The sequence below is a fragment of the Acinetobacter junii CIP 64.5 genome, from assembly GCF_000368765.1.
Taxonomy (GTDB): Bacteria; Pseudomonadota; Gammaproteobacteria; order Pseudomonadales; family Moraxellaceae; genus Acinetobacter; species Acinetobacter junii.
On the sequence record NZ_KB849655.1, the window covers coordinates 702,215 to 759,885 of the forward strand.

Consider the following 57,671-nt stretch of genomic DNA (forward strand, 5'->3'; position numbering starts at 1 on the left):
TTTTGAATCATATTTTTTCAGCCTTGATGGCCTACGTTGAGATACAAAAGAACCAGTTTGAGCGGATCTTTGAAAATATATATCGTTGGCAGAAGAAATTATTTAGGCCAATGATCAAAAACTTCATTGATGACTTTATTCTCGATAAAAATCATCTGCTACCACAGAGAATCTATAAATAATAGTGCGTAAGTCCTATTGAACTTGTATAAGCATTAAACTAAGCATACTAAGCCTAAATACAGGCTTAGAATTTGATTTCAAAGATGGATAAATCATAACGTTCCGAAAGACAAAAATAGGAGAAACATAAAATATTAAAACGATACAATTTTAATAAAAGCAATTCTCATTTTCATCATATTTCGCAACAATACGACACTAAAGTCTATTTATTAAACACACTACTTATTCATAACAATATGATTCTCAAAATTAAAGATTATTTTTTCCATTTCTAATTCTGTTCATGCATAAATTCGATTTTTCTTCATGATTTTACATTAATCTACGCCCATAAAAATTTGATCTTTCTTTTGGGGCATTTTCAATGCAAATCTCGCATAATTATGGAAAATTAAGTGTGCTCGGCTCTACTCTACTGAGTATAAGTAGCTCACTATTTGCGACTGATACACTAACTAATACAAATTCGTCAGCAGTCGCAGAGTTACCTACTCAAGTCCTGCCAACGCTTTCTTTCAAAGCCACATCTGAGACTCAAAAACAAAAAGACCAAGATATCAGCGCAGTTGCAAAAACAATTATTACACGAGAAGAAATGCTTCAATACGGTGATCAAACAGTCATGGATGCTTTACGCCGTGCCGCAGGATTTCAAATTCCAGTATTTGGACAAGGACCTCGTGGTGGAGGTGGTGCTTCAGGCATGCGTTTTCGTGGTGGAGGTGCACCAACTTTTCTCGTAAATGGTGAACCTATTCAAAGTGGCCCACGTGGTGGGATGTCTGTCATAGATACCATTAGCCCTGAAATGATTGAAAGAATCGAAGTAACTAAACAACCGAGTGTTGCTCAGGGTTCTGTTGCATCCTCAGCTGTCATTAATATCATTCTAAAAGAACCATTGGATACACGTATAAATGGATCAGTAAAAATCGGCTATGGCTTGAGAGAAAGTGAGCAACAAGAAGCTGAACGTAAACAAATTAATGTTCAAGCAGATGGTCGTGAAAACCAATGGTCATACAGCCTTTCAGCTAACCAAATGTGGTTTGACAATACGTCTGTGACTAAAACTGAAAATTTAATCGGAACGCGAGAACAGTCACGTACCGTAAATCGCAACATGCAAATGTTTGCTCCACGCTTACAATACGAACTTGATGATCAACAAAAATTAATCGCTGAATTATTTTATCGCAATATCAAGATGGAAGGCACTTCAGGAAATCAAATTCAAGATGATAAAAATGACAGTATCAAACTCAACACTCGTTACGAACGTAAAGATCAAGATCTAAGTGATAAGTTACGACTCTCGGTAGAATATCAAACGGAAAGCCAACTTACCCTTACACCTGAAACGAAGACATACACAGATGAAACCATTGATGAGTATGGTCTTGCATACGATGGAACAAGAAAGTTAGATCAAGATCGTCAAATTAAATTTGGGTTTGATGCACGAAATAATCAATTAGATAGCAATATTAGTAAAAGTCTAGATGAACAGCGATATGCCGTTTATGGCGAAGGAAGTTGGCGCTTTATTGATCGACACACGTTTACTTTAGGCGCTCGCCAAGAATGGTTAAAACGTTCGGGTTTAGTCGATTATCAAGACCAGCACCTGAGTCCTGTTTTTGCATATCGGTATGATTTAACTGATCAATGGTCACTACAAACCAATATCAGTCAAGCATTTCGGAATCCGAATGCAGACCGCCTAATTTCTAATGTGACCATTTCCACTGACAGTGATGCAGGTAGCTTAAATAATCCTGACCGTGGTGGGAATCCAAATTTAAAACCTGAAAAGATTCGTGCCGCTGAGTCCACGCTTGCTTATGATTCTGCGAGCGGTGGTATGAGCCTAACCGCTTACCATAGAGAAATTAAAGATTATATCGAAAAAGTGATTATGCTCGAAGGCGAACGCTATGTTGAACGCCCTCAAAACCAAAATAAGGCAACAACGTATGGAGTTGAACTAAGTGGCCGCTATGCATTAAAACAAACTAATGCTGGACATTCATTCATGCTAAATGGTCAGATCTCAACTGTCCGTGCAAAAATTCAGGATGAGCAAAAATCTGAGCGACTGGTCAGTGACATTGCGCCATACAATGCAAGCACTGGTGTTTCATATAGTTTTAAACCTTGGCAACTTTCTACAAGTGCAAATATCAGTTATACCCCTGAATATACTCGTGCTTTAAATAATCAACCTTATGATCGAACTACAAATGCTCGTATCAGTTTAGACCTCAGTGCAACTAAACGATTCAAAAATGGTTGGTCTGCTAGTGTAAATGCTAACAATATTTTAGGAACAAATTATAAAGAAAGATTAACCAATCAATACGATGGGCGCTTATTTCAAGCACGAATTAATGAATCAATCCCTTCTCTTCAATTTAGTCTTGAAAAGAAGTTTTAATATTCAAGAAAGCCAGTTATTACAACTGGCTTTTTTATTCCAGTTGATGGCTATTTCTTTGATTGTATGACAGAGAAAAATTTTTAATGAGATATAAAGTTTATTTAATAGAAGCCTGTAAGAAGCTTCTAACAAACATTTCATTTCTATGATAAAAGAACATAGTATATTGTTTTAAAAGTTCATTTAACCTTCAAACATGATCACAAATAAAGCAAGCGATGCTGGCATTTTTTATGTATGGTGTATCAAACCATGCAAAAAATGGATTTAGATGCCGCAAACATTTTTGCAAGTGTTCATTTACCTGATCAACCTCCTGACAAGTCAGTGAGAAGAGATAATTCTACACAAAGACGTTTCTGGGATGCTGCTGAGAAAATTAGTGCAGATTCAGATATCGGACTTCATGTCGGAGGAAATGTACCTCCATTTCGTGGTCAAGTTATAGAATATCTTTTTCTTAGTAGTCCCACATTTGGCGAAGGACTAAAACGAACACTACGATACCAAGCTCTTCTCACCAATGCGATGTCTTTTCAGTTAGAAGTAGTTGATCAGAATACTGTTGGATTATATGGATTAGAGCATCCTGTACGACATTGTCTAGAATGTGCGATTGGTATTTTACTTAATTTTTTCAAATACATTACGAATGATGCATTCATCCCATTTCAAGTTTTGCTTCCATATGAAAATGCTGCGGATCAAGAAGAATATAAAAAAGTTTGGAATTGCGATGTTTTAGTTGGTCAAAGACATGGTGCTATTTTATTTGAATCTAAAATTCTTCATTATTCTTCTCCTGCACATGAACCCGAACTATTAAAAATGCATGAACATCATGCAGAATCTCAACTTGATCTCTTGAATAAGCATCAACTGATTGGAGAAATTGAGAAAATTCTTGCTAATGGTTTATTAGAATCAGGAAAATTTGATCAGAATATTGTGGCTGAGCATCTCAACAAAAGCGCACGTAGTTTAAGAGCAGATTTACAATTACTGAATACCACCTATGAAAAAGTGATTGCTCAATATCGCGAAAGATTAGCACGACGCCTACTTTCCCAAACCGATGAGTCGATTGATCAAATTGTCTACCTAACAGGTTTTTCTGAACCTTCTGCTTTTTCGAGAGCATTTAAACGCTGGACTAAGGAAACCCCGACTGCATATCGACAACGCAAGAGAAATAGATTTGATTGATCAGGCATAAAAATACTGTCAATACAGTCAAAATATTTAATATTTATATTTATACACTTCGATCATTGCTTTTAGAGGTAATCTAACATGATCGGTTTTCCTGTCGGTGTTTTTGTAGCAAATGGGATGGAATGGTATTTTCACAAAGTTTGGCTTCATGAGTTTCCAAGTAAAAACAGAAATAGCCCTTTTTTCACACATATTGCTCACCATAAACGTGCACGTTTAAATGCTTTTCATGATGAAGGTTACGCTGAGTCGATGTTCAAAAATGCTGAAATCTATAATGAGAAAACCGCATTGCTTGGTTTAACAGCCGCTGCAACGGTTTTTCTACCTATTGCTCCATTTTTTACGGCAGGTTTGTATTACGGAATTTGGAATTATTGGAAAGTCCACGCCAAATCCCATCTCGATCCTGAGTATGCAAAGAAACGTATCCCTTGGCATTATGATCATCATATGACCAGTAATCAAAATGCGAATTGGTGTGTGACTAAACCTTGGTTTGATTACATTATGGGTACACGAGTGATGACTGATGCTTCTGAAACAGAAACCAACCCTTTGGCAATCAGTATGCCTAAATGGATGGAAAACAGGGTCAATAAATTAGCTCGTCGTTTATTGCCAAAAGCTTATGCGGAAATTTATGCAAATACTCAATCTGATCAGAAAAATCTGCGTCTAGGTATCGAAGTTACTTTATAAAAATGATTAAACATTAAATTAAAACCGAACGCTTCGTTCGGTTTTAATTATTATTCGGAAATAAATCAATGCGGACTAGATTTTGATAAAAGGTTTAGAATCAACACACCACACATAATTAATGCTATGCCGATAATTCCCCATAGATCCAATTTTTGATCATAGAAAAACCAAGCAAAGGTCGTGATCAATACAATTCCTACCCCAGACCATATCGCATAAGCAATACCAACTGGAATTGTTTTCAGGGTCAAAGATAAGCAATAAAATGCAATGATGTAAGCTAAAATCACAATGATCGAAGCAAATGGCTTTGTAAACCCTTCGCTACTTTTCAGTGCAGATGTCGCAATCACTTCTGCTGTGATCGCTACAAATAAAAATATCCAACTTTTCATTTACCACACCTGCTCTATCCAAACAAACATTTCACATCTATTAATTCAATCATAAAAAAACACCCTTTAATAAAAAGGGTGTTTTCTAGTTCTAAGATCAAGAATCTATTAATAATATTTAAGCAGATTTCTTCGCCATATTATTTTTACGAATCGTAATCATCACCAACTGAACTGCTGCAGGAGTCACACCTGGGATACGGCTTGCTTGCGCTAAAGTTTCAGGGCGAACTGTTTTAAGCTTTTGAGTGATCTCGCGAGATAAACCTGAAACACCATCATAATCAAAGTCAGCTGGAATCTTCGTTTCTTCAAGGCGTTTCATCTGAGCAACATCATCATGTTGACGGTTGATATAACCTTCATATTTCACAGCAATTTCAATTTGCTCACCGACCTGTTCAGAAACCTCTGAGCCTGTAAGTTCAGCAATTTGACCAAAATTAATATTTGGACGTTTCAATAAATCAATCGCGCTGCACTCTTTACTTAGGTCCGCACCCGTCATTTCAACAAACTTTTTACCCATTGGGTTATTCGGTGCTGCCCATAAGTGTTGTAAACGTGATGTCTCGCGCTCAACAGCTTCCATTTTTTCGCTATATGCAGCCCAACGTTCGTCATCAACTAAACCGAGTTCACGACCAATTGGAGTTAAACGTTGATCTGCATTATCTTCACGAAGCATCAAACGATATTCTGCACGTGAGGTAAACATACGATATGGTTCTTTAGTCCCTAATGTAATCAGGTCATCTACCAGTACGCCCATATATCCTTGATCACGTTTTGGTGTCCACTCTTCTTGTTCCCAAGCACGACGTGCTGCATTCAAACCAGCAAGTAAACCTTGAGCACCTGCTTCTTCATAACCAGTGGTACCATTAATCTGACCAGCAAAATACAAGTTTTGAATTGCTTTAGTTTCAAGCGTAAATTTCAATGCTTGCGGATTGAAATAGTCATATTCAATTGCATAACCTGGACGCAAGATATGAGCATTTTCCATACCGCGAATCGAACGTACAAGATTGAACTGAACGTCAAATGGCAATGAGGTTGATATACCATTTGGATAAAGCTCATGCGTATCTAAACCTTCAGGCTCAAGAAACACCTGATGCGAATCTTTATCAGCAAAACGATGAATTTTATCTTCAATCGAAGGACAGTAACGAGGACCAACCCCTTCAATCACACCTGTATACATAGGTGAACGATCTAAACCACCACGAATAATTTCATGTGTTTTTTCACTGGTATGAGTGATGTAGCAGTTCACTTGTTCAGGGTGCATCGATACATCACCCATAAATGACATCACTGGAGATGGGAAATCACCTGGTTGTGGTGTCATCACAGAGAAATCAACAGTACGTGCGTCAATACGCGGCGGTGTACCCGTTTTTAAACGACCTACTGGAAGTTTTAACTCACGTAAACGATGCGCTAAAGCAATTGAAGGAGGATCACCTGCACGACCACCACTCGAATTTTGCAACCCGATATGAATGACACCCCCTAAGAAAGTACCCGTGGTGAGTACAACGGTTTTGGTATCAAAACGAATACCCATTTGGGTCACAACACCTTTAACGGTATCGCCTTCAACAATTAAATCATCAGCAGCTTGTTGGAAAATATCCAAGTTCGCTTGGTTTTCTAAAGTATGACGAATGGCAGCTTTATAACGGACACGGTCTGCTTGAGCACGCGTCGCACGCACAGCAGCACCTTTGCGCGAGTTTAAAATACGGAATTGAATACCGCCCTTATCAGCAGCAAGCGCCATTGCACCGCCAAGCGCATCTATCTCACGAACTAAGTGCGATTTACCAATACCACCAATCGCTGGGTTACAGCTCATCTGCCCCAAAGTCTCAATATTATGCGTCAACAATAATGTTTGTCTTCCCATACGAGCCGCCGCAAGCGCAGCTTCCGTACCAGCGTGACCGCCACCAATTACGATAACGTCGTAAACTTTAGGATAGTGCATAGTGGTAATGTGTATTTAAAAAATGACAGAGTATTATACAGAAGTTTTCTATTAAGTTGACAAAATCCGTCAATATTCTTGTAATCCCCATCTGCTTAGCTTGATTTAAATATATACAAAATAAAACTTAATGTTGCACTTTTCATGCATTGTTAACACATGGACTTATAACTATTAACCTGATATCCACTGTTCCGATTTAAAAAATTCTTATCATTATTAGTGCATAACAAATACTTTAGGAAAATGATATGAACACTAAGCTTTTATTTTCGACGCTTATTTGTAGCCTGTGTTTTGCTGTAACAGCACAAACCAATGCAAAAACCACAGTTGATGCACAAACTCAAAAGTATCAACAAGTATGTAAGGGCAAAAAACAAGGTGATATGATTTCATTTGCCTACAAAGGTGTTGTCTTTAATGGTACATGTGAGCCAAATGAAGCTGGTAAATTAGCATTCCAACCTCCAATGCCTGCAAATAATGCAACGCCTGAAACTCAAACTAAGATTTCAGAAACACAATCAGAGCCTCGACCAGTGAGTGCGCCTGTTCAGCCTATGGAAATAACACCTCCTCCAATGGAACAATCAGCTCCACAAATTGAACAAACAGCTCCATAAGAAATTGGACACCTATATATAGTTATTTAAGGATGCTGTTCAGCATCCTTATTTTTTGTTCAGGCTATATCAAAAGAATTATGTTTGAAAAAACATCTTAAAATTGTAATCAGTCTATTTTATAATCCCTCTGTATGGTCTGAATCTATTACAATAACCAAAATACATTAACTTAGGTTTTCCTGTGAACTGGCTACAAATTCATATTACTGTCGATCAAAAACAAGTTGAACTAACTGAAACTTTGCTCCTTTCTTTGGGTGCTGTCAGCGTTACGCTAGATGATGCCGAAGATCAAGCACTGCTTGAGCCATTACCAGGTGAAACCCCTCTTTGGAATAAAGTCATTGTAACGGGCATTTATCAACAAGAAGAAGATGCTCCAATTGATGTTGATACTTTAGAAGCTTTTTTAAAAGCACAACTCCCTGATGTGCCAATGCGCCATGAATATCTAGAAAATCAGGTCTGGGAACGTGCCTGGATGGATTATTACGAACCAATTCAAATTGGTGAAAAATATTGGATCGTACCAGAATGGTTAGAGCCACCTGAAGCAGATGCAACCAACATTAAACTTGATCCAGGCTTAGCATTCGGTACAGGTAACCATGCCAGTACATTCCTATGCTTACAATGGCTAGGTAAGACTGATGTAAAAGATAAAATCGTGATCGATTACGGCTGTGGGTCAGGCATCTTGGGTGTTGCTGCCCTTCTATTAGGTGCTAAAAAAGTATATGCCACAGACATTGATCCACAGGCTGTTCTAGCAACAAAACAAAATGCAGAGTTGAATGGTGTACTTGAGCGTCTGTACGTTGGCTTACCAGAAGAATTCAATAACGAGTTTAAAGGTCAACAATCGGACATACTAGTTGCAAATATTCTAGCTGCACCTCTAATGGCTTTAGCGCCTGAATTCTCAACTTTAATTAAAAATGAGGGAGAGTTCGCACTTGCTGGTGTAATCGAAGAGCAAGTTGCTGATGTTTCTAGTGTTTACTCTGAGTTTTTTGATATATTAGAGATCGAAAAGCGCGAAGAGAACTGGTGTCGCATTTCAGGAAAACGCAAAACAACAATTTGAGAATATTGTTCCTCATGAGTGAAAAACAAACCCGCTGCCCTAAATGCTCAACCGTGTATAAAGTGACCCCTTCACAACTCAGTGTTGCTCAGGGCATGGTTTGTTGTCCCAAGTGCGTTATTAACTTTAATGCTCTGACCAATCTTTTAAATACAGAGACAAACGAAACGATTCCTACACAAACCAATCGTTCACTATTCTCCTCTATCCAACCTGATAGCAGCTTTGCTGAAAAGCAAATGCAGATTTTAAGTATTTTCGATCAAAAAATTGAAAACTCAAATATCGATCTTTTGACCTATCTAAACAATTTAAATTATTTTAATACTGAGCCAGTCACGGCTTTACCAAATTTAAATTTATCCGAAGATGCTTTATTGGTTGATCATGAACCAACATCGAAACAACACGGTTGGCTATATTACAGTCTTTGGGGGATCGGTAATATTGTCCTCATTTTGGTTTTCGCTTTTCAAATCTTATGGTTTAACCCAAAGCTTATGCATGAAAGCCCTGCTTTAAACCGTATCTTTAACTATGCATGTGGTGTTTTGACTTGCAAAACACTAGATGAACAATACAAATATCTAAGTTTTGAGAAAGTTAAAGTTAAACGCTACAGTAAAAACGAAACAATGTTTTCGGGTGTGCTGATCAATCATCATAAAGATAGCGTCTTGATTCCTTCGATTAGACTCATCCTTAAAGACAAAGGTGAGACCGTTACGGATATCACACTCAAACCCCAAGACTATTTAGTAGACAGTCTAAAACCGATTCAACGCATCCCTTCAGATAGTCCATTTAAATTCGAATTTACCGTTGAACAAAGTAAAAATAGCTTCGACAACTATAGTTTAGAAATTGTACAGCCCTAAAAGCATAAAAAAGTGACAAAAAAATAAAAAAAAGTGCAGTTAATTTGCTCACTTTTTCGCAGACAGTGGTATGATACGCGCCACGAATGCTTTGACCTACTTACTCCTCGTTATTTATAAACAATAAAATCGTTAAACGAACTGTGCTTTAATCCTATAAGCGCATTGTTGGTTTTTTTGTTTTTGAAAGTAGGCTGTAACAAATATTTAACTATTGTTACGCTTATTTTTTACACAATTCGAGGATTTGTGGCAAGCTAATAGTCCTTTTGTTTTAGAGTCACTGTTTTAGGATCTAAAACAGGGCTCAGTAATTTAGACCACATTTATATATCACTTTACCCAAGTGATATTTGATTTTTCGGATTAACACGCATGAATAGCAAATCTCCTATTTTTACGGCTCAATCTGATGTCGCTCTTCGCATCCATGTAGATCGCGCAGTTCGTCATTATTTTGCACAGTTGCAAGGTGAGCAACCATCTCAGGTATATGACATGGTTTTAGCAGAAATGGAGAAACCTCTTTTATCTGTGGTCTTAGAATATACTCGTGGCAATCAAACTCGTGCTGCCGAGATTTTAGGCCTTAACCGTGGTACTTTGCGTAAAAAGTTAAAAGCTCACGGTTTAATGAGTGAATAATTGATAAAATGCTCACGTTCTCGTGGGCATTTTTTTATGCTTAATTGTTTTAATCTGTAGACTTCAAACTGTTGACCAAAATCATGACTATCAAACGTGCTTTAATCTCTGTTTCCGACAAAACTGGAATCGTTGAATTCGCTCAAAACCTTGCTGCTCTAGGGGTAGAGATCTTATCTACTGGCGGTACTTATAAGTTGCTTAAAGACAACAACATCGCTGTCGTAGAAGTTTCTGAGCATACAGGTTTCCCTGAAATGATGGATGGTCGTGTAAAAACACTACATCCTAAAATTCATGGTGGTATTTTAGCTCGTCGTGGTCTGGACGAAGCTGTAATGCAAGAACACAACATCGATCCGATTGATTTGGTGATTGTAAACCTTTATCCATTTGCAGCTACAGTTGCAAATCCAAACTGCTCTCTTGCAGATGCGATTGAAAATATCGATATCGGCGGTCCAACTATGGTTCGCGCCGCTGCGAAAAACCATGCTTCAGTTGGTATCATTGTGAATGCATCTGACTATGATGCTGTAATTGCAGAGTTAAAGACAAATGGAGCTCTTTCTTACGAGACTCGTTTTGATTTAGCAGTTAAAGCATTTGAACATACTGCTCAATATGATGGCATGATCGCATCTTATTTAGGAGCACGTGTTGGTAAAGCTGAGGGTGAAGCAGATTTATTCCCTCGCACATTCAATACGCAGTTAAATAAAGCACAAGATTTACGTTATGGTGAAAATCCACACCAAAATGCAGCGTTCTATGTTGAAGCAAATGCTAAAGAAGCATCTGTTTCAACTGCAAAGCAATTACAAGGTAAAGAACTTTCTTATAACAACATCGCTGATACTGATGCTGCACTTGAATGTGTAAAATCATTCGCTAAACCAGCTTGTGTCATCGTTAAACATGCAAACCCATGTGGTGTTGCTGTTTCTTTAGATGGCATTAAGGCAGCTTATGATCTTGCATATGCTACAGATCCAGAATCAGCATTCGGTGGCATCATCGCATTTAACCGTGAATTAGATGTAGAGACTGCTCAAGCGATTGTTGATCGTCAGTTTGTTGAAGTGATTATTGCTCCAAGCATTGCAGAAGGTGTACTTGAAGTCACTGGTGCGAAGAAAAATGTCCGTGTCATGGTTTGCGGTGAGCTTCCAGCGATTGATGCACGTGCGCCGCAACTTGATTATAAACGTGTCAATGGTGGTTTGTTAGTTCAAGATCAAGACTTAGGCATGATCACTAAAGATGATCTTAAAGTTGTGACTAAACGAGCGCCAACTGAACAAGAAATTGATGACATGATTTTTGCTTGGAAAGTTGCAAAATATGTGAAATCAAACGCAATTGTTTATGCCAAAAACCGTCAAACCATTGGTGTAGGTGCAGGTCAAATGAGCCGCGTGAACTCTGCTCGTATTGCTGCGATCAAAGCTGAACATGCTGGTTTAGTGGTCGAAGGTGCAGTTATGGCATCAGATGCATTCTTCCCATTCCGTGATGGTATTGATAACGCTGCAAAAGCAGGTATCAAATGTATCATCCAACCAGGCGGTTCTATGCGCGACGAAGAAACGATTGCTGCAGCAGATGAAGCTGGTATTGCAATGGTCTTCACTGGTATGCGCCACTTCCGTCACTAATAGATTTAAAAAATCCCTCTTGCGATGTTTTAGTTGCATCTCAAGGGGGAATTTTCTATTTTTAGTGGATGTACTTGAGATACTTAAAAAGGAAATAAATTAATAATGAATATTTTAGTTTTGGGTAGCGGTGGCCGTGAACATGCACTTGCATGGAAAATCGCACAAGATGCACAAGTGACTAAAGTTTTTGTTGCGCCAGGCAATGCTGGTACTGCAACTGAAGACAAATGTGAAAACGTTGAACTTGATATTCTAGATAATCCAGCAATTATCGCTTTTGCCAAAGCAAATGATGTTGCCTTAGTGATCGTAGGACCTGAAGCTCCATTAGTAAATGGTGTTGTGGATGCAGCACGCGAAGCTGGTCTAAAAATTTGGGGTCCAACTCAATATGCAGCTCAACTTGAAGGTTCAAAAGCATTCGCTAAACATTTCTTAAAACGTCATAACATTCCAACTGCTTTTTATGATGTATTTACTGAAGTGGATGCTGCTAAGGCTTATGTCGAGCAGAATGGCGCCCCTATTGTAATTAAAGCTGATGGTTTAGCTGCAGGTAAAGGCGTTATCGTTGCGATGACAAACCAAGAAGCATTTGATGCCATTGATGATATGTTAGCGGGCAACAAATTCGGTGATGCTGGATCACGTGTTGTGATTGAACAATTCCTCGAAGGTGAAGAAGCAAGCTTCATTTGCATGATCGACGGTAAAAACATTTTACCGATGGCAACTTCACAAGACCATAAGCGTATTTTTGAAGGTGACCAAGGTCCAAATACAGGTGGTATGGGTGCGTACTCTCCTGCTCCAGTTGTTACACCGGAAGTATTTGAACGCGTAATGAACGAAGTTATGCGTCCTACTGTTGATGGTATGGCAGCAGATGGTCATGTTTATACTGGTTTCTTGTATGCTGGTTTAATGATTGATGAACAAGGTCAACCACGCGTGATCGAGTTTAACTGTCGTTTTGGTGATCCTGAAACTCAACCAATCATGATGCGTTTAAAATCATCTTTAGTTGATTTAGTAGAAGCTGGTATTGCTGGTAACTTGCCAAGTGAAGCCGAATGGGATGATCGCAAATCAATCGGCATTGTACTTGCAGCTGAAGGATATCCTGAAACTGTACGCAAAGGTGATGTGATATCAGGTATTGGTCAATCTCCAGAAGATACAAAAATTTTCCATGCAGGTACTGCAACGACTGAAGATGGTCATGTGATTACTGCAGGCGGTCGCGTGCTTTGCGTGACTGCGCTTGGAGACACCGTTCTAGAAGCTCAAATCAATGCACTAGAAGTATGTGGTCAAGTGACATTTACAGGTATGCAGTATCGTAGTGATATTGGTTATCGCGCAATTGCACGTGAAAAAGCAGAATAAGCTTTGGTTAATTAACAAAAGCCTTCTTCGGAAGGCTTTTTTATTCTTTAATGAGCATAAAAATCATTTCCTTATTCATTATTTAAATATTAAATTCAGAAAAATATATATCACTAATTCAATAAAATCTGACATTTCCACCATTAGAAAAAACTATAAAAGTATCATTTATTTACTTTTACCAAAATTAAACTATTTTTCTAATAATCATATATTTATACCCATAAGTAGAAAATAGAACACTATAACAGAACCCAAATTATTGTTATGATTGCCAAAATTTTCGGCGAGTACTTTTAGTTATATGCATATTTTTTTATATATGAATAAGAATATGAAATTTAACTCGAAAAGTATCAGCTAATCTCGATTTGATATGAAAATTATTGAACTAATGTGCTTAAGTCAAATTCTTAAGATCAACGTTCTTAATTTTCTGTTGTTGCAAATAATTCGATCAGTCGCCTGTTCATAACACTAAATTTTGAACCGACTCACCTCTTTGTAACAAGAACCCTATAGCTCTTAAGTAATGCATTAGCGGATTATTTACTAAGCATTATTCCGATTAGGATTTACACATGAAAAAGCTAATTAGTCTTTTTTTAAGTGTGTCTGTGTTATTACTTGCAGCGTGCAGTAAACAACCTGACACCAAAGCAGAACAAAAAAATGAAGCGGGTGGATTACAAACCGTTGTAATGGCATCAACAGGTTCAGATGCTGATATTTGGCGTTTTATTGCGACCTTGCCAGAAACTAAAGCTGCTGGTATCAAGCTTGAAGTGAAAAACTTTACAGACTATGTAGCAATGAATACAGCTGTAGCAAATAAAGAAGTTGATGTGAATGCATTCCAATCATATGCTTACCTTGTTGCTTTCAATGCTTCAAATCAAGATAAGATTGCACCAGTTTCAACGACGTACTTAGAGCCTATGGGCATCTACTCAAGCAAAGTCAAAAAGGTCGAAGAGTTTGCTGAAGGTGCTTCTATCGCGATTCCAAACGATGCAGCAAACGAAGCTCGTGCGTTATTGTTATTACAAAGTGCTGGTTTGATCAAATTAAAAGCTGACTTTGATCCAGCAAAAGGCACACCAAGCGATATTATCGAAAATACGAAAAAACTCGATATTAAACCAATTCAAATGGCAACTGCTGTACGTGTTAAAGATGAAGTTGATGCGATTGTATTGGGGAATACCCTTGCAATGGAAGGCGGTTTAAATGTTCTAAAAGATTCTATCTTTTATGAACCAATTGACCAAAGCACGAAGCTGAATGTCAACATTTTAGCTGTAGCTGATTCAAGAAAAAATGATCCTGTATTACAAAAGCTAGGAACTCTTTATCACACAGAAGCGGTGAAAAAATATGTTCAAGAACATTTTGCTGGTACGAAAGTTGACGTGAATAAACCTGTTAGTTATCTCACAGAAACAAATTCGTAATATAATCTGTATAGGAAACAGGCAAATCACTTTGCCTGTTTTTTTCATTTTTGCTTAGTATTGACGATATGATCCAATTTAAAAATATTTCAAAGCATTACCAGCTAAAAGGTCAAACGATCAACGCTCTGGATCAAATTAATTTAGAGATTCCAGAAGGCAGTATATTTGGCATTATTGGGTATAGTGGTGCGGGGAAAAGTACGCTAATACGTTTGATTAATCTGCTTGAACGCCCTACTCAAGGTCAAGTCATTATCAATCAGACTGATTTTACGGCTTTAGATGCCCGTAGCCTTCGTCAAGAACGTGCAAATATTGGCATGATCTTCCAGCATTTCAATTTATTACAGACCAAGACGGTATCTGAAAATATCGAGATGCCACTAAAATTACTGGGTCATAGCAAAGTTGAACGTGAAAAGCGTTTGAATGAGCTGTTAGACTTTATTGATCTAAAACATAAAAAAGATGCATATCCAGATGAGTTGTCTGGCGGTCAAAAGCAACGCGTGGGTATTGCACGTGCACTTGCCAATCATCCTAAAATCCTGCTTTGCGATGAGGCAACTTCCGCTCTAGATCCTCAAACCACAAAATCAGTACTAGCATTATTAAAGAAGATTAATAAAGAGCAGAATATTACGATTGTTATGGTGACCCATGAAATGGATGTAATTGAATCTGTTTGCGATTATGTTGCGGTCATGGAAGCGGGCAAAGTGATTGAAACTGGTCCAACTTTAGATATTTTCAGTCAGCCTCAACATCCCACAACCAAAACCTTTATTCAAACTGTTTTACAACAGCAATTGCCGATTAATATTTTAGATAATTTAGAACACCAAAATCACAATAGTATCTATAGCTTGCAATTTCTCGGCACGTCAGCCCAAGAAACTGTTATTCAAGCCGTCATTAAAAAATTTGATATCAGCTTAAATATTCTTTTTGCAAACATGACTGAAATTAATGGCACTGTAATCGGACAAATGTTTATTCAACTTTTGGGCGATCAACTCATCATTCAGGAAGCAATCAAATTTCTTGAGGGTCAAGGTGTAAAAGTTGAGCAATCAGGAGTCAGTCAATGAGAGATTTAATTGTACAGTGGCTCACTGAAGTGACAGCTCCTTTTTGGAAAAGTGCTTTAACAATCGACCAGTTTGTTACAGCATTACAAGAAACATTTCAAATGGTTTTCTTCGCTTTATTGTTCGGCTGCATTTGGGGATTCATTCAAGGCATAACTTTAGTTGTTACGCGTACAGGTGGTATTTTACAGAATAAAGCAATTTACTATGCCATAAACCCCATCGTAAACGCACTCCGCTCTTTGCCCTTTATTATATTACTGATTGCTGTTATCCCGTTGACTAAACTGTTAGTCGGTACATCAATTGGGACATGGGCTGCGATTGTGCCTCTAACGATTTATGTAGGACCATATTTAGGTCGTCTCATCGAAACATCTTTACTTGAAGTTAACGAAGGGATTGTTGAATCTGCACAAGCAATGGGAGCTTCGCCTTGGCAAATTATTTTCAAGTTTATCATTCCTGAAGCACGTAGCTCCCTTATCCTTAACTTAACCACTGGCACAATTTCTTTAATTGGCGCAACGGCGATGGCAGGTGCAGTTGGTGCGGGCGGTATTGGTGATTTAGCGATTTCATACGGTTATCAACGCTTTGATACTAGTGTGGTCATCTTAACCGTGATCGTGCTATTGCTTTTAGTTCAATTCGTTCAGTCTTTTGGTGACTGGTTAGCTAAACTTCGATAAGTTAAAACATCAAAAAACTCTCAAAATGATCTTAGTTTATTTTGAGAGTTTTTTATTTACATAGGATAGTAAATCTCATTTGCAGCCTTGAAGGTATTTACATGTAATGGTACCAAATCCTCTAATTGTTGATATCCACCAGCCAAAACAAACAAAATTGGGATTTTCATTTTTTTCGCCATATCAAAAACCAAATAGTCTCGAGCATATAACAATTCTGTCGTAAACCATTTAGACCCATACTTATCATGCTGATGGCAATCCATCCCTGCTTGATAAATAATTAAGTCTGCTTCCCAACGAGAAGCGTATTGAAATGCCTCAAATACGGCTTCTCGATATAAATCAAAATTTCCATTTTTTGGATGAATATAGCGCGTCAGACTACGCTCACCAGCTTTACAACCGAATCGAATTCCAAAAATTCCAAAATTCACAAGATTACTCAGGCGGTTAGTAAAAATGGCAGTACCATCACCACCGTGTTGGTCACAATCCAAAATAAAAATGCGCTTTTCTGGATATTGTTTTGCCACCAATGCTAGGCCATTAAAAGTACAATATGCAGCACCCGACTCATAACTAGCATGATGAAAACCTTGGGCAATATTGGCTGCCACCCCCTCTTTAAAAGCGATCTCAGCAGCAACCAACTGTCCTGCTTGTACTGACAAAATTGCATCACGTAATTGTTCATTCCACGGTTTAAATCCTTGGATAGTTGCGAAAGAACTTTCACCTGTTACAAAGGCGTCAACAAACTGAGGGTTGTGTAACTTTTTTAAAATCTCAACATCTATTATTCCAGGATCAACAAATTCTACCATTTGTTGCTGGTGCAAGACCTCCGCCACAGCTGAAAGCTTCTCCATACTGTTGGTATGTGTCTTTGCGTAATATCGAGGTGAATAACAAGCTTTTAGCATGGATGCTCTACGCATAACTGATCTCGAGCAATTTCCATCAATTGACTCAATTCAGTTGAATCAGGTCTAAATAGCCCGTTATCGACTTGTTGCTTGAAATGATAACCAAAAGCGCGCGCTCGATTTTGAGGAGATACAGCTAATGTCGTCAGTCTTAAAAACCAAAAACCATTCATCTGAGAAATTGGAATCACATAACCTTTATATTGTTTATTTTTTGATTTCTCTAAGTTCTCTATCTCATATTGTGCAGAAAACAGACTCCCTGCTGGTAACCGTACACCATTCATGATCAAAGGAACTAAACTGATACAGGAATGATTATCACCCATATTCATTTTTTCCATCATTATCGGTTGATCATGTTCATCTACAAAAATATTTATCTCGCCTTGTCTAAGAAGTCGATGATGTGCAATTCTTAAAAAAAACTTCTCTGCCATAGGACAGGAACCTACTTTAGGCTTCTCGGTCAGCGCAAGACATTCAATCATATCTAAGACTGTTGAATCTTGTGGAAGAATAATATCTGCAAGTAACTGACATATCAGTATACTTTCTTCTAACTCTGCATATTGATGTAGTGTTCTCAATTTCGATTGAAAATCATATTCTTGTTGTAGGTTTTGGGTGAATGTTTCTTGGGGATTCAAACGAGTTAAACTCTCAATCACTTGTGGATTTTGATCCAAATTGCGCCATGTAGATAACTCCAAACCATATGACGAAGATTGATTTAAAATATTTCTTAGTGCTTTGGTATCGTAGTCATCAAAAATGCGTAAGTCTTGAAAGCCAATTAAATCAGGAGGTTGTGAAACAAACTCCGCTATTACTCGTGTGGCTTGTGTATAACCACATCCCCGTCTTTCAGTTTGATGGCTGAAATGTTCATTCAACATTTCAGTGAGTTTTGCTGATAAGGGATGCAAATATTTTTTAAAAATAGTGACAACTTCATGATCAACTAATTCAGACATAATCCCTCCTCATTCTTCTTATATCCCACAAGCACCACTTCATCCCTTTCATTTATTCATAATTATTTATTTAGATATATTAGCTCGAGTTTATTATTCAAATATCGAGTTTCCGTTCTTTGTCAAAGCCCCATAAAAATCATGATCTTATAAAGACTTCTGATCTCATATTCATGCAATTTACTACACTTGTCAACCTTAAATACAACCCTAGATTTGATAGGTCATATAATGACGTGAAAGGTCAATAAGTCACTTGATAAGCTGTTCATGCTTTTGCACTTGTCACAATTTGGACTTACACTGTTAAGTAATGATTTTCTGATTGATCTACAAAAGTTATTTTAATAACTGTTTAGGGATGGTTTATGCAATACAAAATCCACGTTATCGATGTTAAAAACAACCTAAAAAATTACATTTGGTTGTTAGAAGATACACGTACAAATGAAGTGATTGTTGTAGATCCAACAGAAGCGAAACTAGTCACGGATTTTTGTGAAACACATCAATTACACCTTAAACAAATTTGGCTGACGCATTGGCATCCAGACCATACAAATGGCGTAGAAGGCTTGTTGGCTGAGCAAAACATTCTGGTTTATGGTCCGCGTGATGAACTCAGCAAAATTCCCTACCTTTCAAACCCTTTACAGCATGATTATCATTTTTTCTTTAATGATTTAAAAATTGAAGTGATTGCAACTCCTGGGCATACTTTAGGTCATATCACTTATTTTATTGAAGAAATAGATTCTTTGTTTTGTGGAGATACTTTGTTTGCAATGGGATGCGGTCGCTTATTTGAAGGTACTGCTGAGCAAATGTATCATTCATTAAATAGATTGGCAGCTTTGCCTATTCAGACAAAAGTATATTGTACTCATGAATATACACTTTCGAATGCTGAATTTGCGTTAACCATAGAACCTCACAATGTTGTTCTTCAAGAACGTTTCGAGCAAGTAAAAATGCTAAGAGAATCAGATCAAATCACCCTACCCTCTACGATAGAACTTGAGCTAGAAACCAATCCATTTTTACGCACAGAAAATGCTGAAGAGTTTGCTCGCATTCGCAGTCTGAAAGATCAATTTTAAAATTTTAGGTTAATCAATAATTTCATTTTCCAACCTAACAACATTGTGGAAAATGAAATTATTTTTTACATATATTTTCACAGATTTATTGCTTTTCAGCTTATCAAATATCACTTCAATAATTTATTTTCTCAATATAATACAATTATTTATTTTTTAATTCTCAAAAATTAGTATTAAAAATTTACTCTAGTTTTACATTATTTACATCTAGAAAAATAAATATATGCAATCCCCCTTTAAAAAAAATTCATCAACCCCTATTAATGAATAATGATTCACATGGAGTACTGGTTATGAAAAACAGAGTTGTTAAAGCAAAAAATTTATTGGCTTTCCGTATTTGGTTAGAAAAATTAGGTTATTCGGTGAAAAATTTAGCAGACAATCGCGGGTTCACTTTCAGTTTTAAAAAAGAATACGGCTTGGTTACAGGTGACTTATCAGGAAATGCTTTAGCAATGCAACTCGGTGAAGAATTTGAAGACCATTTAAAAGCATAATGTTCATACTAATTATTTAGGGTTTCAAACGGACATGAAACCCTAAAGCATAAAAGAGACCTAATCAAACTTTGCTTTTTTAATTTCAATCTCTCACTTTATAACCATCTCTCGAAAAAATAACATTGGAACAAAACAGTTTTCCAAGTATTATAATGTCCTAGTCGAGGGATGCTGCGACATTTGATTTATGACTATAAATCACATGCCAGGCTCGACGATCGGTTAAACATTCGTTTTAACCAACAACGGCATCCGCGAACTGAATGATCAATACTATTTTTTCTAGGAGATCCTGATGAACGCGGTGAATGCTTCATTTACAGATTATAAAGTTGCTGATATTTCCCTTGCTGACTACGGTCGTAAAGAGATCAAACTTGCTGAAGCAGAAATGCCAGCTTTGATCGGCTTACGTAAGCGTTATGCAGCTGCTAAACCACTTGCTGGCGCTAAAATTTTGGGTTGTATTCATATGACAATCCAAACAGCAGTTCTTATTGAAACTTTGATTGAACTCGGTGCCGAAGTTCGTTGGACTTCATGTAACATCTTCTCAACACAAGACCACGCTGCTGCTGCAATTGCTGCTCGTGGTATTCCTGTTTTTGCTTGGAAAGGCGAAACTGAAGAAGAATATGTGTGGTGCTTAGAACAACAAATCAATGTGAACGGCAAGCCTTGGGATGCCAACATGATTTTGGACGATGGCGGTGACTTGACTGCACTTGTTCATGACAAATACCCTGCTCTTTTAGAGCGCATCCACGGTATTACTGAAGAGACCACAACAGGCGTACAACGTTTGTTGGAAATGTGGAAAGATGGTTCTCTTAAAGTTCCTGCAATCAACGTCAATGACTCGATTACTAAGTCTAAAAACGACAACAAATATGGTTGCCGTCACTCATTAAATGATGCAATCAAACGTGCAACTGATATGTTACTTTCTGGTCGCCGCGCTTTAGTGATTGGTTATGGTGATGTGGGTAAAGGTTCAGCTCAGTCTTTACGTCAAGAAGGCATGATTGTTCGTGTGACAGAAGTAGATCCTATCTGTGCAATGCAAGCATGTATGGATGGTTACGAGGTTGTTTCTCCATATAAAAATGGCGTTCAAACTGGCAAGAAAGAAGATATTAATCAAGACTTGTTATCAAATACTGACCTTGTTGTCACAACTACTGGTAACTACCACGTATGTGATTCAGCAATGTTAGACAGCTTAAAAGCTGGTGCTGTGGTATGTAACATCGGTCACTTTGATACTGAAATCGACACGGCATACTTACGTGGTTATAAATGGGTTGAAGTGAAGCCTCAAGTTCACCAAGTGTACCGCTCAGAAGATGAAAATAACTATCTCATCCTTTTATCTGAAGGTCGTTTAGTGAACCTTGGAAATGCAACAGGTCACCCATCACGCGTTATGGATGGTTCTTTTGCAAACCAAGTGCTCGCGCAAATGCATCTTTTCGCTGAGAAATTTGCAGATTTACCAGCTGATCAAAAGCAAGCGGCGATTCGTGTTGAAGTTCTTCCTAAGAAATTAGATGAAGAAGTCGCAGCGGCAATGGTTGCAGGCTTTGGTGGTGTAGTAACTCAATTAACTCAAGTTCAAGCTGATTATCTAGGTGTACCTGTTGAAGGCCCATTCAAATCTGACGCTTATAAATACTAAGACAATTAGGGCAGACGTTTCACGGACTGCCCTTTTTTATAAAATCTTCTCAGTAATTTATAAAAGGATTTGAAATGACGAAACGAGTGCCTATTTCTTTCGAGTTTTTCCCACCGAAAACTGATGCTGGTGCAGAAAAATTACGTGTTGTTCATCAAGAGTTACAACTTCTCAACCCTGAGTTTTTTTCTATTACTTATGGTGCTGGTGGCTCAACCCGTGAACGCACTTTGGCAGCGATTAATGATTTTAATGGTAAGGGCACACCAGTTGCACCTCACCTTTCATGTATTGGTGACGACAAAGCACGTATTGCTGAACTTCTTGATCTTTACAAATCACAAGGAATTGACCGCATCGTTGCACTAAGAGGTGACTTGCCTTCTGGTCAGGTTGGCTTAGGTGAACTTCCGTATGCTCAAGACTTAGTTCGATTCATACGCGAACATTCAGGTGATCATTTCCATATCGAAGTTGCTGCGTATCCTGAAATGCATCCACAAGCTGAAAGTTTTGATGCAGACATCCAACGGTTCGTCGAAAAAGTACAAGCTGGCGCAAATGCAGGAATTACCCAATTCTTCTTTAATCCTGATGCATATTTCTATTTCATCGAACGCTTAGCGAAATCAGGAATTAATATTCCTATCGCACCGGGTATTATGCCGATCACAAATGCAAGCAACTTGATTCGTTTTGCGGATGGTACAGGTGCAGAAATCCCACGTTGGATTCGCAAGCAACTTGCAGCTTATGGTGATGACAGCGCAAGCATTAAAGCATTTGGTCACGAAGTCATCGTTAACCTTTGTGAACGCTTAATTGCTGGTGGAGCACCTACGCTACATTTTTACTCAATGAACCAAACTGAACCAACCCGACAACTTGTTGTTGATTTAGGTTTAAACTAATTTCTACGAGCACGACCCAAGCATGAATCGTTTTTATATCGAAACTGAATTAAATACTGGCAACACGATTGAATTAACTGAGTCAGTATTTCATCATTGGGTTCGTGTACTTCGTGCGAAAGTACAAGAAAAAGCCATCTTTTTTAATGGAAAAGGTGGTGAATATCGTGTAACGCTAACTGAAATTAACAAGAAAAATGCTTTCGTATCTGTTGATCATTTTGAAGCAATCGATCGAACTGCACCATTCAAGGTGATTTTGGGTCAAGTGATGAGCAAAGGTGATCGCATGGATTATGCGATTCAAAAAGCAACTGAACTTGGTGTGACAACGATTCAATTATTAACAAGTGATCGTTGTGAAATGCGTCTTAAATATGACCGTGATCAAAAGAAATTAGACCATTGGCAATCAGTTGCAGTCGCAGCCTGTGAACAATGTGGAATGAATATTGTGCCTAAAGTTTTAGCTCCAATTTCAATCGAGGAATGGATTCAAACAGATCTGCCAATATCGCGTTTTGTAATGGCGCCGAACAAAGATCAGAAAAATGTATTACTAGATGCACAACCAGAACTCGCTTTATTGATTGGCCCAGAAGGTGGTCTGAGTGAATCAGAAATTGGGCTATCGAATCAACATGGATTTGTAAATTGGTGTATCGGAGATCGTGTTCTAAGGACAGAAACAGCTCCGGTTGTGGCTTTATCAATTTTAAATTATCACTTTGCTAGCAATTGATTCATTTCATTTGCTTTCAGTTGTCTTTAGCGTTAATTTAAAACAAAACTCTATAGTGTTTACAAAAAAATAAAGACTGTGAACACTGATAAAAAACGAAAAGGATTATTCTTTATATGTCAGGGGTTCTGGAAAAAAATTTGCCACAATTTATATATACGGATCAGATTAATTATCCTAACCATATACGTCTATTTGTTGTAAGCGTAATCTTCATTATTTTAATCGATTATTTTTTATTCGGTTTTTTCTATTCATTTGATTTAAACATCTTCTCTATTTGGACGATAAGTTCACTAATTGTATTAAGTATTTTTTTAATTATCTGCAACTTCTCGCTTAAACATTACACATCTGTTCGTCATGCTAAAAAAACCAATCTGACTTTTCAACTGATTTGTCTTTGTATAGGTAGCTTAATGGGTGTAGGCACTGTGGTTATTAGCCAACTGCTTATTAAAGATGTTCCCCATCTCTCACATTCTCACATTCTCACATTAACTGCACTACTCCTCACATCATCACACATTATTTCGCTGACCTTTTTAACACAGCATATTCGCTATTTTTTCTTGTTTTTTATTCCTAGTGTTCTCCCTCTTGTTCTTTCTCAAATTATAAATAGAGACCAAGAACATACTTTGTTTTATGTAGCCTATTATTTTTCTTTTGTTGCAACTTTATTATGTGCACATGCAACGTTCAAAATTCATAAACGTTTCTTTCAAGTCCTTGAAAAAAATAAGCAACTGATAGATGTTGCAGAACAACATAACCAATGGACTGAAGAGCTATGCCAACAATTGCAGCGAGAAGTAAATAAATCTAAAGATATCGAGGCACAACTGCAATTCAATAACCATTTATTGGAACAGAAAGTACGTGAACGGACATACGATCTTACTAAGATGAATGAGCGACTCGAAGAGCATCGTCAAAATTTAGCATTTGCGCATGAAACTGCTGGAATCCGTCCATGGGAATGGAATCTTGAAAAGAATACGGTTGGTGTAACAAATTCTCACCAAAAAGAAGTGACACGCAATTCAGAGAATCATTACGAACTATTGAGTAAAATCGTTCATCCTGATGATGCTGAACGTGTAAAAAATACGATATATAGTCATTTGTGTGGCCAAACCAAACGTTATGAAGAAACCTTCAGAATAAAACGTTCGAATGGTGATTGGAGTTGGATTCATGATGTTGGTCAAGTGATTCAGCGAAATCCAAAAGACGGTACACCACTAAGAATGGTTGGTATTCATCGAGACATTAATCAAGAAAAGAAAGATCAAGAACGACTAAAATTAGCCGCAAGTGTTTTTGAACAAGCATCCGAAGGTATTTTTATTCTAGATGAAAACTTTAACTATCTTGAAGTCAATCCAAAATATGAACAACTTACTGGTTTAGACAAACAATATATTTTGAATAAACATTTATTCGAAATCACAAAACAGACTAAACAACATCACTTAAATTTTCATCTCTCTATTCTCGATACTTTACATGAAGAATTTGAATATGAAGGAGAGTTCCAAGAAACCTATCTATCTGAAAAATCTTGTTTTCTTTGGATACACATCAATGCAGTTAAAGATGAGTCTGATCGAGTATTAAATTATATCGGTATCGTTTCAGATCAAAGTGAACGTAAACACCAAGAACAACGCTTATCATATTTAACCAATTATGACACTTTAACTGATCTACCAAATCGCTTTTATTACCATCAACAACTCCATCAATACTTGGTAAATGAAGCATCGATTCAGCATCTAGCCGTCATTCGCTTAAATATAGATCGATTCCGTGCATTAAATGAATTATTAAGTAATCAAGCTGGTAATGAGCTTTTAAAACAAGTTGCACAACGCCTACGAATCAGCAATATAGATGCATTATTGGTCGCTCATTTAAGTGCTGATGATTTTGCAATCATCTATGAAATATCCCCTTTGCACCCTCCAATTCATCAAATTTGCAATAATATCGTGGAAGCCTTTAGCAAACCTTTCTACATTGCCGATCAAGAACATGTGGTTAGTATCTCGATTGGTGTTGCAATTTACCCTGAGCATGGACGTCAAGTAGATAATTTAAATACTCATGCAGAACAAGCACTCACAGAAGCCAAACGTTTAGGTGGAAATACCATCCGTTATTACTCAAGCGAACGCACAAACTTTGTGGCTAAGCATACGGATTTGGAACTTGATCTAAGAAAAGCAATTCAAAATAAAGAACTTGTGGTGTATTACCAACCAAAAATAAATACTCAAAATTCCAATATTACAGGTTTTGAAGCTCTGATTCGTTGGAAGCATCCAACAAAAGGCTTAATCATGCCTGATATCTTTATTCCACTTGCTGAAAGTACAAGTCTAATTTCTGATATTGGTCGTTTTGTACTTTATGAAGCGGCACGTCAACTTCAAGTTTGGCAAAAACTTGGCTTTGTGCACATACACGTTGCTGTAAACATTGTGGCTCAACAAATCTTACGGGGACAATTGCTTCAAGATATTGATGCTGTGTTAGATCAATACTCAATTGGTGGGGAAAATCTTGAATTAGAAATCACTGAATCTGCGTTTTTAGAAAATACTGAAAACGTAAAAATGGTGCTTTGTGCACTCAAAGAACGCAATATTTCAATTGCATTAGATGACTTCGGGACTGGTTATTCTTCACTCGCCTACCTAACCGAATATCCAATTGACATTTTAAAAATTGACCGTGCATTCATTTCAAAAATTGGTGATCCAAAGCAAGATGCGATAGTTAATGCCATGATTGCCATGGGTAAAACCATTGGCTTAAAAGTTGTTGCTGAAGGTGTAGAAACTGAACAGCAACGTGACTACTTGAAGCGACAAAATTGTGACATATTACAGGGTTACTTATTTGCGAAACCTTTAACTGCTTCGGATGCTACAGACTACTTGCAACAACACATGAGAATGTCAACCGCGAGATATTCCATATAACATTACAATTCGAGCTTTTTGAATGTTTATTTTGATCAAAAAATAAATTGTCAATAAGCACATACGTTCAGTGAAAATAAGCTATTTTGACTGGGCGAATGCGTGAACTAGTGCTATATTCTTGTGCACTTATCTTAATATAATAATCAGACATATATCCTGATTATTATCGGAACAATCGAGACTCAGATGGACGATCAATCTTTAAAACAAGCCGCTTTGTATTACCATGAATTTCCAACCCCAGGAAAAATCAGTGTGACACCTAGCAAGCAGCTCGTTAACCAACGAGATTTAGCGCTTGCATATTCTCCTGGTGTTGCTGCTCCATGTTTGGAAATCGAACGTGACCCTTCTGCTGCTGCGAAATACACAGCTCGCGGAAACCTAGTCGCAGTCGTGAGTAATGGTACCGCCGTGCTTGGTTTGGGTAATATTGGTCCTCTTGCCTCTAAACCTGTAATGGAAGGTAAAGGCGTTTTATTCAAGAAGTTTGCTGGCGTTGATGTTTTCGACATCGAAATCGCTGAAAATGATCCAGATAAAATCGTCGATATCGTTGCATCTCTTGAACCAACATTTGGTGGTATCAATCTAGAAGATATCAAAGCACCTGAATGTTTCTATATCGAGAAAAAATTACGCGAACGCATGAAAATTCCTGTGTTCCATGATGACCAACACGGTACAAGTATTATTGTTGGTTCTGCACTTCTAAATGCATTGCAAATCGTAAATAAAAAAATCGAAGATATTAAAATTGTCGCTTCAGGTGCGGGTGCAGCTGCCCTCTCTTGTTTAGATTTATTGTGTGCACTCGGTGTAAATAAACAAAATATCATCGTGGCTGACTCTCGTGGTTTACTCACAACTTCACGTGATGGTCTAGATGAATCAAAGAAACGTTATGTACAAGACATTCAAGCAACGCAATTACATGAAGTAATGGCTGGCGCTGATATGTTCTTAGGTCTTTCAGCAGCTGGCATTTTAACCAAAGAAATGGTTAAAGAAATGGCTGAAAACCCAATTATCTTTGCTTTAGCCAACCCAGATCCAGAAATCTTACCAGAGCATGCTCACGAAGTTCGTCCTGATGTTATTATGGCGACTGGTCGTTCAGACTATCCAAACCAAGTTAATAATGCGCTTTGTTTCCCATATATCTTCCGTGGTGCACTAGACGTCGGTGCAACTACAATTAATGAAGAAATGAAGATCGCATGTGTACATGCAATCGCTCGCATGGCTCATATTGAAGCAGATGCTGCAACGTATGGCGAGAAATCAGCTTCATTTGGTCGTAATTATTTAATTCCTCGCCCACTTGATCAACGCTTGATTCTTGAAATTGCACCAGCAGTTGCTAAAGCAGCGATGGATTCAGGTGTAGCAACTCGTCCTATCGAAGATTTCTCAGCTTACCGTCAGCGTCTTTCTGAGTTTGTATACAACTCAGCATTCTTGATGAAGCCTATTTTCTCTCAAGCTAAATCTGATCCTAAACGCATTGCTTATGCTGAAGGTGAAGACGAACGCGTATTACGTGCAGTACAAATCGTTGTTGATGAAGGTCTTGCTAAACCAATCCTGATTGGTCGTACAACTGTGATCGAAGCGAATATCAAGAAATTAGGCTTACGCTTACAACATGGCGTAAACATTGAAATCGCAGATCAAGAACAAAACCCTTTATATGAAGAGTTCTGGAAAGACTATTATCAAACAATGCAGCGCAAAGGTGTAACAGTTGAGTATGCTCAGCGTGAAGCACGTCGTCGCTCAACACTAATCGCAGCATTGATGGTGAAGTTTGGCAAAGCTGATGGTATGTTGTGTGGTACTTACTCAAGCTACGATATCCATTTAGATTTCGTTAAAAATGTCATTGGACTAAAAGAAGGTCGCAGTACATTCTTTACTTTAAATGCGCTTATGCTTGAAGATCGCAACTTATTTATTGCTGACACCTATGTAAATACTAACCCTACTGCTGAACAGCTTGCTGAAATGACAATTTTAGCTGCTGAAGAAGTTCGTCGCTTTGGTATGACACCTCGTGTTGCTCTGCTTTCTCACTCTAGTTTTGGTAGCGATCAGTTTGACCCAAGTGCTCAAAAGATGCGTGAAGTCTTCCGTTTACTTTCAGAACAAGCTCCTGAGCTTGAAGTTGAAGGTGAAATGCATGGTGATGCAGCATTAGACGACAATATTCGTCATTTTGCATTCCCGAACTCACGTTTTAAAGGTTCAGCAAATCTTTTGATCATGCCTAATCTTGATGCAGCGAATATTTCATTTAACCTCTTAAAAGCAACTTCTGGTAACAACGTTACTATTGGTCCTATTTTATTAGGTGCTGCTAAGCCAGTTCATATCTTAACCCCAACGGCAACAACACGTCGTTTAGTTAATATGACAGCATTGACGGTTGCAGAAATTCAGCAAAGTCAAAACTGATTATCTTAAGCAGAGCTTTTCGAGAAAAGCTTCGCTTAATGCTTGAGAAAACCTCTATTCTGTTGCATGATTGTGTGAAGAATAGAGGTTTTTTATGCAAGTTTATTTAGTAGGCGGTGCTGTCAGAGATCATTTACTTGGGCACCCCTATCACGAAAAAGATTACGTGGTGGTCGGAGCAACACCCGAACAATTACTCGCAGATGGATTTCAACCTGTAGGTAAAGACTTCCCTGTATTTCTTCATCCAAAAACAAAAGAAGAATATGCTCTCGCGCGTACAGAACGTAAGTCTGGCGTGGGATATCATGGATTTCAATTTCATACCGATAAAACAGTCAAATTAGAAGAAGATTTAATACGTCGTGATCTCACCATCAATGCAATGGCAATGGATGAAAATGGAAACATTTATGATCCCTATGGTGGTCAAGATGATCTTAACCAAAAAATTCTTCGTCATGTCTCAGATGCTTTTATTGAAGACCCACTTCGTGTTTTACGCGTTGCAAGATTTGCTGCACGTTATACAGCTTACGGATTTAAGATTGCTGAAGAAACATTAAACCTAATGAGTGAAATCGCAAGTTCTGGTGAATTAGATGCACTAACACCTGAACGGGTTTGGAAAGAAACCTCTCGTGCATTGATGGAAGATCATGCCGATGTGTACTTTCAAACGCTCAGAGACTGTAATGCTCTCAAAGTTTTATTTCCTGAGATAGATGCATTATTTGGTGTTCCACAACGCCCCGAATTCCACCCAGAAATTGACTGTGGTATTCATACTTTAATGTCATTAAGACAAGCCTGTTTAGCAAATTACGCCCTAGACGTTCGTTATGCAGTACTTGTACATGATTTAGGGAAGGCGCTCACTCCTGCTGAGGAATTACCCAAGCATATTATGCATGAAGAAAGAGGTTTAAAACCTGTTGGTGATATTTCTGATCGCTTAAAAGTCCCTACACAGCTCAAGAATTTGGCGCTTATCGTTTGTAAAGAACATTTAAAATGTCACCAAGCCAAAAACCTTAAACCTGGCACGCTATGGCGCTTATTACAACGTTTAGATGTATTACGCAAACCTGAGAAAGTTCAGGCATTTGTACAGGCATGTGAATGTGATGCCAAAGGTCGTTTAGGTTTAGAGAATCGCCCCTATCCACAAGCACAATACATCTTAGATGCGATGGAAATTGTGAGAAAAATACGTGCTCAAGATTTACCGCCAGATATTCAAGGTGTTGAAATAGGTGAAATGTTGATTCAATATCGCATTGATGCTTTGGCTAAATTTAAAGAACAGCATGATGAGCCATCATCTGCATCATAATTTTTGCATAAAAAAAACCCAGTCAAAAGTGACTGGGTTTTTTTATTTTACTGATTCAATAAAAATTATTGAGCAGCAGCAGCTTGAGCAGCAGCAACTTCATCAGCAAAGCTCATTTCAGCTTTCTTCTCAATACCTTCGCCTACTTCGAAACGAACGAATTGAGCTACAACTGTACCAGTTGCTTTTAATACATCAGCAACTTTCTTATCGTTGTCGATAACATACATTTGACGATCAAGAGCAACTTCGTTCAAGTATTTTTCTACTGAACCAGTTACCATTTTCTCAACGATGTTTGCTGGCTTGCCAGATTCTACAGCTTTCGCTTCAGCAATTTCTTTCTCTTTAGCGATTAAGTCAGCTGGAACAGCTTCAGCATTTACTGCAACTGGGTTGAACGCAGCAACGTGCATTGCAATACCTTTACCAGTGTCTGCATCACCTGTATAAGAAACAACAACACCGATTTTTAAACCGTGCTTGTAAACAGCTAAGTTTTCGCCTTCAACGATTTGTGCACGACGAACTTGGATGTTTTCACCGATTTTTTGAACAAGCGCAACACGAGCTTCTTCTACAGTAGCACCGTCTTCAAGCTTAAGTTCAGCAATTTTTGCTGCATCAGTTTCACCAGCAGCAAGTGCAGCTGTAGCAACTTTGTCAGAGAAGTTTTTGAAGTTGTCGTCTTTAGCAACGAAGTCAGTTTGACAGTTAACTTCAACAAGAATCGCTTTGTTACCGTTTTGAATGATCGTGATCGCACCATCAGCAGCAATGTTACCAGCTTTTTTAGCTGCTTTTGCTTGACCTGATTTACGAAGGTTATCAATTGCAAGTTCGATGTCGCCGTTTGCTTCTGTTAATGCTTTTTTGCATTCCATCATTGCAAGACCAGTACGGTCACGTAATTCTTTTACCATGCTTGCAGTAATTGCAGTCATGTTGATCTCCTAAATCGGTAGAAAATAAATCTGTTCAACAAAAACGGCCCAAAGAAACTCTGGACCGTTTGCAATCTCGACGCTTTAATTTGCCACCATTACATGTCGCAAAAATGACAAGCTTGCGTCAAAACGCATTAAGCCTCAGAAGCGTCTTTCGCAGCGTCATCGCCTTTTGCTTGAGCGTTCGCTTGTGATTGAGCGTATTCTTTACCAGCAATGATAGCGTCAGCCATAGCTGAAGCGTATAACGTTACTGCACGGATCGCATCATCGTTACCAGGAATAACGTAATCTACGTTATCTGGGTTTGAGTTTGTATCAACGATACCGATTACAGGAATACCTAAGTTTTTAGCTTCTTTGATTGCAATCGCTTCGTGGTCAACATCGATTACAAATAATGCGTCAGGTAAACCACCCATGTTCTTAACGCCGCCTAAAGCACGTTCAAGCTTGTCCATCTCACGAGTACGCTCTAAGGCTTCACGTTTAGTAAGCTTAGCAAAAGTACCATCTTGAGATTGAGTTTGAAGATCTTTTAAACGGTTGATAGATTGGCGAAGAGTTTTCCAGTTCGTCAACATACCACCTAACCAACGGTGATCTACATATGGTTGACCAGCACGTTGAGCTTGTTCACGGATGATGTTAGAAGCAGCACGTTTCGTACCAACGAATAATACTTTGTTCTTTTTGCTCGCCAAGTTGTTAACGAAGTTCAATGCATCATTTAACGCAGGAACAGTGTGCTCAAGGTTGATGATGTGAATTTTGTTACGCGCGCCAAAAATGTATTGACGCATTTTTGGGTTCCAGAAACGAGTTTGGTGACCAAAGTGTGCGCCTGCTTGAAGAAGGTCGCGCATGCTTACGTTGTAATCTGCCATTTTCTTTACCTTAAAGTTTGGGTTAGGCCTCCATATATCCGCATTCTCCACCTATTGCTAGGCACCCAGAGTAATGTGACGATATATGTGCGGATTTTGTATAACTACTTATCAATTTTTCGAACCACTTCTTATTTAGAAAATAGTCACGAAAAGCATTTGATAAAATAGGCGGCTATTTATACCATAGACGCTTGCGAATTACCAAAAGTTTTTAGAGATCATGAACACGACTTATACAGCTCCTCGTCGATTAATCAAAACTCCCGATGAAATTGAAAAAATGCGCATCGCGGGGAAATTGGCGGCTGAAGTTTTAGACATGATTAAACCGCATATTAAAGCGGGAGTGAGTACTTTAGAACTCGATACAATCTGTCGCAATCATATTGAAAATGTACAAGATGCTATTCCTGCTTGTGTAGGTTATGGTGCAGCTCCAGGTCGACCTGCATTTCAACATTCAATTTGCACATCTGTTAACCATGTCGTTTGTCATGGTATTCCATCTGAAAATAAAATTTTAAAAAACGGCGATATTCTAAATATTGATGTCACAGTAATCAAAGACGGTTATCACGGCGATACCAATATGATGTATATCGTAGGTGGTGAGACGTCTATTTTGGCAAACCGTTTGTGTCAGGTTGCACAAGAAGCTATGTATCGTGGTATGGCGACTGTACGTGATGGTTCTTATTTAGGTGATATCGGACATGCAATTCAACAATATGTTGAGTCTGAGCGTTTTAGCGTAGTTCGAGAATATTGTGGTCATGGTATTGGAAATGTGTTCCATGATGAACCACAAGTTCTACACTATGGACAAAAAGGTACAGGAATGCGTTTAGAGGCTGGCATGACCTTTACTATTGAACCAATGGTGAACGCTGGCGTTTGGCAAACAAAATTATTAGGTGATAAATGGACTGTTGTCACAAAAGATCATAAGTTGTCCGCACAATATGAACATACTATTTTAGTAACTCAAACTGGTATTGAAGTCCTTACCGCTCGTCCAGAAGAAGATTTATCTCGCTTCATGTAAGCGATTTCTTTGTTTCATTTAAGCTACTTCGGTAGCTTTTTTTATGCTTTTAAAAAAGTTATTAGTTAATTAAATTAAACAAAAACATTCATAAGAATAACAATTATAAATTCTATCTATACAAATTCTGCATAAAAAAACGTTATGGTGAGCGCAAGAAAAATCCTTACAAACTTTAGGACATGGAGTCCCAAGATGATGAAGAAGTCATTTGCATGCCTGATTACAACAGGTTTATGTGCCCTTCCTACACTTACTTTTGCAGATTCACCATATTTTAGCCTCAAAGATGGAGATGGGTTTAAGCGCTTCTCTATTTCAGCTGGTCCCCTATATGTAAAACCAACGGGTAAAGGACAACCTATACGTGTAAATACCTCTGTTGCAGAGGGAACCAAAACCAAAGTTGGAGATGTCAAAGGCGATTCTGTATTAGACGCGATTGATGAATCACAACCAGAAGCTACAGCTAAAAAAGCTATATTAAAAGGCGTTCTTGATCTAGAAAGACATACACTCCTTAATTTGGGTAAAGAAGGTATTGTCTCTTATAAAGGTGATGATGGAGCACAGTACCTCAGAGCGAGCACTGCAGGTACAGCAGAAATCAATGGTTTATCTTCATGGGAAAATCAAGGTACAGGTCTTGAAGCCGATGATGTTCTAACCTTAGGGATCATGACAAGTTATCATTTTACAGATAATCTGTCGTTGGAAGTTAAAGCTGGTATCCCTCCTAAAGTAGATATTCAAGGTAAAGGAAAAATTTATGCACCTTTAACAGGGATCGCTACCCCAGAAGGATTAGGTGTAGTAGTTGGTGATCTTCCATTAAAGAAAGATATTTTCATTACGGACTTAGAAGCCCATAAAAAGACATCTTCCGCACGTGCTTGGACACCTGCATTCGAACTCCAATACCGCTTTGGAAAAACCGGTATAAATAAATTTAGACCATATGTTGGTTTAGGGCTCATGTATGCTTACTTCAGTGAACTAGAAATGAACCCAGACTTGGAAAAAGATCTTGTCAATGCTGGTCATATGATTGTCAATATTAAAGACGGTAAAGCTGGCGCAGCTCTAGACCAGAAAAAAAGCTCAGGAAATCCAAAAGTTAAGTTAGATGCTTCAGATACTTTTGCTCCTGTAGCAACGGTTGGTTTTACCTATGATTTTAATGAAAAATGGTACGCTGTAGGCTCTGTATCTTATGCTCACTTAAGTACTGATGCTACTATTACTGTGAATGATTCAAAATATGGGGAATTAATTAAAGCCAAAGCAGATATCGAAATTAATCCTATTTTAGGTTATGCAGGTATCGGCTACCGTTTCTAATCTTTTCTTTTTATCAAAGCAGCTTCGGCTGCTTTTTTTCGATCGCTATGTTTTTAATCAAACTGTATAAAAATGATGCACCATTTAAAAACAACTCATTCAATATTGCCTTACAGTTGCTATCACATTTCCTGTTTTTAAAATTTAAGCAACTGCCCACTCGGAATCTATAACAATAGAATAATTAATTTTCGCGATTTAAATTAGAATTTTAAATTGTTCTTTTGGTTAAATATTTTTATTGGCACATCCCTTGCATACTTCATAACATACAGAATCAATGTCGATTCAAAAAAATTTGTTGGCGGCCAATGATGTCCGTTCTGTTCGGTTTGTAAGCATAAGCATTTGGCTTACAGAGTAATATTTCGTTCAGTTCAGGAGAAGGCTATGTCTTCAAATATGAATTTAGATGCAAAAAAAGCGACTGAAATAAAATTATTCAGCTTTTCCACTCCTGCGATGCGCGCCTTCCATATGACATGGCTTGCATTTTTCGTGTGTTTCTTCGCATGGTTTGCATGTGCTCCATTAATGCCAGTTATTAAAGGGGAATTTAATTTAACCAAAGATCAGATTGCAAATATCAATATTGCGGCTGTTGCCATCACTATTCTGATTCGCCTAATCGTTGGTCCACTTTGCGATAAGTACGGACCTCGTAAAACATACACTGCATTATTAATCTTGGGCAGTATCCCAGTATTCGGTGTTGCAGCAGCAAATACCTATGAGTCGTTCCTTTTCTTCCGCCTTTTAATTGGTGCAATTGGTGCGAGCTTCGTTATCACTCAATACCATACTAGCGTTATGTTTGCGCCTAACGTTGTCGGTACAGCAAATGCAGCATCTGCAGGTTGGGGAAATGCAGGTGGTGGTGCAACACAAGCAATCATGCCGTTAATTCTCGGTGCAATTGTGATGTTTGGTGTAGAACAAGCAATGGGCTGGAGAATTGCACTGCTTGTACCTGGCATTATGATGGTAATTGTTGGTGTACTTTATTGGAAACTTACTCAAGACTGTCCACAAGGTGATTTCAAAGAATTACGTGCGAACGGTGTCGAAGTTGGTAGCGGTAAAAAAGGTGGAATGGCGATTTTAATGCAGGCAGCACGTAACTACCGCGTTTGGATCCTATTTGTCTCTTATGCAGCATGTTTCGGTATCGAAATCTTCATTCATAATATTGCAGCAATGTACTACGTCGATCACTTCAACATGGGTTTAAAAGAAGCAGGTTTAACTGCGGGTATCTTTGGTCTTCTCGCACTATTCGCTCGTGCACTTGGTGGTATCGTATCGGATAAAGTGGCACTTACTAAAGGATTAGATGGTCGTACAAAAGTTTTATTCATCCTGATTTTACTTGAAGGCTTGTTCCTCATTTTATTCTCTCAAATGAATACAATTGGTTTGGCGATCATCACGATGACTGTGTTTGCATTATTTACACACATGTCATGCGGTGCGACATATGCCTTAGTACCATTTATTGATCGTAATGCTCTTGGTGGCGTAGCAGGTATTATTGGTGCAGGCGGAAATGTGGGTGCAGTCGCAGCAGGTTTCTTATTAAAAGGCTTACTTGATGTTCAAACTTGTTTGATGATTTTGGGATGCCTTGTGACTGTAGCTGCATTCACTGTCGTTCTCATTCGCTTCTCAGTTGAACACAAAGACAAAGAAAAAGAATTATATGAACAAGCTTTGCTTGAGCGTAATTTAACAACCTAAATGCATACTTTTAGAGGATGAGGCTTTCTCATCCTCCCTCTCTCCAAATTCAAATACTTTATTAAGGATACTGCGATGAATAAATTTTCGTATTCATTAATCACGCTTGCATGTTTATCTACCCTTACTTCAGCATCAGATAATTTTTTCTCTCAAACAAAACTTAGCTTAGATACTCGCTTACGTTATGAGCTTGTTGATCAAGATAATACTCTCAAAAATGCTGATGCATGGACATTACGTATTCGTCCTGCGATCCAAACGGGTTCATGGTATGGTCTAAGTGCATTCGTTCAAGGTGAAGGTACAGTCGAGATTAATGATGAATTTAATAGCACTCGAAATAGTCAAACTCAATACAGCACTGTTCCTGATGCTGAAAACTTGCAACTCAATCAAGCCTATTTAAAATATGTTTACAACCCTAATTTTGATTTAACCGTAGGTCGTCAAACAATTAACTTAGATAATCAACGTTTTGTAGGTACAGTTGCTTGGAGACAGAATGACCAAACCTTTGACGCTGTAAGTTTGAACTATAAACTTTGCAAAGAATTTGGATTATTTTATTCATATATTGATCAAGTCAATACAATTTTTGGTAGTGAAGAACCTGAGCCTAAGTTCATTCAAGCCCAAGCGAGTAAACAAGAAAGTAAAATTCATTTGATTCAAGCCAAAATGAATTACAACCCTCTTTTAAATGCTGTGGTTTATGGTTATTTGATGGACTTTGAAGATCTTGCTGCATGGTCAAATCAAACCTATGGTTTGAGAGTGACAGGTAAGAAAAATGACTTCAAATATTCAGCAGAATATGCAAATCAAACAGAATATGCAGACCAACCAACCGATTATGATGCTGACTACTATGCTCTTGAGCTGGGTTACAATATATCGAGTCAATCAACAACTATTGGGGACATTTCGATTGGTTATGAAGTTCTTGGTAGTGATGATGGAAAAATTGCATTCCAAACACCATTAGCAACCAAACATAAATTTAATGGTTGGACGGATATGTTCTTAACGACGCCTGCCAATGGTTTGAAAGACTTGTACATCACATCTAACTTTAATATTGTCAGCAAAGGGAAACTGGGTACGGAATTGCATCAATATCGAAGCGAGGAAAAGAATATAGATTACGGTCAAGAATATTCAATTTCTTATAGCCATACCCTACCAATCAAAGGTTTATCTGCTCTAGCAAAATATTCAGACTATCAAGCAAATGATTTTGGTGTTGATACACAAAAATTATGGTTACAGGTCGATTATAAATATTGATCAATAACCATTCACTTTAATCCAGTGGAATTGAATGCACTTAATCATTTCATTTGATTCACTTTATTAACCAAGGTGCAGAAATTGAAAAGGTTAAGTTGCGATGAAATGTCATCAAAGCATCAAAAAACTGTCATCAAAATATAAAAATTGACTGGTTAAATGAAAAATAAAAAAGCTTAAAAAACTAAAAAGCTTGCTGATTGACCTTCAGCAAGCTTTTTTCTTTGATTAACGTTTTGGTAATGGTATGTACTGTGACTGAGCATTTTGTTGAACTTTTCGCTCACCAACTTTCACTTGCAGCGTTTGTTGTTTTCCATCACGCTCAACGATCACATTAATGATGCTTTCAGGTGCTTGTAATGCAACATAATTAATTAAGTGTGATGCGGATGTAATCTGCTCATTATTCACTTGAATAATTTTATCATTACGCTTCACCCCTGCTTCATCCGCAGGTCCACCACGTAAAACATCTGCAACAACAACACCCACAGATTTGGCTGCTAATACATCTTGCTCGACCGTGTTCGGAATTAAGCTAATACCTAACCAACCACGCACAACACGTCCATCTTTCAAAATTGAATTTAGAACCTGTTGGCAGACATTTGCAGGAATCGCAAAACCAATTCCAAGTGATCCACCTGATTGCGAGAAAATAGCGGTATTTACACCGATTAAATTACCAGCGACATCAATTAATGCACCGCCAGAGTTACCTGGGTTAATTGCAGCATCTGTTTGAATAAAGTCTTCGTAAGTATTAATACCAAGATCAGAACGACCAGTGGCAGAGATAATCCCTTGAGTCACGGTTTGCCCTACACCAAATGGATTGCCAATTGCGAGAACGACATCACCAACTTCATTACCACTCAATTTGAATGGCAATACAGGAAGCTTATCCAACTCAATTTTAATCACAGCTAGATCAGTATCAGGGTCAGTGCCGATCACTTTCGCTTCTGCACGACGACCATCATGCAAAGCAACCACAATATGTTCAGCCTGAGCGATCACATGATTATTCGTCAGAATATAACCATCTGCACGAACGATTACCCCAGAACCTAAACTATTTTCATTCTGTGGTTGTTGTGGCATTTGATTACCAAAAAACTCACGAAATACAGGATCATTGAGCAATGGATGATTCAACTGTTTGACTTTTTGTGTAGTAAAAATATTGACTACAGCAGGTGCAGCAACTTTAACTGCAGCACTATATGAAACAACGCCACCAGCTCGTGTCGTATCAATCAGAGGTTCAACTTTTTCAGCAGGCATTTTTACACCATCAGCTGCAACTGTTGGTTTAGGTTGATGAAATCTCTGCCAAGCCAGAAAACTAAATATAACAAGAATGAGTAATACCCAAGGTAACCATGTAAATGCACGGCGCACGTCTATTATCCTCTAGGCGAAATTAGTTTATGAGTAAGTAAAATATTGATGAACTAGAAATTTCTATCATTGTAAAGTAAATACCTTAAAATCAATGCAAAAGTTAAAAAAGTTTTGTCTAGCTTTAGTTACATTTAAAAATATGTTTTTATTATTCACAATGAGAGTGTTAACAATCTGAGGATAAGCATGGCTAATTTGCATGAAATTGTGCAATGGTGTAATCAAACTTTAAAAACCAACGAATTTAAAGACTATGCTCCTAACGGCTTACAAATTGAAGGTCGAACTGAAGTTAATAAAATTCTTTGCGCTGTCACAGCATCTGAAGATGCAATTGATGCAGCAATTGAGCAAAATGCTGATGTTTTGCTCGTACATCATGGTTACTTTTGGAAAGGCGAACCGTATCCAATCACAGGAATGCGCGGTAATCGAATTAAGAAATTAATCCAAAATAATATCTCTTTAGTGGCTTACCATTTACCTTTGGATTCACATCCCACGCTTGGTAATAATGCCGCAATTGCAGATTTAATTGGTTTAAACCATTTGGAAGCTTTGGATCCATTTGAAAAGCATCCAATTGGCAATATTGGCTACCTAGAAAGTCCATTAAGCCCTGAACAGTTCAAAGAAAAGTTAAAAAATATTTTTGATTTTAATATTCTCCATTTACCTTGCAGCAAAAACACTATTCACAAGGTAGGTTTTTGTACTGGAGGCGCTCAAGATTTCATTGCAAAAGCAGCTGAAGCCAATTGTGATGCATACATATCTGGTGAAGTCAGCGAACGCACTTTCTACGAAGCAAAAGAGCAAAACATCCATTATTTTGCATGTGGTCACCATGCAACAGAACGTTATGGCGTTCAACGTTTAGCTAAGGCAATCGCAACACAATTTTCAGTAGATACAGATTATTTTGAGTTAAACAATCCGATTTAATTAAATTGAATAATCCGATTTCATTTATCGTTTTTAATTGAACCTTTATTGTATATCGTTCTTTAAAAGACTGCCCTATTGTGTTTGGAATCATTTACAATAGAGCCACTTAACGTAAAACCCAGCAATTGCAAGGATTGGAACATGACAACCATTACTTTACCTGCACTTCCATATGGCTATGATGATTTAGCTCCACATATTACTCGCGAAACTTTAGAATACCATCACGATAAACATCACAATACTTATGTTGTTAACTTAAACAACTTAATCAAAGGCACAGACCTTGAAGGTAAATCTTTAGAAGAGATCATCAAAGCATCTGCTGGTGATGCTTCTAAAGCAGGTATCTTCAACAATGCTGCTCAAGTATGGAACCATACATTCTACTGGAACAGCATGAAGCCAAACGGTGGTGGTAAACCAACTGGCGCGATCGCTGCGAAAATCGAAGAAGCTTTTGGTAGCTATGAAAAATTTGCAGAAGAATTCACTGCTGCTGCAACAACTCAATTCGGTTCAGGTTGGGCTTGGTTAGTTGCTGATGAAGTTAACGGTAAATTATCAATTACTAAAACTTCAAACGCAGATACTCCACTTGCACACGGTCAAGTTGCAGTATTAACAATTGACGTATGGGAACATGCTTACTACATCGATTTCCGTAACCTACGTCCAAAATACATCGCTACTTTCTTAGAAAGCTTAGTGAACTGGGACTACGCTAACGCTAAATTAGCTGGTCAGCCAGCTGGTGTAGAGAAATAATTTTTATTTCTTGCATAAAAACTGCCCATCTCGGGCAGTTTTTTTATTTATCCAATCATAAAAGAATAATTATCAAGCAAACAATTCATTTTATTTACTATTCTTGTTGACGCATCTGAAATTCATCCCTAAAATGCGCATCAGATTCTCCAATAGCTCAGTCGGTAGAGCGACGGACTGTTAATCCGCAGGTCCCTGGTTCGAGCCCAGGTTGGAGAGCCAAGATTCTAAAAAACCCTGATCTGATCAGGGTTTTTTTATTGTAAATGCTTTAATTTATTGTCATCCTTCTTGTGACCCTATGTATTTTTTATGTTGCATCGCGTATATGTTTTAGCCCTGCGCCCTTTTCAACCCTATAATAAAAAACGATGGTCATATTAAGGAAAACCATAATGAAGAAACTACTTCTCAGTTTATTATTCTTATGCAGTCCAGTCATGGCTGCACAAACAACATGGTATGCAGGCTCGACTTATAAGGGTACTGTGACTGTCCCTATTGAAAATGGGCCAAATGTGGTCTGGAAGTGTAATGGTAAAGTTTGTAGCATGTCTGGGCCCTGGGGCAATGACCTGTCTCTGGACTCCTGTCAAAATCTGGTTTTGCGTATTGGCAAGATTAGCTATTATAAAAATTCAGTGGGAGCAAGCTGGACAGCGCATTCGTCCCAATTAGCCCAATGCAATCAGGTTGTACGTTAATATAGCGATTTTAAGCACTTAACAGTTTATTATTTACACTGATTTTACTTGACTATAAACGTCTTGCCCCCTAAAATTCACTCCAGATTCTCCCATAGCTCAGTCGGTAGAGCGACGGACTGTTAATCCGCAGGTCCCTGGTTCGAGCCCAGGTGGGAGAGCCAAAATTCTAAAAAGCCTATATCATTGATGTAGGCTTTTTTATTTCCCCCAATTCTGTCAAATAAAATCAGTTTTCATTTCCTTATCGCTAAAATCTAGAAAATGATGATAAAAAATACAATTAAATCAATATTTAAATTTTTTAGCTTAAACTCACTTGACCTACATCTGCTTCATGCATAGAATGCCTACCTAGATTCTCCCATAGCTCAGTCGGTAGAGCGACGGACTGTTAATCCGCAGGTCCCTGGTTCGAGCCCAGGTGGGAGAGCCAAATTCTAAAAACCCGCTCACTTTGAGTGGGTTTTTTATTAACTATTTGATTTGAATATGCTGGACTTTCTTCAAACTATTTTCCTAGTTATTGGATGCATAAGTAGTATTATTCTTCTTGTTAGCTTTGTTCCTTTTTTTCTACCTAAACAAAAATTCTTTCCTCGATCAGTCATTAGTTCATTTGAAACTCAAATGTTCCTTCGATTAAAACAAGCCTTCCCCCACTACCACGTTCTGACTCAAGTGGCTTTTAGTGCATTAATTACTAGTGATCATTATAAAATTCGAAGCAAATTTAATCGTAAAGTTACCGACTTCGTGCTACTCAATAAAGATATGAAAGTTGTTGTGATTATTGAATTAGATGATCCGAGTCATCTCGGAAAAGAGCAGGAAGACAAACAAAGAGATCAAATGTTACAAGAGGCAGGCTATGATGTCATTCGCTATACTGAAATTCCATCCATAAAACAATTACAGATGGATATTCGTTCTTAAAAACAATGGTACAAGCATTTATTCAGCATTCTTAGCTTGTTCAGCATTTTTTTGATCTTCAAACTTCTTTGCAATCTCAGCACGTTGTTGATCATATTTACGTTTTGTTTCTGCATCACTTCTTGCTGCAATAAAAGCCATACCAACAATAAATATTGGTATCAATAAACCCAAAGCCATTAAACCCCATGGGATTTGCTTTTTTTCAACTGAATTCTGACTCATAGTATTCAAAATGCGCTATCAAAATCGATGCAACAATATAACAAAAAATAGCCTTACTGATGAGACTCTTTTTTGATTTACAAGTTCTAAAATCTAATCACCATATCGTTGAATAATTAAGAACTCACGCCTGTACACTGCGAGTCTTTGCTTGCATCAATTTTCGCAGGATCAATTACCACATTTGTCTTAGCAGGCATTTTCGCTTGAATAAAGTTATAAATATCTAAGTTTTTACATACAATCGCTTGGGTATGTGTTGCATTAAGTACAGGTTTTAATTCCACCTCATCAGAACCTAATGCCTATAAATTAGCTACCAATGCCTGAGTCACTGAGAAAGGAACGTTAGTGTCAGCTGTACCTTGTACAACTAAGACAGGCTTATCAATTCGCTTAGTTCCAGGCTGGTTATCTACCAAAAACTTCTGAACGGTTGGATTGGTTTTAAAATTGTTTGTATCTAATCCAGGGTAATCCATCACTTTTTTATCTGGATTATCCGTCATAAATTTGATGATATCTGCTTTAAACTTCTCGATGAGGCTTGCACTTGGGTCACTTTCATTATCAAGACATAAACCATTTTCACCTGTTGTACCTTCAGCAAACTCTGCTAATGATTTAGCGCGATCTTGGAAAATATCTCGATAATCAAATCTTGGTTCATATGCTTTGATACCAACACCCGTTAAAGCAGCGTATGCCAGTAGCGTTGCGTAAGAATCTACAGACACACGATTGACTAACGGAACATTATTGGCTACTTCTGCCTGCTCGATGTTTGCCAATGCAGCTGGAGCGACTTCAAGAATAATCTTACCTAAACTTGAAGCTGGTGCTCCAGCAACCGCCCCTTTATAAGATACATCAGCATTTGCATATTCAGCTGTACCAATAGAAGCTTGCCCACCTTGTGACTGCCCTACTGACATCCATGCACCATTTAATTGGGTGCCATAACGATCTTTAACCGCTTGCATCGCTGAGATAGCAGATTTTGCTTCACTTGCTAAATTAAGATAAGGATGGATACCAGCCGTTCCCAAACCCTCGTAATCAGGTGCAACCACCACATAACCAGCAGCAAGTAGGGTTTCAGCTAAAATACTAAAACGCGGATTAAGCACATTATTACTAGGAGCACAGCTATCAGCGACTCCCACTGTTCCATATTCCCATACCACTACACGATAACCATCGCTTGGTGCAGCAACCTTAGGAAACATAACCATCGCAGTCGCTTTTGCTGTTTTACCCTGAACATTAGTCATGTTATAGGTCATAACTTTGATCGATGCTGCAAAAGTCAAATTATCTTTTGAATAGCTACTTTCTGAAATATATGTTTTATCTTTATTGCTTCTTGAATAACCATCATTACTGTCATTACACGCAAATAGAAATAAAGCAGAGATTGAAAAGCTAATTGCTAATCCAATTTTAGACCGTTTCATAAAATTTTCTTTTAGTCTTGTTTTTGTGTGCACGAAACTACACGCGACTTTATTAAGGCATAAAAAAAGTGCTCTACATAGAACACTTTTCAACTAATTAGTCATTTTAAACCACTAATTGTAAAAAGATTCCTAGAAAAATTATCATTCCAACCCATCTATTGTGACGAAATGCCCAAAAACAAAGTTGCGGATCCCTATCTAGAGTCTTAAATGTTTGATAAATAAAATCTCCAGCAACAACAATCAATCCAGCTATTCCAAAAGGTACAAGCAGACTTTCGATATACAATGCAATGCCGATCAATACCAAACTCACAAGCTGCAACACACCAATAATTTGTATATCGTAGCGACCAAATAAAATAGCCGTCGATTTGACCCCAATTTTTAAATCATATTCACGATCTGTGATCGCGTACTGGGTGTCATATGCTACAGTCCATGCCAAATTGCCAAAATAAAGCAACCAACAAGTCAAATCTGGGGTTTGCCCAACAGCGGCATACGCCATTGGAATTGACCAAGAAAATGCAGCACCGAGAAAAACTTGTGGTAGATGCGTATAACGTTTCATAAATGGATATATGAACGCTAACAATAAAGCTCCAAATGACCAATAAAATGCTTCTATAGGCAAGAACAACAACAAACTTGCACTAAGCACTACCAAGGCTAAAAAAACAAACACTGCTTCCTTGGCTTTGATCACACCTGTGGCTAAAGGACGATTTTTCGTTCGTTCTACATGTGCATCTACTTTACGATCAGCAAAATCATTAATTGCACAACCCGCAGCACGCATAAATAAGCATCCCAAAGCCATGATTAGTAATATCTTAAGATCAGGTATGCCCTTAGATGCAATCCATAACGCCCACATGGTTGGCCAAAAAACCAATTCCGTACCAATCGGTTTATCAAATCTACATAGATAATAATAGGCTTCTAAACGTTGTCGCCATGTTATATGTTGCACTGTTTCCATGAGTAATCCTGAGAGTCAATGCTGTCGAATAAACTGTTCAAAAGCAGGCAAAAAAGTTTCCTGCACAATAAATTTACACCCATGCCATGTATAACAACTTTGCCTAGTCCAGCCCTCATCAAGTTGAATAACACGTCGCTCACAATGAGGATCAGTTCTTTGAAATAAGAACCAACCGATTGGCTTATTGCGTATATATTTAAATATTCTTGCTTTTTTTTGTAGACTAAGAATCGGGAAAATACTTTTTGCCTTCACCCAAGGCTCTCGCTCGCTACCATATAAATGAGTTTCACGTACCCAAGCAACATGATGGTAAGGCATTAACATCCATTTACTGTCAGCAAATGTTAAACGTTGATAATGCTCTTTAATCCGCTCAACATGAAAATCACCACGAGCAAGATCAGTAAGTTGTTGAGTTAATGAACCTGATGCGTACAACCATTTTTTTAATTCTTTAGGAATCTGCTTTGAATTTATTGTGTTTGGTCGTAAATTTCGCATGCTTGGCTCACTAAAAACATCGCATCTAGTTTACATGAATTTTTTGATAAAAAGCGTATGACTTTCAATTGAATCAAAAGCATAAAAAAAGCTCGCCTAAGCGAGCTTTTTTATTTGGGATGTATTACAAGCTATAGTACATATCAAATTCAACTGGGTGAGTAGTCGTGTTAAGACGACGTACATCTTCAGTTTTAAGTTCGATGTAAGCATCTAACATTTCTTTAGTGAATACACCGCCTTTTAATAAGAACTCGTGATCCGCTTTAAGAGCATCAATCGCCATTTCTAAGTTGTGAGCAACTGTAGGGATTTTTGCTTCTTCTTCAGGAGGAAGGTCATACAAGTTCTTGTCAGCAGCTTCACCTGGGTGAATCTTGTTTTGAATACCATCAAGACCAGCCATTAACAATGCCGCAAAACCTAAGTATGGGTTCATTAATGGATCTGGGAAACGTGCTTCGATACGTTTGCCTTTAGGGCTAGAAACGTAAGGAATACGGATAGAAGCAGAACGGTTACGTGCTGAGTAAGCAAGCATAATCGGAGCTTCATAGTGAGGAACTAAACGCTTGTACGAGTTTGTACCAGGGTTAGTAATTGCGTTCAAAGCACGAGCGTGTTTGATTACACCACCGATGAAGAACAATGCCATTTCTGATAAACCAGCATATTCATCACCAGCAAACAAGTTCTTTCCATCTTTAGAGATAGACATATGAACGTGCATACCAGAACCGTTATCACCTACCATTGGCTTAGGCATGAAAGTCGCTGTTTTGCCATATTGGTGAGCAACGTTCCAAACTGCATATTTGAACTGTTGAACTTCGTCCGCTTTACGAACTAATGTATTGAAGCTCACACCAATTTCTAATTGGCAAGAAGCAACTTCGTGGTGATGTACTTCTACACGACCTGGACCCATGATGTCTTCAATACGTGCACACATTTCAGCACGCATGTCTTGATGTGAGTCAACTGGAGGAACTGGGAAGTAACCACCTTTCACACGTGGACGGTGACCAGAGTTACCAGCTTCGTAATCTTTACCAGTAGACCATGCAGCTTCTTCAGCGATTAGTGTATGGCGAGCGCCAGACATATCGATATCCCATTTAACTTCGTCAAAAACGAAGAATTCTGGTTCTGGACCAAAGAATGCTGTATCACCGATACCTGTAGATTTTAAATATTCTTCAGCACGACGAGCAATCGAACGTGGGTCACGCTCGTAACCTTGACCAGTAGATGGCTCAATAACGTCACAAGTCACAACAACAGTTGGCTCAGCAAAGAACGGGTCAAGAAAACCTGTTTCAGCATCTGGACGTAAGATCATGTCAGAAGCTTCAATGCCTTTCCAACCAGCGATTGAAGAACCATCGAACATTTTACCATCTTCAAATGTATCTTCATCAATCGTGTCAGCTGGGTAAGTTACGTGTTGCTCTTTACCCTTAGTATCAGTAAAGCGAAAATCGACCCATTTTGCGCCACTTTCTTTGATGAGTTGAAGGACCTTGTTCGCCATGCTCATTTGCTCCAATGAAATTTATATGCACTTGTTAAGTGCGTGTTAGTTGTTGGTGTACAATTAGCAATTATCATACCAACAATTTTAAAGCATACCTAAAACATTGAAATTCTTTGCAGAAAAAATGCTTTAAGCTCCATGTCCTATGTCTTCTATAATGTTTGCAATCGCAAATGCACCATATTCACACATTTCCATTCCAGCCCGTCCCCAAAAAAGACATAATGAACCAAAATAGTGCAATATATGCAACAAAGAACTATTGTAGTGCTAAATTACGCCATCATTTACTAGCATAAATTGGCTTTTTATATCATTCTTTTGGAGTACATTCCAATCAATTCCACTGGACTTTCGATTCACCGACATGTTTTTTTATCAAACCTTTAAATTTTAAAATAATATTGATAATTATTTGTGTGTCATAAGCTCATTTTGAACTGACGACTTACTCGACCAAATTAGAAATATTGAACATTGAGCTTCTGTTTTTGCTATGATTATTTACCCTAACGATCTTGAACATATTTTTATATATTCTTAGTAACGGATATTGAATTGTTTTGGTCGGTCAATTGAATCCTAAAAGCACAATAAAGTGCATATTTTCAAAAGGTTATAATCATGCTTCTAATGATTGACAATTATGACAGTTTTACTTACAACATCGTTCAATACTTTGGCGAGTTGAATCAAGAAGTAAAAGTTGTTCGTAATGATCAAGTGACATTAGAGGACATCGAACGATGGCAGCCTAAATACCTAGTGATTGGCCCTGGTCCTTGTTCACCAACTGAAGCAGGGATTTCGATACCTGCAATCAATCATTTTGCTGGAAAAATTCCATTACTAGGCGTTTGTTTAGGGCATCAAGCGATTGGACAAGCTTTTGGTGGCAATATTATCCGTGCTAAAACAGTCATGCATGGTCGTTTATCTGATATGCACCATAGTGATAAAGGTATTTTTAGTAATTTACCCTCTCCTTTTGCTGCTACTCGCTACCACTCTCTAGTGATTGAACAAGAAACACTGCCTGATTGCTTAGAAGTTACCTGCTGGACGAATCAACCAGATGGCACGATTGAAGAAATTATGGGTGTAAAGCATAAAACCTTACCTGTTGAAGGTGTTCAATTTCATCCTGAGTCAATTTTAAGCGAACATGGTCATCAAATTTTTAAAAACTTCTTGGATATTTATGCATAATCGCAAGAATTAACAAATTCTCATTCTTTAAACAGCCTATTTTATGAATAGGCTGTTTTTATTTTGAACATATAAAATCAATATATAACTTATACACACTGGTTAAATTTTCAGCATTAAAATCAAACAAGAAACATTTATTTAGAACAATTCATTCTTTTTCAATAATTAATCAACTTTTCATGCATTTTCAGAAGGAAATTAAAACATAGGTTTCTGACAATTTAGACTCCTTTTTAATTTTTTAGATTAACTATAGTCATAGGAATGATTAAGCTTCAGGGTTACTGGATGATAGAATCTAAATATTATTTTTAGTTATCTCCCCCTGAAATACCAATCAGGATAGCCTTATTGTGAATACCTTGCTTTTATTGAATATTATTGTATTTTTCTTGCTCATGGCAGGATTGTTTTTTACTTATCGACCAGATTGGAGCCTTGCAAAAAAAGTGCTCATCGGTATGGGTGTCGGTATCGTTTATGGTCTAGGATTAAAAACGATTTATGCAGACAGTCCGATTATTGCAAAGTCGGTGACATGGTTTAATTTAGTTGGTAATGGTTATGTTCAACTGTTACAAATGGTGATCATGCCACTTATTTTCATCTCAATTTTAAGTGCAGTTGTTAAACTTCATCAAACGACTTCGCTCGGTAAAATAAGTAGTTTCGTTATCGGTATTTTATTGTTTACCACGGCGATTGCTGCTTTTGTCGGAATTAGTGTGACCAATTTATTTGGTTTAACCGCCGAGGGCTTAGTTCAAGGCACTCAAGAAACCGCTCGCCTTGCTGCAATTCAAACTGATTATATCGGTCAAGTCACCAACCTTGATATTCCCAAGTTATTACTTTCGCTACTTCCTCAAAATCCTTTTGCTGATCTGACTGGAGTTCGTCCAACCGCAATTATTAGTGTTGTAATTTTCTCTGCTTTTTTAGGGGTTGCAGCACTTAAGCTGATGGATAAAGATTCACTCAATGGTGAGAGAATTCGAAATGGAATTGAAGCTCTACAAGCATTAATCATTAGCTTAGTTCGTTTAGTCATGCAATTTACACCGTATGGTGTATTCGCATTAATGGCAAAAATGGTTGCTACGGCAAATGTTGCTGATATCGTGAAACTAGGTGAATTTCTTGTCGCGTCCTATTTGGGTCTTGCGATTATGTTCATCGTCCATGCGTTGATTTTGCTATTTGTCCGTGTAAATCCCATCGAGTTTTTCAAAAAGGTTTTTCCTGTTTTAACGTTTGCTTTTACCAGCAGATCCAGTGCTGCAAGTATTCCTCTGAATATTGAGGCTCAAACAAAACAACTGGGCGTTCCAGAAGGTATTGCTAGTTTTTCAGCTTCTTTCGGCGCGACCATTGGTCAAAATGGATGTGCGGGACTATATCCTGCAATGCTTGCAGTCATGGTGGCACCAACAGTTGGTATCAACCCTTTAGACCCCTTATGGATTGCTCAACTTATCGTAATTGTGACTTTAAGCTCGATTGGAGTTGCAGGTGTCGGTGGTGGTGCAACCTTCGCAGCTTTAATCGTATTGCCAGCTATGGGTTTACCCGTAACATTAGTCGCTTTACTTATCTCAATTGAGCCATTAATTGATATGGGACGCACTGCGCTAAACGTAAATGGATCTATGACAGCTGGTGTAACAACAAGTCAACTACTAGGTGTTAGAGATACCTTGACTAAGGATTAATATTTGTCAGGTCATAAAAGCCAATCATGCTATTTGTGATTGGCTTTTTTATTACAAATTATTTTTTAATCTAATCATTTCTATCAGAGAATTTTGACCTCTTCTCCAACTCGAATACTACCTACTCCACGATGTAATGCATTTTGCCCCATCATGACCTTATTACCTTGTTTTCGATAAGCCAACATCGCCTGCATGACTTCAGGTTGCTTTTGACTAGTATTAAGATCAATCGTTGGAATGACACAGCGTGAGCATGGTTTAACTAGATCAAATACAATTTCACCAATTTGTATCTGCTGCCATGTGTCTTCTGTAAAAGCCTCACAACCAGAGATGACAATATTCGGTCTAAAACGTCGTACATTCAATGAATATCCAACTTTTTCGGAAAGAAATTGGACAGATGCTTCACTTAAAATCAAAAAGGGAAAACCATCTGCAAAACCTACACGATCTCCAAATTGTGCGTATTCAAGATCGACTTGGCGAATCGTTTCCTGTGGCATATAAACCAACTGTACTTTTTTGCCTAATTTATCACTGATCCAATCGTTCACAGGATGATCAATACGATTTCCTTTTACCTGATCTTGCCACACAGTTACAAGGCGTTCGTCTTTATACCCCTGAGCCTCAATTAAACTGAGTTCCATATGTTCAGAGTGATAATAAAAGCGAATGATTTCTGATGAAATAGCAACTCCTATTTGCCCCATTTCAGCAATTTGTCGCTGAGTCACAAAACGACCATCGCCATCAACTAGCATCCACCTACGATCCCACTTTGGTCCAAAACTATCAATCTCCATTTCAGATAGTTGATTTCCTTTACAAGATTTCACTGGATAATTTAAAAGTTGACTGACGTACATATCGACATTCTCATCAAAATATTAATTAATTCAATTTTTATTAACCAAGTATAATAGTGGAAAATTATATCAATATGTCTAAATTTAGAGCATATCAGCTTTTTATTCAAAGCATATAAAATCCACTTTATTTTTCTGATAACATAACTCTCTAGCTTTTAGCTCAAGTATTACTCTTTCGTCATACCGAACCAATTGCGACCAAATCAGGTTATTTTCAAATTTTAATCAATCCTAATGCTGCAACTCATGACTATGAATATCCAACAGGCACTGAATCACATTACTAAAAATATTCATCTTACCCAGCCTCAAATGGAAGATGTAATGCGCAGTATCATGCAAGGTGAAGCAACTGATGCTCAAATTGGCGCATTGATGATGGGCTTGCGTATGAAGGGTGAAAGTATTGATGAAATAACTGCGGCTGCACGTATCATGCGTGAGTTTGCGATTAAAATTGATGTCAGTGATATTCCACATTTGGTTGATATTGTTGGCACAGGTGGCGATGGTCAAAATTTATTTAACGTCTCTACAGCATCTAGTTTTGTAATTGCTGCCGCTGGTGCAACCATTGCGAAACATGGCAATCGTGGTGTATCGAGTAAATCTGGTTCCTCTGATGTACTTGAACAGATGGGTATCCAACTTGATTTGGATATGCAGCAAACTGAACGTTGCATCCGTGAAATTGGTGTAGGTTTTCTATTTGCGCCGAATCATCATAAAGCAATGCGTTATGCGGTTGGTCCACGTCGTGAGCTAGGTATTCGCAGTATTTTTAATTTACTCGGCCCTCTTACCAATCCAGCTGGTGTCAATCGTTTCGTCATAGGTGTGTTCTCAGATGAACTTTGCCGACCAATCGCAGAAGTTTTAAAACAACTCGGTGCAGTACATGTAATGGTTGTACATTCTAAAGATGGTTTGGATGAAATCAGTCTTGCTGCGCCAACTACTGTAGCTGAACTTAAAGATGGTGAAATCACTGAATGGACACTTACACCTGATGAAGTAGGTATCCCATCGCAAACCCTTACAGGTTTAGTGGTAAATAGCTCAGAAGAAAGTTTAAAGTTGATCAAGGATGCTTTGAGTCGAGATAAATCTGAAATTGGCGAAAAAGCAGCAAATATGATTGCTTTGAACGCTGGTGCTGGTATTTACGTGGCTGGCATGACTAAAACATATAAACAAGCAGTTGAACTCGCTCAAGATATTCTTTATGGCGGTCAAGCCTTGGAAAAAATGAGTATCTTGGCTGAATTTACTAAAACATTGAAACAATATCAGGCTGACTAAGGACTTCTCATGATCGATATTCAAAATACCATTTTAGGTAAAATTGTTGACCGCAAACATGAGGAGCTTACTGTACGTTTAAAACAACGTAGTTTGAATGATGTAGAACAGTGGGCAAAAGAAGCAACACCTGTTCGTGGTTTTGCGAATGCTTTACAACACAAGCGCCCCGCTGTAATCGCTGAAATCAAGAAAGCATCACCGTCAAAGGGCGTGATTCGTGCAGATTTTAGTCCCGCTGAAATTGCTCAACAATATGAACAAGCTGGCGCAGCCTGTCTATCTGTTCTGACCGATGTAGATTTCTTCCAAGGTGCTGATGAGAATATTGCAATTGCGCGTCAGCATTGTGCCCTACCAGCATTACGTAAAGATTTCTTGATTGATCCTTATAATGTTGTTGAAGCACGTGCCTTACATGCAGATTGTATTTTGTTAATCGTGGCATGTTTATCTGATCAACAACTTGAAGAAATGTCGAAGACCGCATTTGAACATCAGCTTGATGTTCTGGTCGAAGTACATGATGAACATGAGTTAGAGCGTTCGCTAAAACTTTCTGAGCAATGTATTTTAGGTGTGAACAACCGCAACCTTAAAACATTTGATGTCGATTTAAATACATCATTGCGTTTAAAGAAATTATTGCCTGCTTCTCGTGTTTTAGTCACTGAAAGTGGTATCGCCACTCCTTCTGATGTCCAAATGATGCAGGAAAATGATATTCATACTTTCCTAGTTGGTGAAAGCTTTATGAAACAGCCTAAACCAGATCAAGCATTTGCAGCATTGTTTGGAAAGCCTGAGCAAATTTAAATTTATAGCTCAATGCAAAGCCCAATTCTTATGATTGGGCTTTTTTCATATCTCAATCTTATTTTGAAAAAGAATAATTATGAATAGGGTCTGTTGACATTTACTGTTCATAATTAAACCTATAAAGGTAGCCATAAAAATATACAGGCTAAGGCAACAGCACTTTGATAATTTCTTTTGAGCTTGTCATATCGAGTAGCTATCCCTCTAAATTGTTTTAATCTACAAAACATATTTTCAACTAAATGCCTGATTTTATATAAATACCAGTCCATATGATCATTGTTCGATTGGCTATTTATTTTCTTTGGTATATTCGCTTTTGTTCCTTTTTTTCTGATCTGCTCACGCAGTGGTTCTGAATCATAGCCTTTATCTGCGCATACCACTTCTGTCTCTTTTAAATCTAATGTTGCTATTAAATCAGGTGCAACTTTGATGTCATGTGTAGTGCCATCGGTAATCATGAAATCAATAGGATTGCCATGTGAATCAACAATCAAATGTATTTTTGAGGAGTTTCCTCCTACACTTTTAGAAATGGATTGATTCGCTATACCGGCAGAATGTTGATGAGCACGTACGTGAGAGCCATCAATAAAAATCCACTCCATATCGGGGCATGATGCTAATAATTTGAATAATCTAAGCAACTTACCGCTGCTTGACCAACGATTAAAACGTTTGAAAATAGAGTTTGATTGACCGAAATAGGAAGGAATATCTCGCCACGGACAGCCTGTTCTAATTCTATAGAGAATAGCTTCAATAAAATTACGTGAATTTGAGTTGTGATGAATAGATAAATTACGCAAAATAGTTTTCAACTTTTGCCAGTGTTGATCTGTCAGCATGGTACGAGGCATAGCGAATAGTAAAATTGGGTTTGGCGATTTGATTTTACTACTTCGCTATTTTTTTAAGCTAAAAGTGTCAACACACCCTAATCATTTAAATTTTATAATAAAGAACCATTCATATTTTTAGGAATAAACATTGAATATTGAGTTTTGTCATCTAAGTCATATTGAAATCGCTGACATTATTTCGTTACTAACTAACGACCGAGTGCTCAAACATATGTCTTTGGCTAAAGATAGCCTATTTGATGAAAAACAATGTCTCGATTGGGTTAAAGAAAAAGAAAAACAATGGCAAGACCATGGTTATGGTCCTTGGGCATTTCTAGTTGACAATAAATTTGCAGGTTGGGGTGGCTTACAATATGAAAATGGAGATGCTGATTTAGCACTCGTGTTACATCCTCAATACTGGGGATTCGGCAAGAAAATCTTTAATCAAATTATAAGAAGAGCATTTAATGAAATGGGGATGGAATCAATCACGATCTTATTACCCCCTACAAGAAATAAATTAAAAAGAATTTATTTATTAGGATTTGAGTTTGAAAGTGAAATTATGCTTAGTGGAGAACTTTTTATAAAATATAGGCTATATAAACCATCAATATCAAATAAGATGATTTAGATAATCAATCATTGTTTTTAGAATAGACCACTACCAAGCTTTCATTGATCAAAAAATTATGTGAATCTGATTCAGTTCAAATCAACACGGTTTCAGACTATAATTTTCCATCCCTCTCGTATCTTACATATTTTCTTAAAATTATGAGTAAAAATGATTCTTCGCTTTCTAAAGATCAGTTTAATTTACTGAAAGCTTTTAAAAAGCAAATCTCAAATCCTCAATCCAGCAATCTTGTTAAACAAGCAGAGATGAAAAAATCTCAAGCTGTTGAAGAAGAAATGGAAGATACTGAGCTTTTTAAAAAAGCCTTAACAGGCGTAAAGCCAATTGATAATGGTAACATTGCACAAATCAAACCAAAACGCGTAAAAAAAATTGACGCGCAAACCCTTGCAAAACGTGCAGCAGCTGAAGGTAGCGCCGAACAGGAACTCACTGAGATTTCAGATACTCAAGCGATTTTAAATCCTGTGGCAAGTCAAGCTGCATTAAGCTATCGAATTGCAACTTTACAGCACAAAGTATTCGAAGACTTAAAAGCAGGTAAAATTCGTTGGTTTGAAGCTGTAGATTTACATGGTTGTACTGTCGAGCAAGCACGTGCCGCAGTTTTACAAATCATTCAGATGGCTAAAGACGAAAATCAAAATGTCATCAAAATTGTTCATGGTAAAGGTCCAGAAGCGATTTTAAAAACCTATGTAAATGGCTGGCTTAGACAACATCGTGATGTACTTGCCTTTGTCAGTGCACCTGAAAATCAAGGTGGTACGGGTGCTGTTCTCGTGCTACTAAAACGTGCAGAAAAGAATCCAAAGTACAAACAATAATCGGCATTTGACTCAAAATTAAGTTTTTGAATCGTTTTCTGATACAATTCCCGTTTTGTTCAACCCACCTAAGTGAACATTGTTATGTCTATGCAGCAATCGTACGCAAATATCTTAACTGCCGTTGGCGAAGATTTGAATCGTCCTGGCCTCAAAGATACGCCTATGCGTGCGGCTAAAGCTTTTTCTTTTTTAACTTCTGGTTATAGTAAAACACTTGAAGAAGTTACAAATAGTGCGGTTTTTCCATCCGATAACCATGAAATGGTATTGGTTAAAAATATTGAATTTTATTCACTTTGTGAACATCACCTACTCCCTTTTTACGGTCGTGTCCACATTGCATATTTGCCTGAAGGTCAGGTTTTAGGTTTATCTAAGTTTGCACGTATTACAGAAATGTTTGCGCGCCGTTTGCAAATTCAAGAAAACTTAACACAACAAATTGCTGAAGCTGTTGCCGAGGTGACACAAGCACGTGGTGTGGCTGTAGTGATCGATTCTGCACATATGTGTATGATGATGCGCGGTGTTGGTAAGCAAGAATCTACCACTCGTACTGTTTCTTTTGTGGGTGATTTTAAAACGGACAAAGATGCACGTCGTGAGTTTTTAAGCGCTGTCCCTGAGAGTTATTAATCAGAGCATTGTCATGACTTCAATCCAATTAGCAGGCTTTGGTGAGTTAATTCAATCTGAAGCCAGCATTGATTATCCTCGGCCTGACCGTTTGGTTAAGGGCAATCCACAACGTCTTACCTATGACTTATATACACACCCACATATGGGATGTGGAATTTGGCAATGTGAAGTGGGTGCTTGGAACATTCAGTTTGCCGATAATAAACAAGAGTTCTTTCAAGTCATTGAGGGCGTTGTTCGTATTCATGATGTCAAAACAGATTCATATATTGAAGTTTCTGCGGGTCAAGCAGGTATTATCCCACCTGCATTTGTGGGTACATTTGAAGTGATTGAAACTGTAAAAAAATACTTTGTTATTGTTGAAGTTTGATAGATTTTTAATCTATCAAACTCTTTAAAATTTAATATTAGAAGAACCAAACATAGCCCAACCCAACTTTACTCCAGTCTTTATGATCTTGCTGTTCGAAGTTCCAATTCAACCTTAAAGCATTATTTGAATTTAAACTATATTGGAGTTGAGAACCTACTCTTAGATTCCACTGACTTTGATCTTCCCAATACGGCAATTCAATTTGCACAACACTATTAATCGTATCCGTCCAGATATTCATACACCCAACTGTTGGTCCTACACCAACTCGCCAACCTTTATCCAGCGAACGACCACCTTGAAAATGACTTTGCATTTGGGCATAACACAAATGTCGACGATCATAATCAGCTAAGCTGTAGCCGACCTGCATATTTAGGTTCATAACACCATGCTGCTGATCATCACTAAAATTTCCTTGATCTAGAGCTTCTTGTTTCCAACCTAAATTAAATCCCCAAGTAATGGGTGATTTAAATGGCTGAATAGGATTATAGGAATTCACGGTCAATAAATCTAAATGTTCAAGCTTGAGTTGATCATCACGATATTGAATATTGCCGTCTAAAAACAATAATTGAGTACCTAAACGATAACCACCTTGAGGATCAATCAGATCATGGTAAGCTTGACGATGTCCTAACTCGATAAACTTCTTTCCTTGTAGTTCACCGACATTTACAGATAGATTTCGCGCATGGTGTCCTTCAACAGGTTGCATTTTAGGACGCTCAGGCTCTTGACGTTGCTTTTCAACATCAATTTGGCTTCTTTCGGCAAGAAGTTGTCTTAACTGCGGCTGTGCAAAGTCTACATCAACCTGACGACTGATATATTGCAGATACAAATCGTCATATGCCATTTCTAAGATTTTTGCTTGATCGTGCTGATTATATTTCTCTAATAAAGGTTGAGCCTTTTCAATATCTTGAAATGCAATTTGATGGGCAACTTTAGCCAGCGGTGTACCGTGTTGTTTTGCTTGTGATAATAATTGAGTTTCCAAGGCTGGACGGTAGACAACCTCTTTGACTAAGTCTTGTTGATCAACTGCCTTTAACGTTTCAATCGGAATTGCAGCATAATTAAATTGTTTTTTTAAATCTAAGTTCGGACGAACTAAATCAATTAATCCAAGTAAACGATACGCACAATTATCACTTACGAAATAATAAGGAAAACTTACATGCTGCATTTCCCAGATATGTTCGACTAAGAAACGAGTCTCTTCAGGCGTTAAATTTAACTCGTACTCCCACAAATCACGGCTTTCAAAGTCACCATACTCTTTTACTTTACGATAGTAAGGCATTAAAGAATATTCACCAGGATACTGCCCTGTTAGACCTTTCCAAGCATATGACCAATTATCTTCACCACTGACTGTCGCTGCATAGTTTACTGCGTATGAAACCAAGTTCAGTTGTTTCTGATCTTTAGGATCTAAACGTAGTAAGGTATGCCCAAACATCGAACTAGGATTCCCCATAAAGTCAGTTGCATAAATCAACGTAGCTTTATGTGGTTTAATTTGATTAATCCATTGATCAAACTCAGGACACTTCACGATTGGAAGCT

Annotated in this window: 49 protein-coding genes, 3 tRNA genes and 3 pseudogenes (1 of these 55 cut by a window edge); 40 read left to right on the forward strand and 15 right to left on the reverse strand. The window is 37.8% G+C overall.

Annotation, left to right across the window (positions count from 1 at the left end; translation table 11 throughout):
- The 4 genes and pseudogenes from F948_RS16415 to F948_RS09125 form a co-directional block, all read left to right on the forward strand.
- Window positions 1-182: pseudogene (locus F948_RS16415) on the forward strand (IS701 family transposase); the annotation flags it as partial.
- Window positions 183-550: 368 nt separating this feature from the next.
- The gene (locus F948_RS09115) at window positions 551-2,623 is read left to right on the forward strand and encodes a TonB-dependent receptor plug domain-containing protein (protein ID WP_004962957.1); all 2,073 of its coding nucleotides are present in this window, start codon (window positions 551-553) and stop codon (window positions 2,621-2,623) included.
- Window positions 2,624-2,822: 199 nt separating this feature from the next.
- Window positions 2,823-3,832: pseudogene (locus tag F948_RS09120) on the forward strand (AraC family transcriptional regulator).
- Between the two features lie 87 nt (window positions 3,833-3,919).
- On the forward strand, window positions 3,920-4,543 hold the full coding sequence (locus F948_RS09125; RefSeq protein ID WP_004962965.1) for a sterol desaturase family protein: 624 nt from the start codon (window positions 3,920-3,922) through the stop codon (window positions 4,541-4,543).
- 65 nt (window positions 4,544-4,608) lie between these two features.
- Here F948_RS09125 and F948_RS09130 read toward each other — a convergent pair whose 3' ends face one another.
- Both F948_RS09130 and mnmG read right to left on the reverse strand, forming a co-directional pair.
- The gene (locus F948_RS09130; protein ID WP_004962968.1) at window positions 4,609-4,941 is read right to left on the reverse strand and encodes a DMT family transporter; all 333 of its coding nucleotides are present in this window, start codon (window positions 4,939-4,941) and stop codon (window positions 4,609-4,611) included.
- A gap of 118 nt (window positions 4,942-5,059) precedes the next feature.
- Window positions 5,060-6,940, reverse strand: a complete 1,881-nt coding sequence (mnmG, locus tag F948_RS09135; protein ID WP_004962971.1) for a tRNA uridine-5-carboxymethylaminomethyl(34) synthesis enzyme MnmG — start codon at window positions 6,938-6,940, stop codon at window positions 5,060-5,062.
- Between the two features lie 251 nt (window positions 6,941-7,191).
- On the opposite strand from mnmG, the gene F948_RS09140 reads away from it, so the two are divergent.
- The 9 genes from F948_RS09140 to F948_RS09180 all read left to right on the forward strand — a co-directional run bounded on the left by F948_RS09140 (window position 7,192) and on the right by F948_RS09180 (window position 16,469).
- Entirely contained in the window at window positions 7,192-7,566 is a 375-nt protein-coding gene (locus tag F948_RS09140) for a hypothetical protein (protein ID WP_004962973.1), read from the forward strand.
- 184 nt (window positions 7,567-7,750) lie between these two features.
- The gene (gene prmA, locus F948_RS09145) at window positions 7,751-8,656 is read left to right on the forward strand and encodes a 50S ribosomal protein L11 methyltransferase (RefSeq protein WP_004962975.1); all 906 of its coding nucleotides are present in this window, start codon (window positions 7,751-7,753) and stop codon (window positions 8,654-8,656) included.
- A 14-nt stretch (window positions 8,657-8,670) separates the two neighbouring features.
- Entirely contained in the window at window positions 8,671-9,534 is an 864-nt protein-coding gene (locus tag F948_RS09150) for a DUF3426 domain-containing protein (protein ID WP_004962978.1), read from the forward strand.
- Window positions 9,535-9,909: 375 nt separating this feature from the next.
- Window positions 9,910-10,179: a DNA-binding transcriptional regulator Fis gene (gene fis / locus F948_RS09155; RefSeq protein ID WP_001086304.1), complete on the forward strand. Its 270-nt coding sequence runs from the start codon at window positions 9,910-9,912 to the stop codon at window positions 10,177-10,179.
- Between the two features lie 83 nt (window positions 10,180-10,262).
- Window positions 10,263-11,837, forward strand: coding sequence for a bifunctional phosphoribosylaminoimidazolecarboxamide formyltransferase/IMP cyclohydrolase (gene purH, locus F948_RS09160; protein WP_004955158.1), 1,575 nt, complete (start codon window positions 10,263-10,265; stop codon window positions 11,835-11,837).
- A gap of 105 nt (window positions 11,838-11,942) precedes the next feature.
- Window positions 11,943-13,229, forward strand: coding sequence for a phosphoribosylamine--glycine ligase (purD, locus tag F948_RS09165; RefSeq protein WP_004955161.1), 1,287 nt, complete (start codon window positions 11,943-11,945; stop codon window positions 13,227-13,229).
- Window positions 13,230-13,810: 581 nt separating this feature from the next.
- Complete coding sequence (locus tag F948_RS09170; protein ID WP_004955163.1) at window positions 13,811-14,683, forward strand: MetQ/NlpA family ABC transporter substrate-binding protein; 873 nt, start codon at window positions 13,811-13,813, stop codon at window positions 14,681-14,683.
- Between the two features lie 68 nt (window positions 14,684-14,751).
- Window positions 14,752-15,777, forward strand: coding sequence for a methionine ABC transporter ATP-binding protein (locus F948_RS09175; protein ID WP_004912274.1), 1,026 nt, complete (start codon window positions 14,752-14,754; stop codon window positions 15,775-15,777).
- On the forward strand, window positions 15,774-16,469 hold the full coding sequence (locus F948_RS09180) for a methionine ABC transporter permease (protein WP_004912277.1): 696 nt from the start codon (window positions 15,774-15,776) through the stop codon (window positions 16,467-16,469). Before F948_RS09175 ends, F948_RS09180 begins: the two co-directional genes overlap by 4 nt.
- Window positions 16,470-16,525: 56 nt before the next feature.
- Here F948_RS09180 and F948_RS09185 read toward each other — a convergent pair whose 3' ends face one another.
- Window positions 16,526-17,395: an arginase family protein gene (locus tag F948_RS09185; protein WP_004962983.1), complete on the reverse strand. Its 870-nt coding sequence runs from the start codon at window positions 17,393-17,395 to the stop codon at window positions 16,526-16,528.
- Window positions 17,389-18,375: a hypothetical protein gene (locus tag F948_RS09190; RefSeq protein WP_004962985.1), complete on the reverse strand. Its 987-nt coding sequence runs from the start codon at window positions 18,373-18,375 to the stop codon at window positions 17,389-17,391. Before F948_RS09190 ends, F948_RS09185 begins: the two co-directional genes overlap by 7 nt.
- 368 nt (window positions 18,376-18,743) lie before the next feature.
- Between F948_RS09190 and gloB the strand changes: the two genes are divergently transcribed.
- The 8 genes from gloB (at window position 18,744) to F948_RS09230 (ending at window position 30,101) form a co-directional block, all read left to right on the forward strand.
- Window positions 18,744-19,475, forward strand: a complete 732-nt coding sequence (gloB, locus tag F948_RS09195; RefSeq protein WP_004962988.1) for a hydroxyacylglutathione hydrolase — start codon at window positions 18,744-18,746, stop codon at window positions 19,473-19,475.
- A 296-nt stretch (window positions 19,476-19,771) separates the two neighbouring features.
- Window positions 19,772-19,978, forward strand: coding sequence for a hypothetical protein (locus tag F948_RS09200; protein ID WP_004676939.1), 207 nt, complete (start codon window positions 19,772-19,774; stop codon window positions 19,976-19,978).
- A gap of 298 nt (window positions 19,979-20,276) precedes the next feature.
- Window positions 20,277-21,659: an adenosylhomocysteinase gene (ahcY, locus tag F948_RS09205; protein WP_004955169.1), complete on the forward strand. Its 1,383-nt coding sequence runs from the start codon at window positions 20,277-20,279 to the stop codon at window positions 21,657-21,659.
- Between the two features lie 74 nt (window positions 21,660-21,733).
- Window positions 21,734-22,570, forward strand: a complete 837-nt coding sequence (gene metF, locus F948_RS09210; RefSeq protein ID WP_004912291.1) for a methylenetetrahydrofolate reductase [NAD(P)H] — start codon at window positions 21,734-21,736, stop codon at window positions 22,568-22,570.
- A 22-nt stretch (window positions 22,571-22,592) separates the two neighbouring features.
- Window positions 22,593-23,312, forward strand: a complete 720-nt coding sequence (locus F948_RS09215) for a 16S rRNA (uracil(1498)-N(3))-methyltransferase (protein ID WP_004962992.1) — start codon at window positions 22,593-22,595, stop codon at window positions 23,310-23,312.
- A gap of 116 nt (window positions 23,313-23,428) precedes the next feature.
- The gene (locus tag F948_RS09220; RefSeq protein ID WP_004912296.1) at window positions 23,429-26,305 is read left to right on the forward strand and encodes a bifunctional diguanylate cyclase/phosphodiesterase; all 2,877 of its coding nucleotides are present in this window, start codon (window positions 23,429-23,431) and stop codon (window positions 26,303-26,305) included.
- A 189-nt stretch (window positions 26,306-26,494) separates the two neighbouring features.
- On the forward strand, window positions 26,495-28,765 hold the full coding sequence (locus tag F948_RS09225; RefSeq protein WP_004962994.1) for an NADP-dependent malic enzyme: 2,271 nt from the start codon (window positions 26,495-26,497) through the stop codon (window positions 28,763-28,765).
- Window positions 28,766-28,859: 94 nt separating this feature from the next.
- Entirely contained in the window at window positions 28,860-30,101 is a 1,242-nt protein-coding gene (locus tag F948_RS09230; RefSeq protein ID WP_004962997.1) for a multifunctional CCA addition/repair protein, read from the forward strand.
- 65 nt (window positions 30,102-30,166) lie between these two features.
- Here the strand turns inward: F948_RS09230 and tsf are convergent, their stop codons facing one another.
- Both tsf and rpsB read right to left on the reverse strand, forming a co-directional pair.
- Window positions 30,167-31,045 (reverse strand): translation elongation factor Ts, encoded by an 879-nt coding sequence (gene tsf, locus F948_RS09235; RefSeq protein ID WP_004912300.1) that lies wholly within the window; start codon window positions 31,043-31,045, stop codon window positions 30,167-30,169.
- Between the two features lie 137 nt (window positions 31,046-31,182).
- A complete protein-coding gene (rpsB, locus tag F948_RS09240; protein ID WP_004912304.1) occupies window positions 31,183-31,935 on the reverse strand; it encodes a 30S ribosomal protein S2 in 753 nt (250 codons plus the stop codon).
- 223 nt (window positions 31,936-32,158) lie between these two features.
- Here rpsB and map point away from each other — a divergent pair, with 223 nt between their 5' ends.
- The 4 genes from map to F948_RS09260 all read left to right on the forward strand — a co-directional run bounded on the left by map (window position 32,159) and on the right by F948_RS09260 (window position 37,351).
- Window positions 32,159-32,983 carry a type I methionyl aminopeptidase gene (gene map, locus F948_RS09245; RefSeq protein ID WP_004912307.1) on the forward strand — a complete coding sequence of 275 codons (825 nt, stop codon included), beginning with the start codon at window positions 32,159-32,161 and terminating at the stop codon, window positions 32,981-32,983.
- Between the two features lie 195 nt (window positions 32,984-33,178).
- Complete coding sequence (locus tag F948_RS09250) at window positions 33,179-34,324, forward strand: OmpW/AlkL family protein (protein ID WP_004963000.1); 1,146 nt, start codon at window positions 33,179-33,181, stop codon at window positions 34,322-34,324.
- A gap of 390 nt (window positions 34,325-34,714) precedes the next feature.
- Window positions 34,715-36,061, forward strand: coding sequence for an MFS transporter (locus F948_RS09255; RefSeq protein WP_004682636.1), 1,347 nt, complete (start codon window positions 34,715-34,717; stop codon window positions 36,059-36,061).
- A 75-nt stretch (window positions 36,062-36,136) separates the two neighbouring features.
- On the forward strand, window positions 36,137-37,351 hold the full coding sequence (locus F948_RS09260; RefSeq protein WP_004963002.1) for an alginate export family protein: 1,215 nt from the start codon (window positions 36,137-36,139) through the stop codon (window positions 37,349-37,351).
- Window positions 37,352-37,582: 231 nt separating this feature from the next.
- Here the strand turns inward: F948_RS09260 and F948_RS09265 are convergent, their stop codons facing one another.
- A complete protein-coding gene (locus F948_RS09265; protein WP_004912314.1) occupies window positions 37,583-38,761 on the reverse strand; it encodes a trypsin-like peptidase domain-containing protein in 1,179 nt (392 codons plus the stop codon).
- Window positions 38,762-38,950: 189 nt separating this feature from the next.
- On the opposite strand from F948_RS09265, the gene F948_RS09270 reads away from it, so the two are divergent.
- The 7 genes from F948_RS09270 to F948_RS09300 all read left to right on the forward strand — a co-directional run bounded on the left by F948_RS09270 (window position 38,951) and on the right by F948_RS09300 (window position 42,120).
- A complete protein-coding gene (locus F948_RS09270) occupies window positions 38,951-39,709 on the forward strand; it encodes a Nif3-like dinuclear metal center hexameric protein (protein WP_004963004.1) in 759 nt (252 codons plus the stop codon).
- Between the two features lie 144 nt (window positions 39,710-39,853).
- Window positions 39,854-40,480: a superoxide dismutase gene (locus F948_RS09275; RefSeq protein WP_004963006.1), complete on the forward strand. Its 627-nt coding sequence runs from the start codon at window positions 39,854-39,856 to the stop codon at window positions 40,478-40,480.
- Between the two features lie 146 nt (window positions 40,481-40,626).
- Window positions 40,627-40,702 (forward strand) — tRNA-Asn (locus F948_RS09280).
- 173 nt (window positions 40,703-40,875) lie between these two features.
- On the forward strand, window positions 40,876-41,184 hold the full coding sequence (locus F948_RS09285; RefSeq protein ID WP_004682640.1) for a DUF8200 family protein: 309 nt from the start codon (window positions 40,876-40,878) through the stop codon (window positions 41,182-41,184).
- Window positions 41,185-41,272: 88 nt separating this feature from the next.
- Window positions 41,273-41,348 (forward strand) — tRNA-Asn (locus F948_RS09290).
- Window positions 41,349-41,544: 196 nt separating this feature from the next.
- A tRNA-Asn gene (locus tag F948_RS09295) sits at window positions 41,545-41,620 on the forward strand.
- Window positions 41,621-41,676: 56 nt separating this feature from the next.
- A complete protein-coding gene (locus tag F948_RS09300; RefSeq protein WP_004963010.1) occupies window positions 41,677-42,120 on the forward strand; it encodes a DUF2726 domain-containing protein in 444 nt (147 codons plus the stop codon).
- Window positions 42,121-42,138: 18 nt separating this feature from the next.
- Here F948_RS09300 and F948_RS09305 read toward each other — a convergent pair whose 3' ends face one another.
- The 5 genes and pseudogenes from F948_RS09305 to glnA form a co-directional block, all read right to left on the reverse strand.
- Window positions 42,139-42,345: a hypothetical protein gene (locus tag F948_RS09305; protein WP_004912325.1), complete on the reverse strand. Its 207-nt coding sequence runs from the start codon at window positions 42,343-42,345 to the stop codon at window positions 42,139-42,141.
- Window positions 42,346-42,461: 116 nt separating this feature from the next.
- Window positions 42,462-43,802 (reverse strand): annotated as a pseudogene (locus F948_RS09310) (lipase family protein).
- Between the two features lie 106 nt (window positions 43,803-43,908).
- Window positions 43,909-44,790 carry a 4-hydroxybenzoate octaprenyltransferase gene (gene ubiA, locus F948_RS09315; RefSeq protein WP_004963022.1) on the reverse strand — a complete coding sequence of 294 codons (882 nt, stop codon included), beginning with the start codon at window positions 44,788-44,790 and terminating at the stop codon, window positions 43,909-43,911.
- A gap of 15 nt (window positions 44,791-44,805) precedes the next feature.
- The gene (locus tag F948_RS09320; protein ID WP_004963024.1) at window positions 44,806-45,297 is read right to left on the reverse strand and encodes a chorismate--pyruvate lyase family protein; all 492 of its coding nucleotides are present in this window, start codon (window positions 45,295-45,297) and stop codon (window positions 44,806-44,808) included.
- A 124-nt stretch (window positions 45,298-45,421) separates the two neighbouring features.
- Window positions 45,422-46,837 (reverse strand): type I glutamate--ammonia ligase, encoded by a 1,416-nt coding sequence (gene glnA, locus F948_RS09325; protein WP_005402324.1) that lies wholly within the window; start codon window positions 46,835-46,837, stop codon window positions 45,422-45,424.
- A 621-nt stretch (window positions 46,838-47,458) separates the two neighbouring features.
- Here glnA and F948_RS09330 point away from each other — a divergent pair.
- Both F948_RS09330 and F948_RS09335 read left to right on the forward strand, forming a co-directional pair.
- Window positions 47,459-48,043 (forward strand): anthranilate synthase component II, encoded by a 585-nt coding sequence (locus F948_RS09330; protein WP_004912335.1) that lies wholly within the window; start codon window positions 47,459-47,461, stop codon window positions 48,041-48,043.
- 356 nt (window positions 48,044-48,399) lie between these two features.
- Window positions 48,400-49,758 carry an L-cystine transporter gene (locus tag F948_RS09335; RefSeq protein ID WP_004963027.1) on the forward strand — a complete coding sequence of 453 codons (1,359 nt, stop codon included), beginning with the start codon at window positions 48,400-48,402 and terminating at the stop codon, window positions 49,756-49,758.
- An 83-nt stretch (window positions 49,759-49,841) separates the two neighbouring features.
- Here F948_RS09335 and F948_RS09340 read toward each other — a convergent pair whose 3' ends face one another.
- The gene (locus tag F948_RS09340) at window positions 49,842-50,633 is read right to left on the reverse strand and encodes an MOSC domain-containing protein (protein WP_004963032.1); all 792 of its coding nucleotides are present in this window, start codon (window positions 50,631-50,633) and stop codon (window positions 49,842-49,844) included.
- Window positions 50,634-50,888: 255 nt separating this feature from the next.
- Here F948_RS09340 and trpD point away from each other — a divergent pair, with 255 nt between their 5' ends.
- Both trpD and trpC read left to right on the forward strand, forming a co-directional pair.
- Complete coding sequence (gene trpD, locus F948_RS09345) at window positions 50,889-51,938, forward strand: anthranilate phosphoribosyltransferase (protein ID WP_035333832.1); 1,050 nt, start codon at window positions 50,889-50,891, stop codon at window positions 51,936-51,938.
- Window positions 51,939-51,947: 9 nt separating this feature from the next.
- Window positions 51,948-52,754 carry an indole-3-glycerol phosphate synthase TrpC gene (gene trpC, locus F948_RS09350; protein WP_004963038.1) on the forward strand — a complete coding sequence of 269 codons (807 nt, stop codon included), beginning with the start codon at window positions 51,948-51,950 and terminating at the stop codon, window positions 52,752-52,754.
- 119 nt (window positions 52,755-52,873) lie between these two features.
- On the opposite strand, the gene F948_RS09355 is transcribed toward trpC, so the two are convergent.
- On the reverse strand, window positions 52,874-53,620 hold the full coding sequence (locus F948_RS09355; protein WP_004963041.1) for an IS5 family transposase: 747 nt from the start codon (window positions 53,618-53,620) through the stop codon (window positions 52,874-52,876).
- A 130-nt stretch (window positions 53,621-53,750) separates the two neighbouring features.
- On the opposite strand from F948_RS09355, the gene F948_RS09360 reads away from it, so the two are divergent.
- The 4 genes from F948_RS09360 (at window position 53,751) to F948_RS09375 (ending at window position 56,090) form a co-directional block, all read left to right on the forward strand.
- A complete protein-coding gene (locus F948_RS09360; protein WP_004963044.1) occupies window positions 53,751-54,242 on the forward strand; it encodes a GNAT family N-acetyltransferase in 492 nt (163 codons plus the stop codon).
- 143 nt (window positions 54,243-54,385) lie between these two features.
- Complete coding sequence (locus tag F948_RS09365) at window positions 54,386-55,075, forward strand: Smr/MutS family protein (RefSeq protein ID WP_004955223.1); 690 nt, start codon at window positions 54,386-54,388, stop codon at window positions 55,073-55,075.
- A 90-nt stretch (window positions 55,076-55,165) separates the two neighbouring features.
- A complete protein-coding gene (gene folE / locus F948_RS09370) occupies window positions 55,166-55,714 on the forward strand; it encodes a GTP cyclohydrolase I FolE (RefSeq protein ID WP_017397502.1) in 549 nt (182 codons plus the stop codon).
- 13 nt (window positions 55,715-55,727) lie between these two features.
- On the forward strand, window positions 55,728-56,090 hold the full coding sequence (locus F948_RS09375; protein WP_004963047.1) for a cupin domain-containing protein: 363 nt from the start codon (window positions 55,728-55,730) through the stop codon (window positions 56,088-56,090).
- 37 nt (window positions 56,091-56,127) lie between these two features.
- Here F948_RS09375 and F948_RS09380 read toward each other — a convergent pair whose 3' ends face one another.
- Window positions 56,128-57,671 carry the 3' portion of an Lnb N-terminal periplasmic domain-containing protein gene (locus tag F948_RS09380; protein WP_004963051.1) on the reverse strand. The gene runs 337 nt beyond the window's last position, so the window shows 1,544 of its 1,881 coding nt (coding positions 338-1,881); its start codon lies beyond the right edge, outside the window; the stop codon is at window positions 56,128-56,130.

Coding starts and splice junctions, on each gene's coding strand:
- F948_RS09150 (WP_004962978.1), top strand. CDS start 8,671: ATGAGTGAAAAACAAACCCGCTGCCCTAAATGCTCAACCGTGTATAAA.
- ahcY (WP_004955169.1), top strand. CDS start 20,277: ATGAACGCGGTGAATGCTTCATTTACAGATTATAAAGTTGCTGATATT.
- F948_RS09125 (WP_004962965.1), top strand. CDS start 3,920: ATGATCGGTTTTCCTGTCGGTGTTTTTGTAGCAAATGGGATGGAATGG.
- rpsB (WP_004912304.1), bottom strand. CDS start 31,935: ATGGCAGATTACAACGTAAGCATGCGCGACCTTCTTCAAGCAGGCGCA.
- F948_RS09375 (WP_004963047.1), top strand. CDS start 55,728: ATGACTTCAATCCAATTAGCAGGCTTTGGTGAGTTAATTCAATCTGAA.
- F948_RS09270 (WP_004963004.1), top strand. CDS start 38,951: ATGGCTAATTTGCATGAAATTGTGCAATGGTGTAATCAAACTTTAAAA.
- F948_RS09275 (WP_004963006.1), top strand. CDS start 39,854: ATGACAACCATTACTTTACCTGCACTTCCATATGGCTATGATGATTTA.
- F948_RS09260 (WP_004963002.1), top strand. CDS start 36,137: ATGAATAAATTTTCGTATTCATTAATCACGCTTGCATGTTTATCTACC.
- F948_RS09225 (WP_004962994.1), top strand. CDS start 26,495: ATGGACGATCAATCTTTAAAACAAGCCGCTTTGTATTACCATGAATTT.
- F948_RS09130 (WP_004962968.1), bottom strand. CDS start 4,941: ATGAAAAGTTGGATATTTTTATTTGTAGCGATCACAGCAGAAGTGATT.
- F948_RS09340 (WP_004963032.1), bottom strand. CDS start 50,633: ATGTACGTCAGTCAACTTTTAAATTATCCAGTGAAATCTTGTAAAGGA.
- folE (WP_017397502.1), top strand. CDS start 55,166: ATGCAGCAATCGTACGCAAATATCTTAACTGCCGTTGGCGAAGATTTG.
- mnmG (WP_004962971.1), bottom strand. CDS start 6,940: ATGCACTATCCTAAAGTTTACGACGTTATCGTAATTGGTGGCGGTCAC.
- F948_RS09355 (WP_004963041.1), bottom strand. CDS start 53,620: ATGCCTCGTACCATGCTGACAGATCAACACTGGCAAAAGTTGAAAACT.
- F948_RS09185 (WP_004962983.1), bottom strand. CDS start 17,395: ATGCTAAAAGCTTGTTATTCACCTCGATATTACGCAAAGACACATACC.
- F948_RS09255 (WP_004682636.1), top strand. CDS start 34,715: ATGTCTTCAAATATGAATTTAGATGCAAAAAAAGCGACTGAAATAAAA.
- F948_RS09285 (WP_004682640.1), top strand. CDS start 40,876: ATGAAGAAACTACTTCTCAGTTTATTATTCTTATGCAGTCCAGTCATG.
- F948_RS09190 (WP_004962985.1), bottom strand. CDS start 18,375: ATGTCTGAATTAGTTGATCATGAAGTTGTCACTATTTTTAAAAAATAT.
- F948_RS09215 (WP_004962992.1), top strand. CDS start 22,593: ATGAATCGTTTTTATATCGAAACTGAATTAAATACTGGCAACACGATT.
- F948_RS09180 (WP_004912277.1), top strand. CDS start 15,774: ATGAGAGATTTAATTGTACAGTGGCTCACTGAAGTGACAGCTCCTTTT.
- metF (WP_004912291.1), top strand. CDS start 21,734: ATGACGAAACGAGTGCCTATTTCTTTCGAGTTTTTCCCACCGAAAACT.
- F948_RS09220 (WP_004912296.1), top strand. CDS start 23,429: ATGTCAGGGGTTCTGGAAAAAAATTTGCCACAATTTATATATACGGAT.
- trpD (WP_035333832.1), top strand. CDS start 50,889: ATGAATATCCAACAGGCACTGAATCACATTACTAAAAATATTCATCTT.
- F948_RS09250 (WP_004963000.1), top strand. CDS start 33,179: ATGATGAAGAAGTCATTTGCATGCCTGATTACAACAGGTTTATGTGCC.
- F948_RS09320 (WP_004963024.1), bottom strand. CDS start 45,297: ATGCGAAATTTACGACCAAACACAATAAATTCAAAGCAGATTCCTAAA.
- purH (WP_004955158.1), top strand. CDS start 10,263: ATGACTATCAAACGTGCTTTAATCTCTGTTTCCGACAAAACTGGAATC.
- F948_RS09175 (WP_004912274.1), top strand. CDS start 14,752: ATGATCCAATTTAAAAATATTTCAAAGCATTACCAGCTAAAAGGTCAA.
- gloB (WP_004962988.1), top strand. CDS start 18,744: ATGCAATACAAAATCCACGTTATCGATGTTAAAAACAACCTAAAAAAT.
- F948_RS09230 (WP_004962997.1), top strand. CDS start 28,860: ATGCAAGTTTATTTAGTAGGCGGTGCTGTCAGAGATCATTTACTTGGG.
- ubiA (WP_004963022.1), bottom strand. CDS start 44,790: ATGGAAACAGTGCAACATATAACATGGCGACAACGTTTAGAAGCCTAT.
- tsf (WP_004912300.1), bottom strand. CDS start 31,045: ATGACTGCAATTACTGCAAGCATGGTAAAAGAATTACGTGACCGTACT.
- fis (WP_001086304.1), top strand. CDS start 9,910: ATGAATAGCAAATCTCCTATTTTTACGGCTCAATCTGATGTCGCTCTT.
- F948_RS09200 (WP_004676939.1), top strand. CDS start 19,772: ATGAAAAACAGAGTTGTTAAAGCAAAAAATTTATTGGCTTTCCGTATT.
- F948_RS09140 (WP_004962973.1), top strand. CDS start 7,192: ATGAACACTAAGCTTTTATTTTCGACGCTTATTTGTAGCCTGTGTTTT.
- F948_RS09170 (WP_004955163.1), top strand. CDS start 13,811: ATGAAAAAGCTAATTAGTCTTTTTTTAAGTGTGTCTGTGTTATTACTT.
- F948_RS09365 (WP_004955223.1), top strand. CDS start 54,386: ATGAGTAAAAATGATTCTTCGCTTTCTAAAGATCAGTTTAATTTACTG.
- trpC (WP_004963038.1), top strand. CDS start 51,948: ATGATCGATATTCAAAATACCATTTTAGGTAAAATTGTTGACCGCAAA.
- glnA (WP_005402324.1), bottom strand. CDS start 46,837: ATGAGCATGGCGAACAAGGTCCTTCAACTCATCAAAGAAAGTGGCGCA.
- map (WP_004912307.1), top strand. CDS start 32,159: ATGAACACGACTTATACAGCTCCTCGTCGATTAATCAAAACTCCCGAT.
- F948_RS09115 (WP_004962957.1), top strand. CDS start 551: ATGCAAATCTCGCATAATTATGGAAAATTAAGTGTGCTCGGCTCTACT.
- F948_RS09305 (WP_004912325.1), bottom strand. CDS start 42,345: ATGAGTCAGAATTCAGTTGAAAAAAAGCAAATCCCATGGGGTTTAATG.
- F948_RS09300 (WP_004963010.1), top strand. CDS start 41,677: ATGCTGGACTTTCTTCAAACTATTTTCCTAGTTATTGGATGCATAAGT.
- F948_RS09330 (WP_004912335.1), top strand. CDS start 47,459: ATGCTTCTAATGATTGACAATTATGACAGTTTTACTTACAACATCGTT.
- purD (WP_004955161.1), top strand. CDS start 11,943: ATGAATATTTTAGTTTTGGGTAGCGGTGGCCGTGAACATGCACTTGCA.